The organism is Nocardia violaceofusca NBRC 14427, from assembly GCF_963869435.1.
GTDB classification, from domain to species: domain Bacteria; phylum Actinomycetota; class Actinomycetes; order Mycobacteriales; family Mycobacteriaceae; genus Nocardia; species Nocardia aobensis.
This window is the reverse complement of record NZ_CAWMPM010000021.1, coordinates 114,300-171,133: the sequence shown is the minus strand read 5'-3', so window position 1 is coordinate 171,133 and position 56,834 is coordinate 114,300. Positions and strand designations below refer to the sequence as shown.

Genomic DNA, 56,834 nt, shown 5'->3' with positions numbered 1-56,834 from the left:
ATTTCTTACCGTCGGCGGAGGTGACCAGCGGGGTGGTGAGGGCGTGGACCTGTTCGCCGTCGAGGCGGCGGTTGAGTTCGACGCCGGCGATGATGTTGCCCCACTGATCGGAGCCGCCGACCTGCAGCCGGCAGCCGTGGGCGCGGCGCAACTGCACGAAGTCGTTGGCCTGCAACAGCATGTAGCTGAATTCGGTGTAGGAGATGCCGTCGCTGTCGAGGCGGCGCTTGACGGTCTCGCGCGCCAGCATCACGTTCACCGAGAAGTGCTTGCCGATATCGCGGAGGAAGTCGACGGCGCTGAGATTGCCCGTCCAGTCCATATTGTTGGCGATGATCGCGCCGGTCGGCGATTCGTCGAAGTCGACGAAGCGTTGCAGCTGGCCACGGATCCGGTCGGCCCACTCGGCGACGGTGTCGGTCGAGTTCATCACCCGCTCCCCCACGTCGCGAGGGTCACCGATCAGGCCGGTGGCGCCGCCGGCCAGGACGATGGGGCGATGTCCGGCCTGCTGGAACCGCTTGAGCGTGAGCAGGGGAACGAGGTGACCCGCGTGCAGACTCGCCGCCGTGGGGTCGAAACCCGCATACAGCGTGATCGGGCCCTTCGCCGTATCGGCCCGCAGGGCGTCCAGATCCGTGGACTGTGCGATCAGCCCACGCCAGGTCAGTTCGTCGATGATGTCGGCGCTCACGCCCTCCCATCTTTCCGCACCGGGCGCGATCGGCTGCGCTGGGTCGGCTATGTCCGGATGAGCGTGCTGTTCGCCGGCGGGCGAGCGGCGACCCCGCCGGCGCACGGCGATCCTCGACAGGAACGCCCCGCGAGCCCGTCGTGGACGCGCGCGTATGTGTGCGAGCGTCCGGACCATGGCCGGTCGGCTCCGCTCCGGATGTACTTGACGCATGACCGAAAACACCATCATCCAGAGCGAAACCAACAGCGCCGCAACAGTTTCTGAAACCACTGAATCCGATCACCGGGCCACGGCAACTACCGCCTCTCGCGGCGTCGACCGTACCGATGCGGGCCCTGTCGTCGTCTTGGGTGGCACCGGGAAGACCGGCCGGCGGGTCGTGGCGCGCCTGGCCGAGCGCGGGATCGAGGTACGGCCGGCCTCCCGCTCGACGGCGCTCCCCTTCGACTGGGCCGACCGGACGACTTGGGACGCGGCCCTGCGCGGCGCCCGATCCGTCTACCTCGCGTACCAGCCGGATCTCGCCGCGCCGGGCGCCGACGAGGCGGTCAGCGCACTGACCGAGGCGGCGCGGCGGGCCGGGGTGCGGCGGCTGGTTCTGTTGTCCGGCCGGGGCGAGCCCGAAGCGCAACGCTGTGAGGAGATCGCTCTGCACGGCGGCCTGGCCACGACCGTCGTGCGGTGCAGCTGGTTCGCCCAGAATTTCAGCGAGGATTTTCTGGCCGAGGAGATCGCGGCGGGACAGGTGACACTGCCGGCCGACGCGGTCGCCGAGCCGTTCGTGGACGCCGAGGACATCGCCGATGTCGCCGTCGCCGCACTCACCGAGGACGGGCATGCCGGTGAGATATACGAGCTGACCGGGCCGCGGGCGCTGACCTTCGCCGAGGCCGTGGCCACGATCGCCGCCGCCACCGGTCGCGAGATCAGGTATCAGCCGGTGGGCCTGGACGAGTACGCCGCCGCGATGTCGGAGATGGGCTTGCCGCGCGAGGTCGTCGACTCGCTGACCTATCTGTTCGGCACCGTTCTCGACGGTCGCAATACGGCCGTCATCGACGGGGTCGAGCGCGCGCTGGGGCGGGCGCCGCGATCGTTCGCCGACTATGCCCGGCGGACGGCGGCCGAGGGCGGTTGGCCGGTAGCGGGCGGCGAACCGTCCGATGCGCCGCGCGGGTGATCGGCCGTGCCGGTGATCGTGCGCGACTTCCCGGGGTGCCGCCGCCCCACCGGTGCTGGGAACCCGGTTGCCGCGCTCGCCGCCATGCGCGATCGTCGTGGGATGGATGCCCTCGCCGACCTGCTCGACGGCCCGCGCGCTCGCGGCGCGTTCGTGATGCGCTCGCTGCTCGACCCGCCGTGGTCGCTGCGGATCCAGGACCGGGCGCCGCTCACGGTGGTGGTGGTGACCCGCGGATATGCCTATCTCGTGCCCGACGGCGACGATCCGATCCGGCTCGACGAGGGCGCGGTCGCGATTCTGCGCGGTCCCGACCCGTACACGGTGGCCGACGAGCCCTCGACCCCGCCGCAGGCGATCGTGCACCCCGGGCAGACCACGACTACTCCGGACGGTGAATTGCTTTGTGAGACATGGGATCTCGGGGTGCGCAGCTGGGGGACTAATGCGGCCGGAACGACCGCGCTGCTGACCGGGACCTACGAGGTGGCCGGCACGGTGAGCGACCGTCTGTTGCGCGCCCTGCCGCCGCGCGCCGTACTCGACGGTCACGAGGTGGACGAACGTCTGCTCGGACTGTTGGTCGACGAGTCCGGCCGCGATGTTCCCGGGCAGGCGTCGGTTCTCGACCGGCTGCTGGATCTGCTGACCATCGCGGCACTGCGCACCTGGTTCGCGCGAGCCGAGGCGCCGCAGTGGTACAGCGCCTACGCCGATCCCGTGGTGGGACAGGCGTTGCGGCTGCTCGAGCACAACCCCGCCCACGATTGGACGGTCGCCGAACTGGCGGCGACCGTCGGTGCGTCCCGGGCGGCGCTGGCCCGGCGATTCACCGAACTCGTGGGGGACCCGCCGATCGCCTACCTCACCGAATGGCGGCTGGCGCGGGCGGCGGACCTGCTGCGCGGCACCGATGCGACCATCGAATCGATCGCGCGGCAGGTTGGTTACGGGACGGCGTTCAGTCTGAGTGCCGCGTTCAAACGGCGTTACGGGGTGAGCCCGGGTATGCATCGGCGCACCGACCCCGTGGCGGCAGCACCGGAACGCGACGCCGGTGCGGGCGGCTGACCTAAGCTATGGCCGAAAGTTGTTGCGCAGCAATATCGGAGCGCCGCTCGGGGACCACAGCTGTGGTCGATTCCCGGGGCGCCTCGCGATGATGCTGCCCGCGTCGGCGGTCGCCGGCAGGCCGGTGAAGGCAAACCGCCGCACTACGATCCGCTGCCACTGGCCGAACCGGTCGCCCGCAACGCTGGCCGAAGTCGCTGCGACGCAGACCGCCCTCGTCGGCGAGGGCGCCGACGAGCCGGGGCGATGAGACCACCCGGGGGCGCACCGGCACAGATCCACGGGCGCGGCATTTCGACCCACATGTCGACGGGCCCGCTCCGGTTCTTCCCGGCGCGGGCCCATCGGCGGTCGCGACTTCAGTGTGCGGGGCGGCGTTCGTAGGCGATCCAGGCGAAGACGGCCACCAGGACCAGCGGGAAGATCGCGCCCGCCGGGGCGTCCATGACGAAGGCTTGGGTGGCGGCGGCGCAGACCATGGTGATCGACAGTCCGGCGGCGGCGAGCCAGGACAGGCGCGGCACCAGCAGCCCGATTCCGCCCGAAATCTCCACCAGGCCGGTGAAATAGCGGAACCAGTCGCCCCAGCCGATGTCGTGGAAGATGCGGACGGCATCGGATTGGCCGACCATCTTCGGCAGTCCCGAGGCGATGACGAAGAACAGGCCCAGCACGATCTGCAGGGTCCACAGCACGCGGTTGCGGATCGTGCCGGGACGGGGGGTGGTGACGGACGGGGCGGAGGCGGTGATGGCGGTCATGATTCGGTGTCCTTCCGGATGCTCGATGTCTGTTCGAGCGCGCTCACCACAGAAGACGGGGCACCCCGGATGAATTCATCGGTCAGGAGAACGCGGATTTCAAGGCGCTCAGATGCACCCGGCTCGCCGTGGCCGCCGTGTCGGCCGACCGATCGCGGATCGCGTCGAACAACACCTCGTGGGCGTGATGGTCCGCGCCTGGATCGGCCATCGGCCGCATCCGCAGCATCTCGGTCATCGCGCGGTGCACGCGCGGGACGAAGGCGTCGAACAACTGCAACAGCACCTCATTGTGCGCCGCCGCGATCACGGTGCGGTGAAAGGCGGTATCGGCGTCGACAAGATGTTCCACCGACTCGTCGGATCCGGCGCGCACCGACAGCGCCTTACGCATGATCCGCAGGTCGGCAGGGGTGCGCCGCTGCGCCGCCAGAGCCGCGGCCTCGGCCTCGATGGCGATGCGGGCCTCGATGACGGCGGCGATGTCGGCCCGGCGCAACACCTCGTCCCAGTCCTCGGCCACCTCCAGCGCGGTGACGAAAACGCCTGCCCCCTGGCGGCTTTCGAGCACGCCCTGACCGGACAGTTCCCGGATCGCCTCGCGCAGCGTGGAACGTCCGACGCCCAGCTGGGCCGCGAGGGTCGTCTCGCCCGGCAGTTTGTGCCCGAGTTGCCATTCACCCGCGCGGATCCGGTCGAGCAGGAGCTGGGCGGCCTGGGCCGCGAGCGGTCGCCTCTGCACGGTCGCCATCGGCCCTCACCTCTCTACTTGTCTGAGGAGTTGTCACTCGCTATGGTAGCCGATATGGGACAGGGACTGCTTCTCCTCGGCCGCCGCGGCGGGGTCTGAACGACCGGCACCCCGCCCGCGGGTTGCTGGGCTGCGCCGGTCGACATCTCCGACGCAGAAAGCCGATACCGTGCCCGACCACACTTCCCGCTGGAATCGCCAGCGCCCCTCCGTCATGCCCTCGCATCGCTATCACGATGTGTACCACCGGGTTTCGGTGCCACTGACCGAGCGCAGCTGGCCCTCGAAACGCCTCGAATCCGCCCCGCTGTGGGTGCCGGTCGACCTGCGCGACGGCAATCAGGCCCTGGCCGAACCGATGGATCCGGAGCGCAAGCGCCGGTTCTTCGAGATGCTGGTCGCGATCGGCTACAAGGAGATCGAGGTCGGCTACCCGAGCGCCTCGCAGACCGATTTCGACTTCGTCCGCCTGATCCGCGACGCCGAGCCGGCGCCCGCCGACGTCACCCTGGTCGTATTCACCCCGGCGCGTGCCGATCTCATCGCGCGAACCCTGGAATCGGTGGAGGGGATCACCAACGACGTGGTGATCCACATGTACACCGCGACCGCGCCGCTGTGGCGCGAGGTCGTGCTGGGCCGCTCCCGGGCCGACGTGGCGGAGATGATCGTCGCGGGTGGACGCGAGATCGCGCGACTGGCCGGCGACCGGCCGAATCTGCGATTCCAGTTCTCCCCCGAGGTTTTCATGCTCACCGAACCGGATTTCGTGCTGGAGGTGTGCGATGCGATGACGGACCTGTGGGACGCCTGCCCCCAGCGCCCGGTCGTGCTGAATCTGCCGGCGACGGTAGAGGTCGCCACGCCCAATGTCTACGCCGACCAGATCGAATACATGGACCGCAATCTGAGCCGCCGCGACGGAGTGATCCTGTCGGTCCATCCGCACAACGACCGCGGCACCGGCATCGCCTGTGCGGAACTGGCGATGCTGGCCGGAGCCCAGCGCGTGGAGGGCTGCGTCTTCGGCAACGGTGAGCGCACCGGCAACGTCGACATCGCGACACTGGCCTTGAATCTGCATGCCCAAGGCGTGGATCCGATGATCGACTTCTCCGATATCGACGGGATTCGCCGGACCGTCGAGTACTGCACACGAATGCCCATTCCGGAGCGGCACCCCTACGTCGGCGATCTGGTGTACACCGCGTTCTCCGGGACGCACCAGGACGCGATCAAGAAGGGGTTCGCCGACCATCGCCGGCGGGCCGAGCTGGCGGGGGTGCCGGAATCCGAGATCGAGTGGCAGGTGCCGTATCTGCCGATCGATCCGGCGGATGTCGGACGCAGTTACGAGGCGGTGATCCGGGTGAATTCACAGTCCGGCAAGGGCGGTATCGCCTACCTGCTGCAGACCGGCTACGGAGTGGAGCTGCCGCGACGGCTGCAGATCGACTTCGCCCGGCACGTGCAGCGCCATACCGACGACACCGGCGCCGCGGTGAGTGCGCGGTGGTTGTGGGATCTGCTGCAGCAGGTCTACGGTCCGACCGGCGACGGTATCGACTGTGCCGCGGGCCGGATTCGGTGGCGGTACAACGAATCCGGCGACGTCGTGTTCACCGCGCCGGAGGACGGCACCGACGTCGAGACGACCTCGGCGGCCGCCGATGCCGCGAACGAGCTCACGAAACTGGTTGCCGTCCACGGCATCTCGATCGAGTCGCTGCCGTCGGCCCACCACCGGTTGCCCGCCGGCGCGGACGCGGAATTCGTGGTCTACGGCGAGTTCCGCATCGGCGGCGACACTCACTGGGCGCTCGGCGTCGCCGATACCGTCGCGGCGGCCGAACTGGCGGCGACGGTCGCGGCGGCGCAGCGCGCACAGGTCCCGGCCGATGTGACGAGTTGAGCGCTCAGGCCGACCGCCCCACCTCGGGGGCGCGTGGACTGCGGCGGTAAGCCGAGACCGCCGGGGAGTCGCGCAACCACAGTCGCCACGGGCGGTCGGCGGCCAGGCTCACGCCGACCCGGGGGCCCACCCCGATCGCGGCGGAGTCGGTGATCTCGGGCCCCAACTCCACCCGGATCGGCGCCGCCGGGTCGAACAGCGCGGTGCCGTAGTCGGAGAGGGTGATTCCGAGGGCACTGCCGAAGTTCCCGGGTCCGCGCGCCAGATCGGCTTCGGTGCGGGCCGCGCGACGCCGGGAGCGGACGACCTCGTGGCCCTCGATCACCTCACCGGCCCGCAGCAGCACGGCACTGGCGACTCCGTCGGGGCCGCTGGTGACGTTCACGCAGGTGTGCATGCCGTAACTGAAGTAGACGTAGAGCATGCCGGGCGGGCCGAACATGACGGCATTGCGCGGGGTGCGGCCGCGGCCGGAGTGGGCCGCCGGGTCGTGCCAGGGTCCGGCCGGGTCACCGCCGTACGCCTCGACCTCCACGATGCGCACGGCGACCGGGCCGGACCGCATCGTCGCGCCCAGCAGGCGACGGGCGGCGGCCAGCGGCTCCACGGCGAGTTCCTCGGCAGACACGGGTTCTCATTCTTACTCGAGCACCCGTGGTGACCGGCGCCACGCCCGCCGTGGACCGTCCGGCTCGATCAGAGCCAGCGCTCGACACCGCCGTGATGGGAGCAGGTGCCGCTGCGGTGGCGGCTGTAGCTGTAGGTGCCGTCGCCGCACTGCGCGGTCGCGCCGTCAGGATCCGAGCCGGGACGCGGGACGCAGGCGTGGTCGACGTTCTCGTAATCGCCTGCGGGGCAGGAGACGAAGGCCGGGGCGGCGGTCGCGGTAGTGGTGACGGCGGGGGCGAAGACGGCGGCGAAGCCGACACCGGCGGCGAGCAGCCAGCCGGTCAGGGTGGTTCGACGGGCGGGAATCCTGGCGCCGGATCGACGGGTGCGGCTCGCTGCGCTGTGCACTTGTGAAACTCCTACCATTCTGATCTACGCCGGAACTGTCCCGGCGGATGACAAAAATAGCGCATCCCGTAGCCGCACAGGACATTTCGGTCGAATCAGAGGTGTCGGATCTCCTGCGGCGGGCGCAGGCCGGCGAGTTTGTCGGGATTCACCTGGAAGCGCAGATTCTGCACGCGGCCGTCGAGAATGTCGAAGGTGAGTGCGCCGACCGGGAATCCGCCGATCTCGCCGACCACGCTGAGTTCGCCGTTCAGCACCGCGGCCCGCATCCGGATACCGGTCAGGACGGGTTTGGCCAGCACACCGAGCAGCCAGCGGGCGACGTGGTCGGGGCCGTGCAGCGGGCGCCGCGCCGCGGTGACCTTGCCGCCGCCGTCGTTCCAGAGGGTGACGTCGGGAGCGAGCAGTTGCATCAGCGCGTTGACGTCGCCCCCGTTGGCGGCCGCCAGGAACTGCTCGGTGATCTCCTGCCGCGCAACGGGATCGGTGTCGTAGCGGGGCCGGCGCGCCTGCACGTGATTGCGGGCGCGATGCGAGATCTGCCGGACGGTCGGCTCGGGCCGATCGAGGAAGCCGGCGATCTCGGCGGGTGAGAAGCCGAAGACGTCGCGCAGTACGAACACCGCACGCTCGACCGGGCCCAGCGTCTCCAGCACGACCAGCATGGCCGTGGACACCGTGTCGACGATCTCGACGCGCTCGGTGGCATCGGGTTCGCTGAGCAGCGGTTCGGGCAGCCACGGGCCGACGTAGGTTTCGCGCACCGCGCGGGCGCTGGTCAGCCGGTTCAACGACAGGTTCGTCACCGTCCGCACCAGATACGCCTTGGGGTGGCGGACCCGGCCCCGGTCGGCCTCGTGCCATTTCAACCAGGCGTCCTGCAGCACGTCCTCGGCGTCGGCCACACTGCCGAGCAGTTGATACGCGGTGGCGAACAGCAGCCGGCGATGCGTGTCGAACGCATCGCCGGGGTCCGCCGGCGGGTCCGCGGGCCGGGCGGTCGCCGCACCGGCGTCCTCGGCGTCACCGTCCATGCGCTCATCCTCTCCCGCTCGGTCGAGCACCCGCAATATCGCGCCTCAGGCCGCGACGCGGCCGGCCGCGCGCGTCGCGCGTCCACCGCGTGACAGCGTGACCGAGACATTCGCGCGCCGGCTCAGCCGGAACGTCGGGACGGGGCTGCCGCTGACGAATTCCTTGTACCGCACCGCGGCGCCGCCTGTCAGATATCCGCGCCGAGGGCTGTCGTCGGCGTGGGTGAATCCGATGACGGCATCCCGGCGGCCGAGGCTGACGGGCTGATGGAAGTAGCCGAATCGGAACGGCCGCACCGACTTTCCGCGCAGGCGCCGCGCGATGGTGTCGGCGGCGTAGGCCGCGGTCGGCATCCCGCTCTGGCAGGTGCCGTGCATGCGGCCCCACGGCTGGGTGATCGCGGCGGCGTCGCCGATCGCGTAGATATCGGGATGCGACACCGACCGCAACGTCGCGTCGGTGACGATGGCCCCCGCCGCGTCCGTGGTGATGCCGGCCTCGGCGGCCAGGGCGGGCACGCGGACTCCGGCGGTCCACAGCGTGAGCCCGGCGGGCACCATCACGCCGCTGTCGAGGCGCACCGCGTCCGGCAGCACCTTGGTCACGCGAGTTCCGCTGCGGCGCACGATGTTCAGGCGATCCATGGCGCGCTCGACATAGGCCCGCGGGCGCTCCCCCAGCATGGCGGCGGGTTCTCCGGTGCTGATCAGGGTGACGGTGAGGCCGGGATGGGATTCGGCGATTTCGGTGGCGGCTTCGACGCCGGTGAGACCGCCACCGCAGACCGCGACCGCTCCCCCGCTCGCCTCGAGTTCGGCGAGGCGCTGCGACATCCGATGTGCCGCGCGCGGATCGTCGAGGGTCCGGGCATGCTCGGCCGCACCCGGCACGGTGGTGGTGTCGGCTCGGCTACCGAGGGCGTAGACCAGGGTGTCGTAGCCGAGTTCGGCACCGTCGTCGCAGATCACGCGGTGCGCGGCCGGGTCGATCGCGGTGGCGGCGGCGCGACGGAAGGTCACGCCGGTGCCGGCCAGCAGTTCCGGGATGCGGTGGTCGGCGAGCTCGGTGCCGGCCGCGACCTGATGCATGCGCAGCCGCTCGGTGAACCGCTCCGACGGATTGACGAGGGTGATGCGCACCGGCTGCTTGCGGGTGCGGCGCGCGAGCCGGATGGCCGTCAGCATTCCGGTGTAACCGGCGCCGAGAACGACGATGTCGTGCGGCCGCCCGGCGTCCGGCTCACGCGGTGTCCCGTGGTTGCTGCGCTGGGTCTCGCTCATGGTCTTGTCCTTTCGCGGCGGGTCGACTGTGCGATTCGGTGATGGGACAAGTCGGCCGCCGCATTCGTGACACCACCCGATGTGATGCCAGTCACACCTCGGGGAACAGGCTGGGCAGGCGCTCGGTTGACATGTCAGGACTTTTCGAAGACGCGAATGAGGTGACCATGGCCGTGCAGGTCGAGATCTGGACCGATATCAACTGCCCGTTCTGCTATCTGGGCAAGCGGCGCTTCGAGCAGGCGCTGGCCGGCTTCGAGCACCGCGATCAGGTGCGGGTCGTGCACCGGTCCTTCGAGCTGGACCCGACGCTGCCGGCCGGGCACAGCGGTCCGGTGGTCGCCCATATCGCCGAGAAGTACGGCATCAGCGAGGCCCAGGCCGCCGCCAACGAACGCGGCATCGCCGCCCAAGCGCAGGCCGTGGGCCTGCCGTATCGCACCGAGGGACGCGACTTCGGCAACAGCTTCGATATGCATCGGCTGCTGCACTTCGCACTGGATCGGGGACGGCAGGAAGACGTGCTCGACGCGCTGTACGAGGGCAATTTCGCCGACGAGCGGCCGGTGTTCGGGGATCGGGAACGGTTGATCGAGCTGGCGGCGCGAGCGGGCCTGGATCCGGTCGAGGTGCGCGCCGCCCTCGACGATCCGCAGGCCTACGCCGACGCCGTGCGCGCCGACGAGAACACCGCCGCGCAGCTCGGCGCGCGGGGTGTGCCCTTCTTCGTCTTCGACCGCACTTACGGCGTCTCCGGCGCCCAGCCGCCCGAGGTGTTCAGCCAGGCCTTGGAGCGCGCGTGGGCCGATCACGCTCCCGCGCTGCAGGTCCTCGGCGACGGTGACGCCTGTGGTCCGGACGGTTGCGCCGTCCCCGCCGCGGACGACCGAGGCTGATCGCGGTCCTGCGACGCGGGGCGCGACCTATCCCGAAACGGGTTCCGCGTCGCGCAACCCGACCCTGGCGTGCACCCAGCGCAGCGGCCGCGGCGCCCACCAGTTCCAGCGCCCCGTCAGGCGCATCAGCGACGGAACGAGCAGGCAGCGAACCACGGTGGCGTCGACGAGCACGGTGAGCGCCAGCCCCAGCCCCAGCAACTGGATGAACGCCAGGCGGGAGAAGACGAGGGCGCCCAGGACTATCGCCATCAGCGCGGCCGCGGCGGTGACGATACGACCGGTCCGGGCCACGCCGAGCGCCACCGACCGGGTGTTGTCGCCGCATCGCAGCCACTCCTCACGGATCCGGGAGAGCAGGAAGATCTCGTAGTCCATCGACATGCCGAATGCCAGGCAGAACATCATGATCGGGACGTTGGCCACCAGATAGCCGGTCGGCGTGAAACCGAGCACGCCGGCCAGATGCCCGTCCTGGAATATCCACACCATCGCCCCGAACGCGGCGGTGAGCGACAGCACGTTCATCAGCAGCGCCTTCACCGGGAGCACCACGCTCCCGGTGAACAGGAACAGCACCGAGAACATCGCGACCACGATCCACGCCGCGGCGACGGGCAGGCGCGCACCGATCGAATCGAGCGCGTCCCGGTTCTCGGCCGCGGCGCCCCCGAACAGCGGTGGCGCCGGGGCCGCGATCGCGCGCAGCCGGTCGAGCTGCCGGGCGCCGGCCACCGAATACGGGTCCAGGTCCGTGCCGACGAGGAGCACCTCTCCGGCGGTGCCGCTCATCCCCGGCGGCGCCGACGCCATCCGGGCTCCGCCGACGTAGGTACCGGAGCCGGAGACAACCGCCGAGACGTCGGGCACCCGCGACAGTTCGGCGGCGTAGGGGCCGGGGTCGCCGTGATGGCCGGGCAGGACGACGGTGACCGAATCGGTGGGATTGCGCGCGAACTCCGAACGCAGGATGTCGCCGACCGTCCTGCTGTCGGCCACCCCGGCGCGAATCGCCCGATCATCGGGAGTGCCGAACTTGATCGCGAGAAACGGCGCGCCCAGCAGCAGCAGTAACGCGGTGACGATCACCGCGACGGGCAGTGCGCGGCGCATCACGCCGGTGACCATGCGGTACCAGACACCGTCCTCCAGCGGCACCGTCCGCCGCGGCGGCAGCCGGAGCAGACGCCGCAGCGGCGCGCGGAGGTCGAGGGCGTTCACCCGGTCGCCGAGCAGCACCAGGCACGCCGGCAGGACGAGCACCGACGCGAGCGCGGCCACCGCGACCACGACCAGTCCGCTGTAGGCGAACGAGCGCAGGAAGAACATCGGGAAAACCAGCAGCGCCGACAGCGAAAGGATCACCACCAGAGCGGAATACAGCACCGCGCGACCGGCGGTGCAGACCGCGCGGATCACCGCCTCCTCCCGGTCCGCCCCGCGGTCGAGTTCCTCCCGGTAGCGCGAGACGACGAACAGGCTGTAGTCGATGGCGAGTGCCAGACTCAACGCCGTGGTCGTATTCAGCGCGAACACCGACACATCGGTGAACTCGGTCAGCAGCCGGAGCACGGCCAGGGTGGTGACGATCGACACCAGCCCGATGACCACCGGCAGCAACGCCGCGATCAGACTCCCGAAGACCAGGATCAACACGATCGCCGATATCGGGATGGCGACGGCCTCGGCCGAGGCCAGGTCTCGCACGCTGACGGCGCTCAGGTCGCGCAGGGTCGCCGCGTAGCCGCCGAGGTGAATCGTCACCCCCGCCGGTGCCGGCAGCGCGCGGGCGATCTCGTCGGCGGCCTTCTGCTGGGCCGTGTCGTCACCGGCGATGCGGGCCACGACCAGGGCGGTCCGGCCGTCCGAACTGCGCAGTGCCGCACGCAGATCCGGCGGCGCGGTCCAATACGACTGCACCGCCGTGATGTCGGACCGTCGCTGCAACCACGCGGTCACGTCCACGCCCGCCTGCCGGGCCGGTGGGCTCTCCACGCCGCCGTCGGCGCCGACGGTCAGGACGAGATTCGGTGCCACGCCGCCGAATTCGGCGTCCACCAGTTCGCTCACCCGCGTCGACTCCGCGTCCGGCGGTGCGAAGCCACCGGCCTCGAGCCGGTCGACGACCGAACTGCCGGCCGCCGCCGCGATCAGCACCACCAGCAGCGCGACGCCGAGGATCACCTTCGGGTGGAACGCGGCGACCCGCGCGACGCGCTCGAGTACGGAGGTCTTCTTCATCGTTCCTCTCCGGTGGCCGGGCGCTACCGCACCCGCACGATCACATCGATTCCGTCGTCGAGGGGCAGGGTTGTCCGTAGATAGGTCTGCGAGCGTTCCGCTATGTAGCGGTGGAAGTCGTCGAGCAGGTCGGCATGTCTGGAGACATTGTCCGAGACGATGATCGATCCCAGCGTCAATTTCGGCTCCATCGCTCGAAATACGGGCAGATGCAGGGGCAGCCACCCGTCGAGCAGCAGCAGTCCGACGGGGCCGGACACGGTCGGCAACGTCTCGAGCGCATCGCCGACCAGCACGCGCACCCGATCGCCCACACCCGCCTCGGCGAGGTTGGCGGTGGCGACCGCGGCCTTGTGCGCACTCAGTTCGGTGCCGATCACCTGCGCGCCCGTGCGTTGTGCGGCGGCGGCCAGATACAGCGTCGACATGCCGTGCGAGGTGCCGTATTCGACGATCGTAGCGGCACCGGAGCCCACCGCCAGCTGAAACAGCAGGCGGCCCACCGAACGGGCGACCGGCAACATCGCCGCCTCACCAGTGGCGGTCATCGCCCGCAGGGTCTCGGCATCCGGTGTCGCGCCGAGTTCGCGCAAGCGCACCGACACCGCGCCGATCACGTCGCCGTCGGCGTGGGCCGCCACTTCCAGTCGCTCGACGACACCGCGCACCCGGTCGTCGAGAAAGTCGAGACCACTGTCGGTTCCGATGTCGATCATGATTCTCCACTTCGATGTCCGTTGCTCGAAAGGACCGGGCCGCTTGCCATTTCGGCGCTGATCCACTCCTGCGCCTCGCGTGCGGAGATGCCGGCGTTGTGCAGCCGCTCCGCGACCACGCCGGGCGGCGCGCCCCGGCTCAGCGCCTCGCGCACCATCGGGGCGAAGCGCGCCCGTTCGACGACGGCCCGGTGGGCCGCGACGAAGTCGGCGCCGGCGCGCGCGGTCCCCGCGCTGAGGGCGTTGCCGAATTGTTCGAGTGCCAGCGCGACCAGCGCTCGCACGGCGGGATCCGTGAGGGCCACCGACCCGTCGGCACCGGGTCGCAGCAGGCTCGGCGCCGAGGCCAGCACGATTTCCGGTTGGTACAGCACGGTGTTGCCCAGATACGACAGCACCCGGTTCAGGTCGGCCAGCCCGCGCGCGCCGTTGCTGCGCGAGAGCGTCACCACCACGGGCACGATCACCTTCCCGCGCAGGGCGCCGCCGCCGTGCGGGCGCGACAGCCAGTCGAGGGCGTTCTTCAGCACACCCGGAACGGACTGGTTGTATTCCGGGGAGGCGACGATCACCCCGTCGGACGCGGCCACCGCGGCGCGCAACGCCCGTACGCCCGGCGGCGGCGCCGCGGTATCGATGTCCTCGTTGTACAGCGGCACCTCGCCGAGCCCGTCGAATACGTGGTAGCCGCATTCGAACGGCAGCAGGTGCGGTACCGCCTCGAGGAACATCCGGTTGTAGGACTGCCGCCGCAGCGAGCCGGCGAGTCCGAGCACGCTCGTCATCGCTGCGGCTCACTCACCTGGCGGCTGGTAGCGCAACTCGCTGATCTGCTCGATGTCGTATTTCCGGCGCAGTGCCGCCACGGCGGCCGGATCCACCGCGGCGCCGGTGCGGAAGATCTCGATGAGTCCTTCGAAATAGTGTTCGTGGTCCGGCGGCGGCGAGGCCTGGAAGAACATCTTCGCCGGCGCGTCGGAGGCGTTGCGGAACGCGTGCGGGCATCCGGGCGGCACGAACACCACGCTGCCGGGCCCGGCGGTGATGACGGTGCGGCCCTCCTCGGAGCGCCACTGCGACCAATGCCCTTCCCACGAAACCGGTTCGAAGGCAAGAAATTCCAGCTCGCCCTCGACGAGGTAGAACAGCTCCTCGGAATGGTGATGCAAATGCGCCCCGACGTCGAAGCCCGGTGGGACCAGCACCTCGAAACTGGACGCGGCGGTGGAGTGCTCGCCGGTGACCTTGAAAACCACTTCGTGTGCGGCGCTGACGAGTCGTTTGCCCTCGCCCGGCGCTACGTAGAGTCCGTGAATCGACATCAGCTGTACCACTCTCCCAGTGAGATCTCGGCGGTGATTCCCGGACCGAACCCGGCGATGATGCCGCGTCCGATCTTCGGATTGTCGGTGTCTTCGAAGAGTCGCCGGGTCGCGTCGAGCACCACGGCGCTGGCGATATTGCCGTGCCGGGTCAGCGTCTCGCGGCTGTAGCGGAACTGGTTCGGCGCCACATCGAGGAATTTCGACAGGTCGTCGAGGATGCGCGGCCCACCGGCATGGATGATGTAGAAGTCGAGGACCCCGGCATCCCAGCCCTCCTGTTCGGAGACCGCGCGCAGCACCGGCGCCAGCGGTTCCATCGTTCCCGGGACCCGCTTGTCCAGCTGGAAGTGGAAGCCGGTCGCCCGCACCGCGTAGGAGATCCAGTCGATGGTGCCGGGAATCAGGTAGGACGCGTTGCGCCGCAATTCGATTCCGGCTCTGCCCGCGGCGGCGGCATCGGAGACCACCACGGCCGCGACCGCATCGCCGAACAGGCCGTTGGACAGCAGGGTGCCGACGGAGACGTCACTGGGCTGGTAGCACAGCGAGCAGAATTCGCACGACACCACGAGGACGTTCGCGCCGGGGTGGGCCCGGCAGTAGTCCAGTGCGCGGGCGATGGCGGCACCGCCTGCGGCACAACCGAGTTGAGCGATCGGAAGCTGTGCCGTGGAGTATCGGAAGCCGAGTTCGTTGATCATCCACGCGGTCAGCGACGGCATCATGAAGCCGGTGCACGAGACGTAGATGATGGCGTCGATATCCGCCGCGGCCTTGCCGGCGTTGGCCAGCGCCTCTTCGACGACCACCGGCACGTAGCGTTTCGCCTCCACCTCGTGCAGTTGATTGCGTTCCTCGAAACCGGGGTGCCGCAACGCACGATCCAGGGGCTGCACGATGTTGCGGGTCTCGACGCCGGTGTTGCGGATCAACCGCAGCGCCAGCTCCAGGTCCGCGTGGCCCGCGTGCAGCCGGCGCGCGACGTCCAAGGTCTGTTCGAGGGTGACCACCTCGTCCGGGAAGGCCACCGCGGGTTTGTACAGGATCGCCATTCGCCGATCTCCTAACTCGTAATTCGATGAGAGCGGCGCCTAGCGGGCCGCGAAGGCGAAGGCGGCGACGACGACTGTCGTCCACCCGACCAGAAGGGTGTGCAGCGGAGCGAGTTTCGAGCAGGCGCGCAGCACGGCCACTCCCTCGTCGACCGGCTTCCCGCGCACCGCCCGTGCGGTCCGGGCCATGAACCGCACCGCGAACAGGCAGGCCGCCAGATACGGCACCAACCCCCAGACCGGGCCGGCCAGCACCACGATCGACGCGGTGACGACGATCGCTCCGAGCGACAGCATCGCCACTCCGAGCCCGAGCGCGCGGGTCAGTCCGAGCGTCCGGACGTAGGTCATCACCGAATACAGTTCGTCCTCGGGGAAGTCCTCGGCGTGGCTGATGACGATGATGCCGATATTGGTGAGGCTGAAGCCGCAGATCGCGGCGATCGCCGCCCACGACAGCGGCCCCTCGAACGCGCGCAGCACGAACAACCCCGGCAGGACGAAGTACACGGCGTGCAGCACCGGCAGCTGCCAGATGCCGCGGCCGTTGAGGTGCAGCGGCGGCAGCGAGTAGCCCATACCCAGCACCGCCCACAGACCGCCGATGAGCAGCAGGTCCAGATGCCCGGTGCGGTAGGTCAGCCAGCCCTCCGCGACTCCCACGATCAGCATGGCGGCCACGATCTGGCGGATCACCCGGCCGACGCCCAGGCCGTAGACGGCACGGGACAGCCTGGTCTTGTAGATCGCGTCCATCCGGCGGTCGGCGAGGCAGTTGGCCATATTGCCGATCTGAATGGAGACCACCACGACGATGGTCGCGAGCAGCATGTCGAGTGACAGCAATTCGCGCATCGTGCGAGCCATGAGAAGAGCCGGCACCAAAGGAACCGTCACCGTCAACGGTAGAAATTCAACGCGTCGAATAATGAGGCTGTAACGCAGCCAGGACTGCACCGAGAGTTTCTCGGGCAGTGCCGAACCATCGGCGGTGAATATCTCCGACCATTGCGCAGCGAGGCTGACTCGATTATCCGTCATTGTGCATTTCTCCCCTATAGCAAGATATTGTCAGGCGGTCGCAAGCCTCGGATAGTTCATCCAAAACCACTGTTGGACAGGCAGTTTCGAGACGATCTACGGGAGGGGCGGCGGCGACGAAGCCGACTCGTTGCGCACGACGGTGGCGCTCGGACAAGATTGGCACAGCACTCTCGCAAAAGTCAACGGATCCAATTGTTGACGGTTTCGAGGGAAATGTGTCACGCTGACTTCGCACTGTTCATGTGTGAATTCGACTCCCCATCCGCCGATACCGGAAAGGCTGCGCAGCCGCGGCCTCGAGGTGTGGGAAAAATTCGGCATTCGATCCGGAGGGAACGGATATCAATGACCCTCGAAACAGCACTACCCACGGCCGGCGATCTGGGCCGGATCGTGCAGGACGCCCTGGACTCGGTACAGGCCGACCCCACCCTCGTCCGGTTTCCGCGACAGCTGCTGGAATCCCTCGGCAAGGCCGGGGTACTGCGCAGCCGCTGGTCGGCGGCCGCGGCACCCGGCACCGACGCCGGCGACGTGGTCTTCGGCGTGCGCCTGGGCGCGGAGCTGTCGAGCCGGGCGCCGGCCGGAGTCGCCATCGGCGTATCCCTGCACACCGAAACCGTGCTCTCGCTGCTCCACCGCTTCGGCCACTCGGATTACCTTGTGGCACTGCGTGAACAGGCGTTGGACGGCACCGCGGTCGGCTGCATCGCCGCCAGCGAACCCACCGGCGGCAGCGACCTCTCGGCCGTCACCTGCCTGGCGACCCCGACCGAGCACGGCTGGTCGGTCACCGGTCGCAAGAAGTTCGTATCCCTGGGCGCGGTCGCGGATTTCGCCGTCGTGCTGTGCCGGATCGCGGCGGCCGACGGCCGGCCCACCGATCGCCACGCGACGATCGTGGTGCCGATGACCTCGGCCCGGATCCTTCGCGAGCACGACAAACTGGGCACCCACGCGCTCGATACCGTGGCCGTGGAATTCGACGGCGTCGAGGTGGATCGGCAGGCGACGCTGGGCCGGGCCGGTCTGGGCGTGCTCAATCTGAACTACGGATTGTCCTTCGAGCGGCTGGCGATCGCGGCCCAGGTCGCCGGCGGATGCGCGACGGCGATCAGCCTGGCGGTCGAACATGCCGGGCGCCGTACGCAATTCGGCAAGCGGCTGCGCGAGCATCAGTACATCGCCTTCCGGCTGGCCGAGCTGTCGGCCGAGGTCGAGGTGCTCTCGGGCGCGGTCGACACCCTCGCCCGCGACCTCATGGCCGGACCGCTCGACCGCACGCTGATCAGCCGGATCGCCGCGGTCAAACTGTGCGCGGCGCGGGCCGGTGAACGCTTGATCAGCGAAGCGATGCAGGTGTTCGGCGGCCCGGGCTACCTCCCGCGGGAAACGCCGTTCGGCCAGTTCTGGAACGACATCCGCGTGGCACGCATCGGCGCGGGAACCGACGAAATGATGCTGGCGATCATCACCGACTCCCTGCACGGCAATCCCGACCTCTACGACCGGCTGGTGAGCATCTCCTCATGACCCTCGCGACATCCGACACCACACCCGCCCGCCACCGCACCGCGCCGCGCCTGCTGATCGCCGGTATGACCGGACAGGTCGGGCGGGGCCTGGCCGAGGCACTGACCGACAACCCCGACCCCGCCGGCACGACGGCCGTCGTGCGCCGCCGTACGCGGGCCGACCTCGACCGCGCCGCCGTGCCGCAGCACCAGGTGATCGGCGACGTGGCCGAAAACCTGTGGGGCCTGGACTGTTCGGCGTTGCCCGAGGCCGACGTCGTGGTCGACCTCGCCGGCATCGTCGACTGGACGGCCGGGCAGGCGGCGCTGGACCGGATCAACTACCTCGGTGCGCTCAACGGTCTCGCGCTGGCCCGCGAGCTGAGCGATCGACTCGGCCGTGTCGTTCCGTACCTGTACGTGAGCACCGCGTACGTGGCAGGCACCGCCTCCGGCAATATCGCCGAGGATCTGCACCCCGCGCATCCGGACCGCACGCCCTACGAACTGAGCAAATGGTTCGCCGAACAGCATCTGATCCGCCGCGCCGCCGCCGACGGTCACCCGGTGCTGATCGCCCGCATCGGCGGCGTGATCGGCAGCTCCCGCACCCGATCGACCACGCGGTGGAGTTCGCTGTATCAACTCGTCACGCCGATGTCGTCGGGGCAGCTGCCGGTCCTGCCGGTGCGGCCGGAGGCCCGCGTGGACATCCTGCCGCGCGACGTGATCGGTGAGGGCCTGGTGCGGTTGCTCGACCACGGCGCCGCCACCGATTACGCGTCGTGGCGCGGCGGGGCGATCGTCCACCTGGTCGCCGGTGAGACCGCGCCGACACTGGCGGCACTGCTGACGGTGTTGCAGTCCAAGGACATCACCGGTCGCTACGACCCGCCGCGACTGCTCGTCACTCCCGACCGCGCGCTGCGGCTGGCGGAGAACCTGGCGTTGAAATACGCCCGCTGGAATCGGGAGATGGGCAACCGACTGTTCGGGCTCCGGTACGTCGCCATCGACCGGATCTTCGAACGCACCCGGTTGCGGGCCCTGACCGACGGCTGGGCGCCCACCTACTCGGTGGAGGACCTCATCGACGTGGCCTTCGACCTCGCCCCGCCGGTGCCCCCCGAGCCGCTGCCCGAACTCCCGCTGGGACGATTCGCATGAAAATACTCGTCGCCGGCGCCTCCGGCTATCTGGGAAGTACCGTCTCGAGGCTGCTCGACGCCGACGGCCACGAGGTCGTCGCACTGAGCCGCAGCGGCCGGACCCGCTACGGAACCGGCATCGCGGGCGATGTGAACTCGCCCGGATTCGGCTCGACCGACGAGGCCCTCGACGCCTTGACCGACATCGACGCGGTGGTCTGCGCATTCGGTTCGGTGGATATGGGTTCGGATCCGACGGGCGTGGTGAACCTGCACGTCAACGGCACGCGAAACGTCCTCGATCTCGCCGCGTCCATCGGATCGGTCCGCCGCGTCATGTACGTCTCGTCGATCCTCGCGCTCGGCCGCGCCGCCGGTCCGATCACCAATCGCGATCTCAGTCGTGGTCAAACCTTCCGCAACTGGTACGAATACGCCAAATACCGCGGGGAGCTGATCGCGCGCCGCGAACGCCGCGTTCCGGTGACCGTGCTCCGGCTGGGCACGCTGCTCGGGCCCGCCCCCGCCGAACTGATCCCCCGCCACGGTGGGCCGGTGTCGGTCCTTCCGCATCTGCTCAGCGGGTTACCGGTGACGCTGCACGACTGCGGCCGATATCCGGTCTACGCGGCCGACGTCGAGGTGGCCGCGCGAGTGGTGCGAGATATCACCGTCAGTGACGAACACCGCGGTGGCTGTACCTATTTCGATCCGGAGCGGCCGACGCTGGCCGACGTCCTCGAGCGCCTGTGCCGCCCGTGGCAGGTGGTACCGAAGATCGTCGACGCCACCGGACCCGCGTGGACGCGCCGCCTGCTGACCCGCCGCTTCGGGCTCGAGGAGGACGTCGTCGACTACGCCCGCCCGCTGTTCGATTTCGATCCGGGCATCTTCGACACCCTCCCGACCCCGGACATCGGGTCGGCGAGCGACTACATCGCCGAAACCGGAGTGGCACTGCGCAATTCGAGCCTGCCGAGCCGCAGCCTCGACGCCCTGGGAGCAGCACAATGAGCATTTCACACTGTCGTGTCGACACCTATCCCCATCCGGAGCTGCGGGTGTACTCGGCCGGGAATTTCGGGGAGATCGCACCGCAACGGCTGTCACCGATGTCCTGGTCGCTGGTCGGCAGGCCGATGGAATGGGGCACCCGGCGGTTCGTCCGCGACATCCTCGGCCCGCAGCGCTGGGCGACCGGCTCGGACTACGTATTCACCGGCTACTTCAATTGCCGTCCGTACCACAACCTCACGGCCTACTGCCGCATCGCCGACCAGGTGAATCTGCTGACCCCCGAGGACGTCACCGCCGCGTACTTCGAGGGCATCGATCCGCCCCGGCCCAGCTCCGGCCGCCGGCCGGGTCGCCTGCGCCGCAACGGCGCCACCGCGCGGATGCTGCGCGAGCTGGTCGAACTGCGGCCGCGCGTGATCGAACTGGAACAGGCGGTGTTCGACTTCGAACAGGACGTCGACGCCGTCCTCGCCGACGAAGCCGTCTGGCGCCTGGGCGAACTGGCGGCCCGCGGCGACGCACTGCTGGAGCGGGCCTGGCATCTGCACATCATCAGCACATCGGGGGCGGTCGCGGCGGAGGTGTTGCAGCGCACCGTGGTCGGCCGGCTCGCACGCGGCGGCAACCTGATCACCAACTGGCTCAAGGAACCCGCCGAATTGCCGTGGGGCCGCATCGGTCAGCTGGCACCCCTCGCCGACGGGCCCGCACGCTTCGTCCAGCACCCGTTCTACGAGATCGCCGACACCGACCTGCCTTGGTCCGACTATGTGATCCCACCCATGAACCACACCCCGGCCGCCACCCGGGAGGAGTCCGATCTGTCGCCGCGGGAGGCGCTGATCGGCATGTCCGGCGCGGCGCGCGGCCGGGCCATCGACGCCTCGGTGCTGTTCCTCGGCGACGTGATGGCCCTGCGGGAGCACAGTAAATCGCTGGCGATGCGGTTGCTGCACGCCCACCGGCGGTTCGTGCCCGTGATCGCCGCCCATCGGGGTGTGGCCGCCGCGGACTGGCCGTACCTCGCGATGCGCGAACTGCGCGACGCCCTCCCGGACCGCGCGGAGCTGGAGCGGCGCCGCACCGCCTGTGAGGACGCCCTCGCGGTGGCGATGCCGGATTATCTGGATCTGTCGCCGGGCGCGCCCGCACACCATCAGCCGCACCGCACCCCGCACGGGGCCGCGGCGGGCGTCTGCGACGGGATCGCCATCGGGCTCGGAGACATGCCCACCGAACGGGGGGCGGTGCTGGCCTGCGAGAGCGCCGACGCCAACGTCATTCCGATCCTGCCGTTCGTCGGCGCGGTGGTGACCGCCCGCGGCAGTCAGTACTCACACATCGCGATCATCTGCCGGGAACTCGGGATCCCGGCCGTGGTGTCACATCCGTTGGCCACCGAAATCAAACCGGGACAGCGGGTGTACGTGAACGGAGATACGGGAGAGGTGCGAATTGTCCACTGATAACCAGACTTTCGATCCGGTGGCCGATCCGGAGGCGGTGCTGACGGTCCTCGAGGACAAGATCGCGGTCGGCCGGCCCCGGCTGGACCTGCGCCTGACCGATTCGGTCCGCGACGACATCGACCTCGACTCGCTGTCGCTGATGGAGGCGCTGACCCGGGTCGAGGAGGAGTACGGCATCGAACTCATCGACCACGAGGACATCTACGGCGTCGAGACCGTCGGCGACCTGGTCGCGCTGATCCAGCGCACCTATCACGATCGGTACCCGAACGACCCCGCGTCCCGGGAGGCGCGGTGAGATCACTCGTCGACTGGATCACCGAACGCGACAACGACGGCACGGTCCGCTTCTACACCGGACACGAGTGGGAGAGCCTGGGCTACGACTCGATGGCCACCGAGGCCCTGAATGTGGCGGCCGCGCTGCGCGAACGCGGAATCGGGCGCGGCGACCGGGTGGCGCTGGTCCTGCCGACCTGCCCCGAATTTCCCCGATACTTCTTCGGCGTCATGGCAATCGGCGCGATACCCACCGTCGTCGCCCCGATCGGGCTGCCCGAGGGTGGCCGGGCCGGGCACCTGTCGCGGTTGCGCGCACTGGCCCCGGCGGCCGTGGTCGCCGGGCCGGAGACGCTCGCCGGCCTGACCGAGGCCGGAGCGGACCGACCCCGCCATCTCATCGATGCCGGGGAGCCGGTACCGGTGGCCGACAGGGTCGCCCTGTGCCCGGCCACCGACGACGAGACCGCGATCATCCAATTCACCTCGGGTTCCAGCAGTCTGCCGCGAGCGGTCCGGATCAGCGCACGCGCCGCCATCGCCCACGTGGAAATGCTGAAATCGGTATTCCACGACAGCACAGGGCATTCCACCCAGACCTTCGGATCCTGGCTGCCGTTGCATCACGACATGGGGCTGATCGGCACCTTCCTGTCACCGATCCTCTACTCCCAGGACGCGTGGCTGATGCGCCCGGAGCATTTCGTCCGGCGCCCGCTGACCTGGCTCGAGCTGTTCGGCCGCCACGGGGCGAACCATTCCGCCATACCGAATTTCGCGATCGAACGCATCGTGCGGCTGGTGGGGCCCAAGGCCCTGGCCGGCATGGACTTCTCCGAGTGGCGGTCGCTGATCGTGGGCTCGGATCGCATCAATTTCGCCGCGCTGCGCGGCTTCTACGAGCTGCTGGCGCCGTTCGGGCTGCCCGCCCGGACCGTCAAACCGGGATACGGGATGGCGGAGACCACGCTCGCGGTGTCGGTCTGCCCGCTGCCGGACGTGCCGACCGCGCTGGACATTGATCACCGGACCCTGTCCGATCAGGCCCAGGTCGAGGTGCTCGGGCAGCGGGACCTGCTCGATGCCGAGCCGGTGCCCGACGGCGCGACCTGCATCGTGTCGTGCGGGCGGGCCCTGCCGGGTGCGCACATCGAGGTCGTCGACTCCGATCGTGTCGTGCTGCCCGACGGCCAGGTCGGCGAGATCACCGTGGCCTCACCGGCATTGTTCAGCGGCTATCTCGACGAGGACGACACCGTACCCGTGGTGCATTACACCGGCGATCTGGGCTTCCGCTATCAGGAAGAGGTCTACGTACTGGGCCGGATGGGCAACGCGATCAAGGTGAACGGCACCTTCATCACCGCCGAGGACGTCGAACTCGCGCTCGCCGAACGGCTTCGGGTCCATCACGACAAGATCACCGTGGTGCTGCGTGATCTCGAGATGGCGGGTAAACCCTCGAGCCTGGTGGTCTTCCAGCAGCGGGTGCCCGCCGAGGCCGTCGAGACGACGCTGTCGGTACTGCGGCGGTCGGGGCTCGACGCGGCCACCGCGGCCCTGGTCACCATGGCGCCCTTGGCGATTCCGAGGACCACGAGCGGAAAACCGCGGCGCGTCGAGCTGTGGAACGATCTGGCGACCGGAATCAGCGCGGCCCGTCACCTGTTCGTCGGCGCCGCCTCGCCCCTGCTGCGCCTCACCCTGGGAGCCGGTCATGAGCCACCCGGGCATTGAGCGTTTCGAGACCCCGCAGATCTCGCGAGCCCTGTTCGGCGGCAAAGGATTCTTCCTCACCAAGTTGGCCGAGATGAATTATCCGGTACCGCCTTTCCGGATCCTGCCGGGTGAACGCCTGCGGCAGACCGGCGGCCCGCTCGACGAGATCGCGCAACTGGTCCGGGAATTGCGGAAGGAAGCGGCCGCGACCATGGCGGCCGACCGCGCCACCGTGGCCTTCGCCGTGCGATCGAGCGCGCCGGTGAGTATGCCCGGCATGATGGACACCCTGCTGTGTATCGGTCTGACACCGGAGAACGTGCCGGCCCTGGCCGAACGGCTCGGCGGGCAGGAATCCGCTTGGCGCGCAGTGGCTTCCGGTGCGCGTGCGCTGTGCGTGCACGTCGCGGGCGTGCCGGAGGCGGAACTGCCCACCGGAGCGCCCGAGCGGATCCATCCCGAGCTGATCGACATCTACGAACAGCGCACCGGGGCGCGATTCCCGGTCGAGCCCGCGGCGCAGGTGAAGGCGGCCGTGGATGCGGTGGCCGCCTCGTGGAACAACGGCCGGGCACGGGAATACCGTGCCGCACACGGTATTTCGGAATCCGACCGGCCGTCCGTGGTCGTGCAGGCGATGGCGTACGGGACCGCGGCCACCGCCAGCGGCAGCGGTGTCGTCTTCAGCCACGATCCCCTCACGGGGATGCGCGGACTGCACGGCGAATATCTGCCCGCGGCAACGGGGGAATCCCTGGTCGGCGGCACCGCGACACCGGCGAACATCGAGGTGCTCGCCGATTCCGCGCCGGGCGCCTACGGTGAACTCGCCGCCACGGTGGACGAACTGTTCTGCTGGTTGACGGTGATCGTCGAGGTCGAATTCGTCGTCGAATCCGGGAAGCTGTGGCTGGTGCAGGTGCGCCCGGCGGTGGCCGCCGAGCGGGTCCACAACACGGTCACCGTCGACGCGTGGCGTGCCGGGCTGCTGGATCGCCCGGCCGCCCTGCGACGGCTGCGGCCGGCAGCGCTGTTCGACCACGCGTCCCCGCATGCCGCCGCCGGCCACGCGCCGTTGCTCGCCCGCGGAATCGCCGCGTCGACCGGTGTGGCGTCGGGCCGGCTGGCCCGCGACACCGCGGCCGTGCTCGCCGCGGCCGGTGCGCCGACGGTGCTGCTCCGGCCGTCCACCGAGCCCGAGGACTTCGCGGGCATGCTGCACGCGACCGCCGTGGTGACCGAGGAAGGCGGATCCGGTTCGCACGCGGCGGTCGTGGCGCGCGAACTCGGAAAGCCGGCGGTGGTCGGTGCCCGGTTCGTCGATCCGGAGTGGCCGGCGCGGGCCGGCGGCGAACTGGTCACGGTCTGCGGGACCACGGGCCGGATCTGGCACGGGCTGGTTCCGGCGGTCGAGGGGCACCCGCCGCCGTGGCCGTCGGATCTGATCGGCGAACCACTGCGCACGACCGTGGTCGACTCACCCGACGACCTGCCGTCCGTGGAGACGGACGGCGGGGGCCGTGGTCTCGTCGTCACCGCCGACCCCGACCTCGCCCGCCGCGCGGCGGCCGGCTCACCGATCGCCTTCGTCTGCGGCGCCGGTCCGGCCGAGCGGCCGTGGCTGGCGGAGCTGCCCGACATCCCGTTGCGCTACGTCGTGGTGAACTCACCCGCGCAGCGGCGCTTCGTCTGCGCCCTGCTGGCGATCCGAGAAATCCTGTCCCCCAGATCGGAGACGCGACGATGACCACCGCCGACGATGCGCTCGTGGTGATACCCCGGCGCACCCGAGTCCTGCACACATTGCGGGTCGCCGGGTGGCTGGCCGCCGACCACTTCGGTGCGGACGCACCGCTGACCGACACGACATTGTTCACACAGGTCCCGACACCGCGCGGTGACATGATCAGGCTCACCCCGGCGGGAGAACACGCGGCCGAGGTGGAGCTCGGCGCCGTCTGCCGTCACCTGTCCCCTGCCGGGCGGGACCACATCGCCGCCCTGCTCGATCGGTTCGAACGGGCCGATCCGCGAATCAAGAACGCGGTGACGGCATTCCAGCGCGATCGCGGTCGGTCGACCGCGCGCGGCGTGCTCGAACTGCACGGCGAGGTCGCCGATCTGCTCACCGCGATCGGCGACGCCCTGCCGCTGTGGGACGACTACCCGGCACGGTTCGCGACCGTGGTGGCGCTCATCGAGTCCGGCGATCTCGACAGTGTCGCCTCGCCGTTGCGAGACAGCTACCACACGGTGTGGCATCTGCTCCATCGTGATCTGCGACTGGTGGCCGACTGCCGGTAGCCGGGCCGGCTACTACGGCGAGTCGGCGGCCACCGCGTGATCGTCGCCCTGCACGACCAGCGCGACGTGCAGGCGGGAGCGGCAATCCAGCTTCTGCATGATCTGGCGGATGTGGTTGACCACGGTCCATTCCGAGAGGTTCAGCCGCTTGGCGATCATGCGGTTGGTCATTCCGGTCGCCACCAACTCGGCGATCTCGCGCTGGCGGGCGGTCAGCACATCCAGCCGGGAGTCCGCCGGTTCGAGGGTGGCCGGTGCCGACCTCGAATAGGCGGCGGCATCGGCCACCGTCCAGTGGTTCACCTGCGCGGCGATCTCCCGAAACCGCTCCGGCCCCAGCATCGTTCGAAGGCGATGAACCGATCCGGGCACATCCTCCGGATCGAGCTGCGGAATGCTGTGCCGGGCGCGCAACCTCCGCGCTGCCAGCCACAATCGTGCCGAATGCTCGTGGTGCGCGGTCCCGGCCCGGTCGTAGACCCGGGCACAGCCTTCGATCGCGATCACGGCCGACACCACCTGGTCCGCGAGGTCCTCGTCCGCGAGCACTTCGCGGTAGACCGCCAGCGACCGGTCCGGTGCCGGTCCGCCGATCTGGCTGCGCGCCAGCGCATTCAGCGCCGACAGGCGAATCGATCCCGCGCCACGCCGGATCCGTGCCGCCACCTCGTCCCAGCCCTCGGGGCGAGCCGGAAGGCCGGCCAGGGCTTCGGTGATCCACATCCAGTCGGCGAACCGTTCCGACAGCCGGCCCGCGAATGGCGACGACAGCGTCAGGCAGTGCTGTGCCGATTCCGCGTCACCCAGGGCGCACAGCGCGGCGGCGAGCGGCACTCCGGTCCGCGCGGCCCGGAATTCGTCGCCGGCATCGCGGTAGGCCTGTCCCGCCGCGGTCAGCATGCGCATCGCCCGATGCAACCGGTCGGTGCGTAATGCCCACAGCCCCAGCAATTCCCGGCACAGCGCCGCCGACACCCCGGCGAGCGGCTCGGTGCGGGGCGCCAGCAGTCCGGACAGCACCGTCTCCAGCTCGCGCACCCGGCCGTGCTGCGACCACACCGGATCCAGCAGCGCGATCGTCTCGATCGCGCGTTCGGCCTGACCCACCGCGATCAGCTGATTGATCGTCGTGAGCAGGCTGTCCGGTGCCGCCCGCCGGTTCGTGCGCGGTTCGGCGTCGAGCACGCGCTCGGCGAACTCCGTGCGCAACCGGGCCGCTCGCGCGGGGTCGGCCGCGTCGACCCGGCGGCAGTAGCTGCGCACCGTGGCACCCACCCGGCAACTGCCGATATCCGTTCCGGATTCGACCCGGTGGATCAGTCCGCGCTCGAACAGCACATCGAGTGCCGCGGTGGTGCGACCGCGATCCAGCACACTCACCCGGTAGGCGAGCTCGATATCGAAGGGCGTCTCGAACAGTGACAGCCGCAGCAGCAGGTCGACCACATGCGCGTCGAGATCCCCGATCGTCCACTCGACCGCGTCGTGCATGGTCCGGTGCCGGGTCGGGGCCGAGCCCAGCGCCGGGGACTGCAGGTCCACACCCGCCTTGATCCGCCGCAGCGCACGCGCCGGGCCGACGCGCGCGATCTCGGCGGCGGCCAGCTCCAGCGCCAACGGGACACCGTCGAGTTCCCGCACGATCTCGTCGAGCACCAGGCGATCGGCCAGGGAGTGCATCCGCCGGTAGTGGCTGTCGATACTCGCCAGCAGCAATCGCGAGGCCGGCGAGGATCCCGGGTCGTAGTTCAGCAGACCGGTATCGACCGCCAGCGGCCGCACCAGGACCACGTACTCCTGCGGTAGGCGCAGCGCCTCGCGGCTGGTCACCACGATCCGCACCTGCGGACACCGGTCGAGCAACTGTCCCACGTGGGGCGCCAGTTCCCGGGCGACCGGATCGCAGTTGTCCAGCAGGACGATTCGCGCCTCGGCGCCGATCACCGCCGCGAGCTCGGAGAACACGGACGCCACCTGCCGCGGCTCGACCGTCACGGTACCGGGCGCGGCGTCCAGGAATCCGATCAGCCGGTCGCGAAATTCGCTGTACCACAGCACTTCTCGTGCCAATCGTGACTTTCCGACGCCGGCGCGGCCGGTCAGGGTCAGCAATCGGATCGACTGCTCACCGAGGAGCCTGCGGAGGGTGTCGACGTCGTCGCCACGCCCGACGAAGGCGGGGCCGGACGGTGCGGCAGAGCCGGGTGGGGAAAGCGGGTGTTCGTGCCTCATGCGCCAATCACTTTCACACTGCGCCCCGATGGCGATCGAGAGAATCGATCAGGCCGTGCCGCGCTGCACCATTCGTCGCGCGAATCCAACTCCCCGAATGTCGACGAATACGACGTGATCCCGGATAACGATACCAACCCGAGGCCGCTCACGAGCGGTATCGAACCGGTCACGATCATCTGCCCGGACCGTGATCGACGTATCCGGTCCACCGCGGGGCTTGCGCCGCGCCCACCCCGGGGGCAGAATTCAACACACAATGAATTCAACGCTCGGTGAATAATCTCGCCGGTCGTGCGAGCTGAGAGGTGGACCGTGGCGAACTCCGATTCGTCCCCGGCGATCACCGTCGAGCACCTGCGGGTGCGGCGCGGGGGACATGAAGTGCTGCACGATATTTCGCTGACCGTCCCGGCGGGCAGCATCACCGGTCTGCTCGGCCCCTCCGGCTGCGGTAAGACCACACTGATGCGCAGCATCGTCGGCACCCAGCTGATCCAGGCCGGCAGTGTGCGGGTACTCGGCGAGGAGGCCGGCAACCGCGGTCTGCGGTCCCGTATCGGATACGTCACGCAGGCGCCGAGCATCTACGACGACCTCAGCGTGGTGGAGAACGTCTCCTACTTCGCGGCGCTCTACGGCCGCGACACCAAGGCGGTGCACGCGGCGATCGACCAGGTCGGTATGACCCCGCACAGCCGGCATCGGGGCAATCAACTCTCCGGCGGACAGCGGACCCGGGTATCGCTGGCGTGTGCGCTGGTCGCCGATCCGGAACTGCTGGTCCTCGACGAGCCGACCGTGGGGCTGGATCCGGTGCTGCGGGCCGAGCTGTGGAAGCAGTTCCACGAACTCGCCGGTCAGGGCCGCACACTCGTGGTGTCGAGTCATGTCATGGACGAGGCCGAGCACTGCGACCAGCTACTGCTCATGCGCGACGGCCACCTCCTGGCCCAGCTCACCCCCGACAAACTGCGCGCCGACACCGGCGAAACCAGTTTGGAGAACGCATTTCTCGCCCTCATCACGATGGGACAGCCGCGATGACAACGACATTCGCCCCGCCGTCACGCCGGCCGCTGCGCTGCTACACCGCGACCTCGACGCGCATCCTGCGTCAGCTACGCGCGGACCGGCGCACCGTCGCCATGCTGCTGCTGGTGCCGACACTGCTCATGACACTGCTGTATTTCGTCTATCACGAGACGCCGACGATGCCCGGCGTGCCGTCGCTGTTCGACCGCGTCGGGATCAGCATGCTGGGCATCCTGCCCTTCATCGTGATGTTCCTGATCACCGCGATCGCCATGCAGCGCGAGCGGACCTCGGGCACGCTGGAACGGCTGATGACGACGCCGTTGTCGAAGCTGGATCTGCTGGGCGGGTACGGCACCGCGTTCTCCGTCGCCGCGGCGGCGCAGGCGGGCCTGGCGTGTCTGATCTCCTTCTGGTTACTGGGATTACAGGCCGCCGGCAGCGCCTGGCTCGTGCTGCTGATCGCCGTGGTCGACGCGGTGCTGGGCGTGGCGCTGGGGCTGCTGGCCAGCGCCTTCGCGCGCACCGAATTCCAGGCCGTGCAGTTCATGCCGCTGGTGGTGGGCCCGCAGTTCTTCCTCTGCGGCCTGCTGGTCCCGCGCGATCAACTGCCACGCTGGCTGGAGATCATCAGCGACGTGCTGCCGCTCAGCTATGCGGTCGACGCGCTGCAGGAGGTCTCCCGGCACCCGGGCGCGACCGCCGCGATGTGGCGAGATCTGGGCATCGTCGCCGCATTCGCCGCTGTCGCACTGGCTTTGGGCGCCGCCACCCTCCGCCGGCGCACGGCATGAGCGGTCGGGCGCACGACGTGAGCGATGTGACCGATCGGGTGGGCGGGCGCAGCGGGCGGCGAGCCGGCGAATCGGGTACGCGGGAGGCGATTCTGGACGCGGCGCGCACCCGCTTCGCCGAAGTCGGATTCGACAAGGCGTCGATCCGCTCGATAGCGGGCGCGGCGGGAGTCGATCCCGCACTGGTGCATCACTACTTCGGCACCAAACAGCAATTGTTCTCCGCCACACTGAATCTGCCGATCGATCCGGAGATGATCCGCGGGCCGATCCGGGCCGCCGAACTCGACCGGCTGGGCGAGACCGTGGTCCGGACCGTGGTCGGCGCGTGGGATTCCTCGGTGGGCGAGCACGCGGTCGCGGCCTTCCGGGGCATCCTCGCGGGCGGGGACGCCGCGCTCGCGCGCAGCTTCCTGCTCGAGGTCGCGCTGAAAGACGTTCGGGAGAAGGTGGATTCGCCGCCGGGCACCGGCACCACGCGGGTGGTCCTCGCCGTGTCGCAGATGGTCGGGCTGCTGGTCGCGCGCATGATTCTGCAGGTCGAACCCGTGGCGTCGATGCCGCTGGAGGAGCTGGCCGCGACAGTCGGGCCGACGATCCAGCGTTATCTGACGGGCGAATTGCCCGTCGCCGGCGGCTAGCCCGCACACCGCCGGGCCGGCGGACTCAGCCCTGCGCGGTGAAGGCTTCGTGCTCGGCGTCGCCGACCGCACGGGCCTCGTCGACCAGCAGCACCGGGATACCGTTGTCGACCGGGTAGGCGCGGCGCAGGCGCGGGTTGTAGAGCACGCTGTTGCCGTCCGCGTCGCGGACCAGCGACAACGGCCCCTTGTCCTCCGGACAGGCCAGCAGGCTCAACAACGTCGGGTCCAGGGTTTGCTCCGCCATATCCGACAACCTACCCGCCCGCCCGATCCGTGGGCCGCGCCGCCCGCCGGAACGAGATGTGCCGATGCCCGAAGAAGCTGAGCACCGCCACCAGACCCATCACCACGACCGTCGCGGGAGTCTCCGGCAGGTCGAACACCCCGACCGCCAGCTGCACACCGGCCATGTTCAATATCAGTCCGCCCGAGTTCACGGCGACGAATCGCACGAAGTCGGCGACCACGTGACCGCGCACCCGGAACACCAGGGTGCGATGGGCGAAGAAGGCGAACACGATGCTGATCGAGTAGGCCAGCGCCACCGCCACCGCGGGCGGCCAGCCGCCGGGCAGCAGCTTCAGCCACATCACCGTCAGCACCATGCCCAGCAGCGTGTTGGCCGCGCCGACCGCGGCGAAGGCGATCTCCTGGCGGCGGATCAGTCGCAGCAGCAGACCCGGCGGCGGGGTGTCGGGTTCCCCCGCCACCCGCGCCGCGGCCGCTCCGTCCGCACCGACGCTCACGACACCACGTCCGCGGCTTCCTGCTTCACCGGTTCGCCGGATTCGCCGGGACGCCGCCGGGAACGCAGGTACAGCCACTGCATCACCGCCAGCAGCACCAGGCCGCCGGCCGCGGCGGCGACACCGAGACGCCACCCCGGCGGCTCCCAGGAGACCTCCAGCGTGGCATCGCGGGTTCCCGCCGGAATATCCACGGCGACAATCGATTTCGCGACCTCACGAATCGGCAGCTCATGTCCGTCGAGGGTGGCGCGATAGCCGGGCCAGTTCAGCCGCGCGAGGACCACACGCCCGCCGTCGGATGAGCTCACACGTACCCGGCTGGTGCGGTCGGTTTCCGACAGCGAGCTCGCCTGCACGTGGTGGGCGTCGGCGATGCGGCCGTTCTGCGTGGAAACCAGGCCCTGCTCACGCTCGAGCACCCAGATGTAGCGTTCGTGGCCCGGATGGTCGACCCACTTCCAGCCCGGCGGGGCGGGCTGATTGCCCAGCTCCGGGTACATGGCCCGCTGCAGGACGACCCGGTCGAGTTTCATCAAATCCACCGGGGCGACCCCGGTGGACGGCTCGGGGGTGAACAGCCGCCGGAACGAGTCCGGACAGACGCTGGAATCCCAGCGCATGCACAGCATCTCGCCGAACCAGTAGTGCCCGTTGGGTGTGTAGCCGTTGACGTAGTTGCGATGCACGTCCTTGGCGAAGTTGCCGAACACCAGCGATCCGTAGGCGCCCTGCAGGCTCTTGTCCTGCGGCTGCAGCAGCCCGCGGTCGCCGAGCTGGATGGTGACGCCGTCGAAGGCCGGGAAGGCCGCCTCCGCCTCGGAGCGGTGCACGGGCAGATTCCAGCCCATCGGCGTCGGCTGCACCAGATACACCTGCAGGTACGCGATCGGGAGCATGGCGACGACGGTCGCCAGCGCGGCCGCCCCGCTTCCGCGCTTCGCCCACAACCACACCACGCCGGCGCCGATCGCAGCGACCGCGAGCGCGGAGAGCACATGCCACCAGATGTGGTGCGGGTCGGCGGAAAACGTTCGCACCCAGAGCAATCCGATCAGCACCGCCGCCGCCACCGCGCGCGGGCGCCAGTCGCGCACCGTGCCGAACCGGCCGAGCAGCACGCAGACCAGGATCAGCAGGCCGACCGCCACCATCGGCAGCACTCGCGCCGGCCAGCGCAGCGGGCCGACCGTCCCCGGCCCCGCCGTCCACATCAGGAACATGATCGCGAACAGCGCCACCGAGATCAGTTCCCGCCACACCTGGCGCGCGCGATTCCAGTCGACGAATGCCAGCGCCGGAATCAGGAACCACGCGATATAGGTGACCGGCAGCGGCTGCACATATCCCCACCACGAGGTGAACGCCGGCATCGCCGACGGCAGGCTGGCGTTCAGCGATTCCGACCACGGCACCGTCAGGAACCGGTCGTTGTTGATCTGGGAGTTTCCCCGCCAGCTCACCGTCGCGGACAGCATGCTCGGCAGATACGTCATCAAACCGGCCATACCGGCCGCGGCGGCGACCACCGCCACCCGCAGCACCGGCCGCCAGGCGCGTTGGACGACGAACTCTCCCACCGCGACGGCCACCAGCATCAGCGCCGCCTCGACGGCCGGAAAGACGTATTCGACCGAAATCGCCAGATACAGGAAGACGAACAACGGAATCGGCCCGTAACCGCGGGTGCCGCCGTAGCGCGACCGGTCACCGGCCGGGCCGCGGGCATAGCGCACGGCACTGGCCCAGGCGTGCAGCATCCAGGCGGTGCCGGTCAACGCGGTGACCCAGCTGGCCTCGTCGAAGAACAGGAACCAGCCCGAGAGCGGAAACGCGATGCCCGCCACGGCAGCCCACGACGCGCGACTACCGTAGACCAGGCAGACCCGGTACACGCCGAGTGCGGCGATGATCGAGAAGATCAGTTTGACGACCGTCGCCAGCAGCGCGAGATTGTCCACCGACGGTGCGATCAGATCGATCAGCAGCTGCGGCGGATTGAACAGGCCCGCCTCTTCCATCGTGTAGTTCCCGGTCATCCACTGTTCGGGCACCATCAGCGGCAGATGGCCCTCGCGCAGATGCCGGCCGAGCATCACCCACAGCGGGGTGTACTGGGATTCGGTGTCGTCGGTGTAGAAATGCCGCGCATTGGCGAGCAGCACCGCGATATAACCGGCGATTACCCCGAGTGCGGTGATCGCTCCCCATCGGAACACGATCCGCCGCGGATGCCCCGCGCCACTCTGCTCGGGCCGGGGAGCGGCAGACCGCCCATCATCGACGGCGTCATCGCGCCGATCCTCCCCGGGCTCCGCGAGCGCCGTCGTCGACACTGCACTTTCCACCACGATTGACAGACCCTACCCGCCCGCGTGCTCGCGGGCACCGCACCCGCAACCGCCGCCCGCTCGCGGAGCCGAAGCCGGTGACCAGCAGCGTGTTAGAGTTCACCCCGATTCGGGCTCTGGATACAGCCGAGGAGTTCCGGTGCGCACCGTCATCGAAAGTCGAACCAGCTGATGCCGATTCCGTCCGCAACCGCACGACCCCCTGCCGCCGGGCAGGCTCCGACACCGGATGTTCACCTCCCGGTCACCGGCGGCGGCGAGCGGGTGCATGCGGTCTCGGTGGTGATCCCGGTGTATCGCGGGGAGCAGACCATCGCCGGGCTGGTCGCCGAACTGCACGAATTGTCGCAGTCCTCGGTGACGCCGGAGGGCAACCGTTTCGCGGTGGAGGAGATCGTGCTGGTCCACGACCACGGCCCCGACCGTTCCGACGTCGTGCTGCAGCGGCTGACCACCGAATATCCGCAGGTACGGGTCATCTGGCTGAGTCGCAACTTCGGTCAGGACGCGGCCACCATCGCCGGGATGGCCGCCGCGCGCGGCGAGTGGATCGTCACGATGGACGAGGACGGACAGCACGATCCGGGATTCATCGGCGCCTTCCTCGACACCGCGCTCGCCCAGCGCGCGGATCTGGTCTATTCGAAGCCGACCAACACCCGCCCGCACGGCTTACTGCGCAACCTCACCTCACGCGGCGCCAAGGTGGTGCTGGCGACGGTCTTCGCTTTCCCCGATTCCACCCGCTTCGAAAGTTACCGGCTGATCCGCGGCGACATCGGTCGCCAGCTGGCCGAGGTCGCCTCCAACGGGGTGTATCTGGACGTGGCGCTGACCTGGGTGGTGGACAACACCGCGCAGGCGCCGGTGGTACTGCGCGCGGAGGGCCGTGAAGAGTCCGGTTACAACTACCGCCGGCTGTTCTCGCTGTTCTGGAAGATGGTGCTGTGCAGCGGAACTCGCGGCCTGCGCCTGGTGAGCATGCTGGGCGTGACCCTGGCCGCCGGTGGTGCCGTGATGGCCGCGGTGGTTATCTGGAACGCCCTGTTCGGCAGCGGTCACGACCCCGAGGGCTGGGCCTCGATCATCGTGGTGCTGCTGCTGGTCTCGGGCGCGATCCTGTTCTCACTCGGCCTGATCGCGGAGTATCTGGGTGTGGCGTTGCACGTGCTGGTGGGCAAACCGCTGTATCTGACGGTAGATTCGCCGACACCGCGTCCGCACGCCGAGGCGCGGGTTCCGACCACGGCCGCAGCAATCGGGGGACACGATCCGGGTGAGCACTGACCGCATCCTCTTCAGCCGGCCCTACCGCGCCCAGGCCGAGCTGACGAATCTGGCCGCCGTCCTGGCCTCCGACCACAGCCACGGCGACGGGCCGTTCACCGCGGCGGCGACGGCGAAATTGCGCGCCATCACCGGCGCTCCGCACGCCCTGCTGACGACCTCGTGCACCCACGCGCTGGAGATGGCCGGGCTGCTGCTCGAACTGGGTCCCGACGACGAGGTGATCGTCCCCAGCTTCGCCTTCACCTCCACCGCCACCGCGGTCGCGATGCGCGGGGCAACCTGCGTCTTCGCCGATATCGACGAGCGCGGCAACCTCGATCCGGAGTCGGTGGCCGCGGCGGTCACCGAACGCACCAAGGCGATCGTGGTCATCCACTACGGCGGCGTCGGCGCCGATATGGACCGGCTGCTCGAGATCTCCGAGGCGCACGGCCTGGCCATCGTCGAGGACACCGCGCACGGCCTCGGCGGCCGGTGGCGCGGCCGGCCCCTGGGCACGATCGGCACCGTGGGCGCACTCAGCTTCCACGACACCAAGAACGTGCACTGCGGTGAGGGCGGGGCCATCCTGCTCACCGACGAGATCCTCATGGGACGCGCCGAGATCATCCGCGAGAAGGGCACCGACCGGGCCCGGTTCCTGCGCGGGGCGGTCGACAAGTACTCCTGGCAGGACATCGGATCGAGTTATCTTCCCAGTGAGTTGAATGCCGCGGTGCTCGATGCGCAGCTGGCCGAATTCGACCGGATCCAGGCCGGGCGCCTGCGGGTGTGGAACGCCTACGCCGCCGCATTGCCGGACTGGGCCACGCGTAACGACGTACGGCTGATGCAGGTCCCGGACGATCGCGAGCACACCGCGCATCTGTACTACCTGCGCACCCCGACCGAGGACGCCCGCGACGCGTTGATCGGTTACCTTCGCGAACAAGGCATTTCGGCCCCGTTCCACTACGTGCCGCTGCACTCCAGCCCGGCCGGGCAGAAACTCGGCCGCACCACGGTCCCCTGCCCGCGCACCGACGACTTCTCGGCGACCCTGCTGCGGCTGCCGCTGTGGCCGGATCTGAGCGATCAGCAGGTCGCGCGAGTGATCGAGACGGTCACCGCGTTCACCGTGTGAGCGGGCGCGGGGACCCTCGCGAGAACGGTGCCGGACCGGCCGAACCGGGCGTCGCATCCGCCCGGTTCCGCCGCAATCTCCTGGCCCCTACCCCAGCAGAGCGGCCGCGACCTCGGGGGTGAGCACCTCGTAGCCTTCCGCTTCCCGGTTGTAGTACCAGGTGTTGTCGTTCGGTTCGAGGCGAAGCGCCGACCGCACCGCGTGGGTGGCGGGACGGAAGCTGGAGCTGCGCGGTATCTCGTCCACCACCTGCACGACATCGGGTCGCTGGGCGGGGTCGAGGGCGCGCAGTCCCTCGGTGACGTCGGCGGGTTCCAGGCGGTGGCCCGCGCGCACGCTCACCACGGCGACCGCGAGCGTGGTGCTCGGGGTGCGGAGGCCGAACGCGACCTCCATGTCGATGGCCGCGATGTCGTTGAGCGCGTCCACGATCGGCTGGGTGTAGACCGGCCCGCGCGCGGTCGCGATGACGGTGTCGCGGCGGTCCATCAGCCAGTAGTCGCCGTCGCTGTCGCGGCGGAACAGATTCTCCGTCGGCATCCAGGCGTCACCGGCGCTGAAGACGCCGCGCAGGCCGCCACGGGAGATGTCGACGGTGTCGGCCGCCCGCCCGATCAGCAGGCCCACCTCGTTGTCCGCGGCGCGACGGGCGAAACCCCTTGTGTCGGTGACGATCTGCTCGGCGATCGGATCGTAGGAGATCAGTTCCACCTTCGCCGTGCCCGGCACCGGGCGGCCCTTGCAGCCGATCTTCACGCCCGCCACGTTCGCGAGCACCACATCCCCCTCGATGGAGGCGTAGAACTCCAGCACCCGCGCGGGGGCGAACCGTTCCGTGGTGCGCCGCCACAGACCGGCCGGCATACCGGAGCCGATGAACAGCCGGATCGGATGCGAATGGCCGGCGGGGAAGGTGTCGACGTCGAGGATGTCACGCAGCATGGTCCAGGTGTAGGTGACCACGGTGACCCCGTAGCGGTGCACCTCGGCGGCGAAGCTGGGCGGATCCAGCGACCGGGCCAGCGCGATCCGGCTGCCACCCGCCACCGCGCCGCCCAAACTGACCAGCAGTCCCGACGAATGATGCAGCGGCGCAAGGCAATACACCGTATCGCGGCGGTCGAGGTCGGCTGCCGAGGCGGTGCCGAAGGCCGACAGCGCCCACCGATGGTTGGTGATGTATTTCAGGTCGAGTTTGTCGCCGGTACCGGTGACCAGGATGAACGCCAGCTCGCGCGCCACCCCCGGATCGGGGCGGAACCAGCCCGGCAGGGCCACCGCCGCCGGGTCGACCTGCTCCAGGTCGACCACATCGGCGCCGTCCGGGATGTCGAGCGTGCGGGCATTGCCGCCACCGAGCACCAGGACCCGGGTTCCGGCGGCGGCCGCGGCCTCCAGATTCTCCGGGTCGGCCACGATCACCGTGGTTCCGGTCGATTCGACCGCCCGCGCGGTATCGCCGCCCGGCGCCAGCAGCACCGCCACCGCCCCGATCCGCGAGAGCGCCGCGACCGAGGCCAGCGCACTCGGCCGGGTTTCCATCAGCACCCCGACGCGGGTGCCGGGGCGCACGCCGGCCGAGATCAGCCCGCGCACCACATTGTCGATGCGGGCGCCGACCGCGGCGTGGGTGTGCACCCGGTCGTCGAAGAGGAACAGCTCACGCATCGGCGCGCTGCGCTGTTGTTCGGCGAGCAGGCGGCCCAGCGAGATCCGGGTGTGCGGCTGGATCATGCCGAGCCGGGTCAGCCGGGGCAGCGCCCGGGCGGCCTCCCCCGTCAGCTCCTTCGATCCGCGCAGCGCGTTTCCGGCCAGGCTGCCGAACGCCGCGCCGATTCCGGCGCCGGCTTCTGCCAGGGTGGCCGCGGTGTGCACGACGCGAGTGGCGGCGGTGGACTGGCGGTCGGTGGCGACGTGCTCGTGCATGGGCGCGATCTGTTCGGGCAGTTCGGCGTGCCCGCCCAGCCAGTTCACCCAATCGCGCACCAGCGGCCAGGTCTGGTTGGTGGCGGTACTGCCCGCCACGAGGCCGAAATGCCCGGCGACCAGGGTGGCCTCGTAGACCTCGGCGTTCGGCGCCGCGCGCACGATACCGCGCACCGCCGCCGGCTGGCCGATGTCGTCGACCTCCCCGACGAAGGCGAGGATGGGGCATTTCACCTCGGCCAGCGAGATCGGCTGATCACGAATGACGAAGCCGCCGGACATCATCCGGTTGTGTGCGACGAACTGCTTGAGCAGATCGGCGGCCGCCGGTCCGGAATAGCCCACCCAGCCGTCGTGTTCGAGGAAGCGGCGCTGACGTTCCTTGGGCAGCAACGCCTCTCGGTCGTGCAGCTGGCGCAGGAAGTCGATCCGGGCCTTCGCCGTCTTCACCGGATCGAGCAACTGGAAGCCGACGCGCACCATGGCATCGGTGATCGGCAGCCGGGTCAGGACGTGGTCGGCGACGAAATCGGCGACCTCCGACACCAGCCCGTAGGGCAGCCCGAACGGCAGTCCCGCCACGATGTCGACCGGGCTGCCGAAGGTGACGATGCTCTGCACGCCCTTGCCGTAGCGGAACGCTGTGGCCTGATAGGCGAACATGCCACCCTGCGAGTACCCCATCAGGTGCACGCCACGGCCGGTCAGTTCGTTGACGGTGTCGATCGCGCTCGACAGGGCGAGGACATGGTCGGCCAGATCGCGCTGCCAGCCGCCCTCCTCGGTGGCCGGTGAGCCGAAATCAATTACCCAGCAATCGATTCCGGCGCGATGCAGGATGCCGACGGCGCCGCCCTCGGCGTTGACGTCGTAGATGTCGGCATTGACCATCAGCGGCGGCACCAGCAGCGCGACGGGCCGGTCCGCGGCCGGATCGTCGGGGAAGTAGTGGCGCAGCCGGTACATCCGCTTACGCTCGGTGACCTCGAAAGGCGAGGACTCCACATCGTGGGCGAGGCCGCCGAAACGGATGACCTCGAGACCGTTCTGCGCGGTCGCCATCAACCGCCGCGCCGGCCCCGTCAGGGTTCTCGTATCGAATTTCACAACCACTCCCAGCCCTTGTGCCCTGCGCTCACACCTTCACGCCCCCTGCGTGCGGGTCGAGCCTGCCACATCGACAGCCTACTGCGGCCCCGTTGTGATCGGTCCCATCCGCGATCACAGGTTGCGCTCGGGAGGGGTGCGGGCGCGCCCGGCGGCACACGGTTTCGGCGAATATGGTCGCGCACCACCGGCTGAGTCCTACCGTGGATCACGGAACGCCGTTGTAGCGCATGACTATTCGATCAGATGTCCAGTTCGCCGGGCCGGTCCCGAGTCTCATTCTCTTCCGGTGGCGAAAACCGGTTCCGATCGGTTTCTCCGACGACGTCCGGCGGCCGGTCGGACGCGGTGAGCTGGATCGACGCCCACTACGGGTGCACGATCCATCCGCGTGGCGAGTATTTCCGGGCGATGACGGCCCACGGCCCGGTCCTGATCGCGCTCACCGACCTGACGTCGGCGACCGTCCCGTACCGGGAACTTCGTACGCGGTGCGAGCCGGCGCCCGGGGTGGAGGAACCGTTTCTCACGTCCTGTCGCGAGGGTAGTTTCCGCTACCTGCTCATAGCCGCCGATAAGGTAGGGCGGTGACCGGCACCCACACCACCTCCACCGACGGCACGGTCGACCGCGAGTCCCTGCCCGTCGAACTGGTCGACGAGCAGGGCCGCGCGACCGGAATCTGCCCGGTGTCCGACGCCCACACCGCGCCCGGACGGCTGCACCGCGCATTCTCGGTGCTGCTGTTCGGGCCGGACGGGCGGGTGCTGCTGCAGCAGCGGGCCGCGGTCAAGACCCGGTTCCCGCTGCGCTGGTCCAACACCTGTTGCGGACACCCGGGGCCGGGCCAGTCCCTCGCCGAGGCCGCCGCTGTCCGGCTGGGCGAGGAACTGCGGATCGGCGCGCAACTGCGTGAGGTCGGGGTCTATCGCTACCGGGCCGACGATCCCGCGACCGGTCGGGTCGAGGACGAATGGGATCACGTACTGATCGGTGAGTTCACCGGCGTGCCCGACCATCCCGACCCGGCCGAAGTAGCCGCGCTGCGCTGGGCGGATCCCGAGCGGCTGGACGCCGATATCGCTTCCGCCCCAGCGGATTTCACGCCGTGGCTGCACGGTGTGCTGGCCACGGCGCGCGCCGGGCATTGAGCCGGCTCACAGATCCAGCAACCAGTCGTTGGGGGCGAACAGTTCGAAGTGGACCCGCTCGTCGGCCACACCGGCGGCCTTCAGCTGCGCCCGCGCCGCCTGCAGGAAGCCGGTGCCGCCGCACAGGTAGATCTCGGCGCCCGCGGGCAGCTCGATGCCGGTCAGCGACAGCAGGCCCGCATGCGCGCCGGCGCTGGGCTCCTCGTACCAGACGTGCAGTTCGGCGTCGGGCAGACCGGCGACCAGATCGGCCTGGGTGCCGCGCAGCGGGTGCGTGGACTCGGCCCGGTCCGCGTGCAACGCCAGCACCCGGCGCGGCGATCCGGTGGCCGCGAGATATTCCAGGATTCCGACCATCGGGGTGACGCCGATGCCGGCCGAGATGAGCACCAGCGGTGTCCGCGCGGCGGTGTCGATGGTCAGATCGCCGAACGGCAGCGTGATCTGCAGCCGGTCGCCCACCTCGACGTCGGTGTGCAACCACGACGACACCTCCCCCTCGGGCCGGTCACCGACGGCGGTGACACGACGCACCGCGAAGGCCAGCCGACCGGCACCGGGCGCGTTGACGAGGCTGTACTGGCGCAGCTGGCGGGCGCCGTCGGGCAGGTCGGCGCCGACCGAAACATATTGTCCGGGAACGAATTCGGGAAGCGGCGCGGCCGCGTCGGCGGATTCCACGACGAAGGTGACGGTGTCGGCGGGATCCTCGATACGCTGCACCACCCGGACCTCGCGGAAGACCGCGCCCGGTTCGACACCCGCGCCGGAGTACAGCTCGTTCTCGAATCCCATCAGGGTGTCGGCCATCAGCCAGTAGACCCGGTCCCAGGCGGCCGCTACCTCGGCGGTGACGGCCTCGCCCAGCACGTGCACGATCGCCGCGAACAGATGCTCGTGCACGACCGGATACTGGTCGGGCACCACCCCGAGCGAGGCGTGCTTGTGGCCGATGCGGGCCAGCAGTTGGCGCGGATGCGGCAGGTTCGGATCGACGAGGTGGATGGCGAATGTGGCGATCGAGGCGGCCAGCGCGCGCTGCTGCTCCCCCTGGGCCTGATTGCCGCGATTGAACACGTTGCGCAGCAGATCGGGGTGTGCGGCGAAGAGGCGGCGGTAGAACTCGGCGGTGATGTCGTCGATCCGCGCCCCGATCACCGGCAGGGTCGCCCGCACGATCTCGGCGTGGTGTGGTTCCAGTTCGGCGATGGTGTCCAGGGCCGATGTCGACGCGGTCGTCATGGTGAAACTCCTCTTCGAGCAACAATTCCGGTGAATCACCGGACGAATTCCACGGTAACCATTTCCGGTGTTTCGAATCCAATTCCGAGGCCGTGTGTTCAATTACGGCTCCGGTTGCGGATTATGTTGTCCGCGCCACATTTTCGTCCCGATACAGCGAAATGCGCTGTTACGCCGAAGATGTTGGCGCACAGCGCAGTACGAAGACGTGCGAATCAGGAGACGGCGGGGACATCGGCCGCGAAACCGCCGAACGGCAATGCCGGCGACGCCGACAGATGCAGTAATTGCTGCGTCCGCCGATCGACCAGATCGCCGAGGGTATAGCGGTCGAGTTCGCGATAGAACGACTCCTGCGCCTCGGCCAGTATCCGCCGCAGGCGACACGCCCCGGCGATCGGACAGGGATGGTCGCCCACGCAGTCGACCACCTCGGCCGCGCCTTCGAGACCGCGCACGATCTGCCCGACGGTGGCGGCGCGACCGGCGTCGGTGAGGAAGATGCCGCCGGCGCGACCCCGCTGCGAGGCCACCAGCCCCAGTTCGGAGAGTTTGGTGACGGCCTTGGCGACGTAGTGCTCGGAGGCGTTGACCTGCCGGGCGATCAGCTTCGCGGTCACGCGCTCCTCGGCGCCGCTGCTCACCGCGAGCCGCATCATCGCCCGCAGCCCCAGATCGGTGAAGCGCGACAACTGCATTTTCCCAGGCTACTTAATTCCGCCTTTCGAAAGCGCATTCAGCGGTGTGGGGTCAATTACCCCGCCTCGTGCCGATTTTGCGGCCCGGCTCACACCCGCCGCTCGTGCGTCCGGCTACCCGGATTCGCGGCGACCGTCTGGCAGCATGGCCGCATGGAGCTGATCGGATTCGATCGCATCAGCGCGGCGCAGAAGATGCTGGCGCCCGTCATCCGCCGCACCCCCGTCATCGCCTCGCGGGTCCTGTCCGAGCGCACCGGCGCCGATGTGCGGCTCAAATGCGAGAACCTGCAGCGGACGGGATCGTTCAAACCGCGCGGCGCGTACTTCCGCATCGCCAATCTCGCCCCGGAGGAACGCACCCACGGTGTGGTGGCCGCGAGCGCCGGCAATCATGCGCAGGGAGTCGCTTGGGCCGCAACGACTTTGGGTATCGCCTCGACGGTGTTCATGCCGGTCGGAGCGCCGCTGCCGAAACTCGTCGCCACCCGCGCCTACGGCGCCACCGTGCATCAGGTGGGCGAGACGGTGGACGAGGCGCTGCTCGCGGCCCAGGAATTCGCCGAGCGGACCGGGGCGACGCTGATCCATCCGTTCGACCATCCGGATATCGTCGCGGGCCAGGCGAGCGTCGGATCGGAATTGCTCGAACAGTTTCCGGACGTCGGCACCGTTCTGGTGCCGACCGGGGGTGGCGGACTGCTCGCGGGGATCGCCGCGGCCCTGCATCCGATCGCGCCGCAGGTGCGGGTGATCGGCGTCCAGGCGGCGCTGGCGGCCGCCTGGCCCGATTCGCTGCGTTCCGGCGAACCCGTTGCCTTGCAGCGCATGTCGACGATCGCCGACGGTATCGCCGTGGGACGGCCGGGTGAGGTGCCGTTCGCCCATGTCATCGCCCACCAGCCGACGATCGTCACCGTGGGCGAGGACGCGCTCTCGGCGGCCGTGCTGCTGTGCCTGGAACGGGCGAAACTCGTCGTGGAACCGGCGGGCGCGGCGGCGGTCGCGGCCCTGCTGAGCCTTCCGGCCGACGAACTGCGCCTGCGCGGACCGGTCTGCGCGATCATCTCCGGCGGCAATGTGGACCCGATCCTGCTGACCCGCATCATCGGCCACGGACTCAGCACCGGCGGGCGCTACCTCGCCGTGCGGATCACCATTTCGGATCGCCCGGGCAGTCTGAGCCGGCTACTCGATGCCGTGGCGGGCACCGGGGCGAATGTGCTCGACGTGGTGCACGCGCGCACTCCGGCCGGTCTGGCCATCGACGAAGTGGAGGTGCAGCTGACCCTCGAGACCCGCGGCCCCGCCCATCGCGCCGATGTTCTCGGCGCGCTCGAGCATGCGGAATACGCTGTGCGCGTCCAGGATTGAGCTACCCGCGTCAGTGCGCGCCGCCCAGTTCCAGCGCCAGCACCCCGGCGATCAGGAGCCCGATGCCGCCGATCTGCACGGCCGAGAGCGGCTCGTCGAGGAACAGCGCGCCGATCGTGGCGACCAGCGCCACCCCGATCGCCGACCACACCCCGTAGGCGACGCCGACCGACATCCCCCGCTTCAGGGCCTGCGACAGGAAGAGGAACGCCGCCACGTAGCCGACCACCACGACGATCGAGGGCACCAGCTTGGTGAATCCCTCGGACAGCTTCAGCGACACCGTCGCCGACACCTCGGTCACGATGGCCAATCCGAGAAAGAGGAACATCATGCGCGCACGATATCTGGCGGGGGTTGAAGGGCCCGCACGGTCCGGACCCACGGGCCGCTGGTTCAGCCCAGCCAGGTGCGGGCGTCGGCGGCCGTGGTGCGGACCTCGCCCAGCTGTTCGGCGACCCGGACACCGGCGGTACCACCGCGGGAGTTGCGGGAGGCGATGGACCCCTGCACCGTGAGCACCTCGCGCACCTGCGGCGTCAAAGCCGGGTCCACGGCGGCGAACTCGGCATCGGACAACTCGTCCAGGCCGACGCCCCGCGCCTCGGCGGCGCGCACGCACGCCCCGGCCGCCTCGTGCGCCACGCGGAACGGAACACCTTGGCGCACCAGCCATTCCGCGATATCGGTGGCCAGGGTGTATCCGGCGGGCGCCAATTCGGCCATCCGCTCGGTGTGAAAGGTCAGGGTGGAGACCAGACCGGCGATGGCGGGCAGCAGAAGTTCCAGCTGTGCCACCGAATCGAACAGCGGCTCCTTGTCCTCCTGCAGATCCCGGTTGTAGGCCAGCGGTTGCGCCTTGAGCGTGGCCAGCAGACCGGTGAGGTTGCCGATCAGGCGACCGGCCTTACCGCGGGTCAGCTCCGACACGTCGGGGTTCTTCTTCTGCGGCATGATCGACGACCCGGTCGACCAGGCATCGGCAAGGGTGATGTAGCCGAATTCCGGTGTGCTCCAGATGATGATCTCCTCCGCCATCCGCGACAGATCGACCGCGATCATCGCGAGGACGAAGGCGGCCTCGGCGGCGAAGTCGCGCGCGGAGGTCGCATCGATCGAATTGGCCGCGGCGGCATCGAAATCCAGATCGGCGGCGATCGCTTCGGGGTCGAGGCCCAGCGAGGAACCCGCGAGTGCGCCCGAACCGTACGGGGAGATCGCCGCGCGCTTGTCGAAATCGCGCAGCCGGTCCACGTCACGCAGCAGCGGGTGCGCGTGGGCGAGCAGCTGATGGGCCAGCAGCACCGGCTGGGCCGCCTGCAGATGGGTCTTGCCGGGCATCACCGCATCCGGATGCGCCGCGGCCTGCTCGACCAGGGCGTCGACGACCTCGAGCACGCCGAAGGCGATGCGGCGCACCGCCTCACGCAACCACATGCGGAACAGGGTGGCCACCTGATCGTTGCGCGAACGCCCCGCACGCAACCGGCCGCCGAGTTCGGGGCCGACCCGATCGATCAGACCGCGTTCGAGCGCACCGTGCACGTCCTCATCGGATTCGGCCGGGGTGAACGCGCCGGAGGCGACATCGGCCGCGAGCCGGTCGAGCCCGTCCAGCATGCCCGCCAGATCGGCCTCCGACAGCAGTCCCGCCTTGTGCAGCACCCGAGCGTGGGCCTTGGACGCGCGAATATCGTGGGGCGCCAGCGCCCAGTCGAAATGGGTCGATTTGCTCAGCGCCGCCATGGCGGCGGCGGGGCCGGAGGCGAAACGCCCACCCCACAGCGCGCCCTCGTTGGTGGCTTGGCTCATCGGTTCTCGTCTCCTCGTGTGGCGGTCATCAGAATGTGGTGGTCCAGTTCGGCGCGAGCGGCCTCGGGCTGCGCACGGCCGTGGTCGATCAGGAGGGTGACCGGATCGCCGGTCGTGACGGCCCAGCCGCGCGCGGTGAACCACTCGCGCGGGTCGGTGCGGCCCTCCCACGGGTACCAGAGTTCTTCGAGGTTCAGCGTGATCCCGGCCTCGGCGAGCAGTCGCTTGCGACGCTCCCGCGCCGTGCGCAGCGCGGGCGAATCCTCGCGCCGGCCGCGCCCGATGTTCAGGGCGATCCGGCTGCCGGGCGCGCTGAGCGCCGCGATATCGCCGAACAGCCGGTCCTGTGCCTCGCCGGGCAGGTAACGCAGCAGCCCCTCCGCCAGCCAGGCGGTCGGCGCGGTGGGATCGAAACCGTTGTCCCACAACTCCTTCGGCCAATCCTGGCGCAGATCCACGCCGATCGCGCGCCGGTCGGCGGCGGGTCGCACGTCGGCGAGCACGGAGTTCTTGAACTCCAGCACCTTCGGCTGATCGATTTCGAAAACCACGGTGCCGGAGGGCCATTCGAGCCGGTAGGCGCGGGCATCGAGTCCGCTGGCGAGAATCACGACCTGCCGGATACCGGCGGCGGAGGCGGCGGCGAAGTACTCGTCGAAATAGACCGTGCGAGCGATGAGCATCGCCGCCAGCGAGCTGTAGCCGGTTTCGCCTGGCCCGTCCGCACCGGAACGGTCGTCGCCGGAGTCTGCCGTGCCCTCGCTCCCTGCGGGATCGGCGCCGCCCGATGCCGCCCCGATCCGAGCGCGCATGATGCGGCTCCAGCCCGACCCGGCGGCCTCGACCAGACGCGCGGCGTAGGGATCGCGGAACAGCGCATCCGGGCGCCGGGTTTCGGCCGCCCGCATCGCCGCCACACCGAGGGCGGTCGCGCCGACACTTTCGGTGATATCCCAGCTGTCGTCGTCACTGCGCACGGACATCTCCTCCCGTTGGGGCTGCGTCGCCTTCTACACGATGCGCACCCTGCGGTCGTGCGGTTCCGCCCGGTGGCAGGCTACTCCGGGATCGGCCCGGCCGAATGCTCGACCGGGCCCGCGGCGACGCCTACTTCTTGGACAGGTCCCGGCGCGCGGCGACCTTGGAGGACAGGCCGTGGATCTGGACGAAGCCCTTGGCCAGCGACTGGTCGAAGCTGTCGCCCTCGTCGTAGGTGGCCAGGTTGAAGTCGTAGAGCGACTCCTCGCTGCGGCGGCCGTTGACGACGACGTTGCCGCCGTGCAGCACCATCCGCACCTCGCCGGAGACGTGCTGCTGGGTGTCGCGCACGAAGGCGTCCAGGGCCCGCTTGAGCGGGGAGAACCACAGGCCGTCGTAGACCAGCTCGCCCCAGCGCTGCTCGACCTGGCGCTTGTAGCGGCCGAGTTCGCGCTCGACGGTGACGGCCTCGAGTTCCTGGTGCGCGGTGATCAGCGCGATCGCGCCCGGGGCCTCGTAGATCTCGCGGCTCTTGATGCCGACGAGGCGGTCCTCGACCATGTCCAGCCGGCCCACGCCCTGGCGACCCGCGCGCTTGTTGAGTTCGGTGATGGCCTCGAGCACGCTGACCGGACGGCCGTCGATCGCGATCGGCACACCCTTGTCGAAGGTGACGATCAGTTCGTCGGGCGCCTCGAAGTTGACGGTCGGGTCGACGGTGTAGTCGTAGACGTCCTTGGTCGGCGCGTTCCACAGATCCTCGAGGAAGCCGGTCTCGACCGCGCGGCCCCACAGGTTCTGGTCGATCGAGAACGGCGACTTCTTGCTCACCGTGATCGGCAGCGCGTTCTCCTCGGCGAAGGCGATGGCCTTCTCGCGGGTCCACGCGTAGTCGCGCACGGGGGCGATGACGTTCAGATCGGGCGCGAGCGCGCCGATGCCGACCTCGAAGCGGACCTGGTCGTTGCCCTTACCGGTGCAGCCGTGGGCGACGGTGGTGGCGCCGTGATATTCGGCGGCCTCGACCAGGTGCTTGACGATCAGCGGGCGGCTGATCGCGGACACCAGCGGGTAGCGGCCCATGTAGAGGGCGTTGGCCTGCACGGTCGGCAGGCAGTACTCGTCGGCGAATTCGTCGCGGGCGTCGACCACGATGGCCTCGACCGCGCCGCAGTCCAGTGCGCGCTGGCGCACCACGTTCATGTCCTCGCCGCCCTGGCCCAGATCGATCGCGACGGCGACCACCTCGGCCCCGGTCTCCTTGCCGATCCAGCTGATGGCAACGGAGGTGTCCAACCCGCCGGAATAGGCGAGTACGACGCGATCGGCCATATCTGATGCTCCTCAGGTTCGTGCGTATGCGTAGGTGGGTGCGCGATGTCACCGGTGCGATGTGCCGCCGCTACCCGCCCTCGGACGGCTCACATCAACTACAAATGATTATGCATGATGATGCAATCCCATTCATAACCGGGGGTGGGCATACCACCGGCCGGAGCACCCCGGCGCCCCCGCCGGATCGGACAACTACGGACATTCACCCCGAAACCTCTGGGCCTCAATGAGATTGCCGAAACCGGGTATCACCGATATGTCACCCTGATAGCGAACGGCCTCGGATGCCCCGGGAAAGGCGGACCCATGCTCTCCACGTTTGCAGGTTATTTCGGCACGATCGGATCCGATGTGCTGGCGATCGGCCAATCGGTGATCACCCTCATCTCCGACCTCATCGGCGCGGACGGCGCGGGCACGCCGGGCGGCGGCCTCGGCGGGAGCTACCCGCCCGGACAGTATCCCCTGGCCTGAGCCGCAGGACGTGAGTTGCGGGCTCGCGTGCCGAGTGGTGCGAGCCGGGCACTCATCCGAAGCTGACCCGGTCGAGCCAGAAGTCGAACAGTGCCCGGTCGCCCAGAATCTCGATCTCGGCGGCCTCGACCGCCCGGCGACGGTAGATCACCAGCAGGAGTTCGGTGAGGGGTCCGCGAACCGCGACCGCGGCGCGCTCGTGGGCCCGCCGCCAGCCGATGGTCTCGCCGGTGAGATCGACGATCCATTCGGCACGGAGGTCCTCCGGCGTGTCGGTGGCATGGAAGTGCAGGGTGCGGCCGGGTCCGAGCAGTTCCCGGGATTCGGGTTTGTAGTCGAACATGACCGGCAGCGAGGCCAGTTCCAGCCATTCGTCGATGGCGTCCGCGGCCACGTCCGGCGCGGCGTGATAGCCGGCACCCAGGGCGAGCGTGGCGTCCGCCCGGTGGATCAGCGTTTCGTGAGTGAAGCGGCGGGCGTAGAAGTCCGTGGTCGGCACGACCGGCACCGGAGTCCAGAGCTCGAGGCCGGGCCCGGCCCGGCGAAGTTCGGCGGACAGATCCGCGGCGCCCTCCGCAAGCCAGCCGCGCAGTTCTTCGGGATCCTCGTCCAGATATCCGGACAGATCCCGGAACGCGAAGTCGTCCTCCGGCAACGGTTCTCGCACCCGCCCCGCGACCGCCGCCCGCGCCCACCGCTGTGCGCCGCCGAGGTGACGACCCAACTGCCCGACGGTCCAGCCCGGGCAGCTCGGTACGGGAACCGCGGTGTCGGCGTGCGCGAGCGCGGCACGCAGCAACTCGGTCTGGGCCACGATCTCATCGCAATACCGCTCGAAGGTCAGCGCCATGCGCACACCCTAGGAACGGGCACCGACATGTTCGCGGACCGGACGCGTCAGGACTCGCCGAGAACGCCGGTGACGATCCGGCGAATCCGCTCGTAGTCGGGATCGGCGGGACCCGGTCGCCGGTCGGGCCACTCGCCCGGCGCGTCCTCGATGCCGAACAGAACCGCGGTGAAGCGCGGATGGATTGCGCGAGAGAAGATGTCGTCCACCGCGGCCGGCGCCTCGGATTCGGGCAACTGCCACCGCGCCGCGACGAATCCGGTGAGGTTGCGCCGTGTGGTCGCGAAAATGGCGTCGTAGAAGTCGGCGGCGGCGGCCGGCACCCGCTCCGCCTCGGCGATCACCAGCCGGCAGGTTCGCACCGACTGGACCCACACCACCGACCACAGGAATCCGAGGCAATATCCGGTCACCGCGTCCAAGCGGTCGTCACCGTAGTCCTCGGGAGTCCCCAGCCGGTTCAGATGCAGACCCCGCACGAAGTCGACGACGGCGAGGAACAGCGCGTCCTTGTTCTCGAAATGCGCGTACAGAGTTCGCTTCGAGGTTTCGGCGCGCGCGGCCAGCACATCCATCGACGTCCGCTCGAACCCGACCTCGAGGAAGACGTCCTTGGCCGTCCACAGGATGTGTTCGCGCAGTCGATCGCCACGCCTCGCCATGTGGTCTTCCCTTCCGTCAAAGTAAACGGTACGGTGTAGTTTACTTACATCGCACTCGTTCGGGAGTAGCTCATGATCGTCGTCACCACACCTACAGGCAGTATCGGCCACCAGATCCTCGACCTCGTCGCCGACAGCGACCAGCCGATCCGGGTGATCGCCCGAGATCCGGCGCGCCTGCCCCCGCACATCCGCGAGCGGGTCGACGTGGTGCAGGGGTCGACCTCCGATCGCGAGGTTGTCGCCGCCGCGCTGAAGGGTGCCGACACCGTGTTCTGGCTGGTGCCGCCGAATCCGTCGGCGTCCAGCGTCCCCGGGCACGTCCTGGAATTCGTGACGCCGCTGTGCGGGGCGCTCGACAGCGTCGGCCGGATCGTCGCCGTATCGAGCCTGGGTCGCGCAGGCGGCCGTAAAGCGGGCCAGATCTCGGCGATCTTCGCCATGGACGCGCTGATCGAGAGCAGCGGGGTGCATTATCGGTCGCTGTGCCCGCCCGGATTCATGGACAACATGCTCCGGCAAGTCGATCCGATCCGGAACCTGGGGACCTTCTTCGGCACCATCTCCGGCGATCTCCGCGCACCCACGTGCGCCACCCGGGATATCGCTGCCGTCGCGGCACGACTGCTGCTCGACGAGTCCTGGACCGGACAGGACAGCGTGGAGATCCGTGGCCCGGAAGATCTGTCGCACAACGAGATGGCGCGCATCATGTCCGAGGTGCTCGGTCGCTCGATCACCTACCAGCAGGTCCCGGCGGCCGACTACGCGGCGTCGCTGACGGCACACGGGATGAGCGCGGCCTGGGCGCAGGGCCTGGTGGATATGTCGGCCGCGGTCGAGGACGGCCTCTACGACACGCCGCGCACACCGGAGTCCTACTCCCCCACCGGTTTCCGGCAGTGGTGCGAGGAGGTGCTCGCCCCGGCCGTCGCCGGCTGATCCGTCCGATTCACGTCGCAGGTCCGGAATGTCGGCGGAATCGGCGGGCTGCCGCGTCCGGTTCGGCCAATCCCATTGATCGCCAACATGTTCCGGTCGGCCGGGAATCCGTGCATGAGCGCTTGGTTTCGAATACCATCCGAACGACACGATCCCGCGCCGACAGGACTGTGATGACCGCATCCGACAGCAATGCGACCTCCGATGCCGAGGCGCCCAGCAGTGCCCGCATCTACGACTACGCATTGGGCGGCAAGGACAACTACGAAGTCGACCGCCGCGCCCTCGAGCAGGTCATGGAGGGCTTTCCGACGGTCCGGATCGCGGCCCGGCACAACCGCCAGTTCATGCATCGTGCGGTCGGCGTCCTCGCCGACGCCGGAGTGAAACAGTTCCTCGACATCGGCACGGGCATCCCGACCGAACCCAATCTGCATCAAGTGGCACAGGAGCGGGCGCCGGAGGCCCGCGTGGTGTACGTCGACCACGACCCGGTGGTGCTGGCTCACGCGCGCGCCCTGCTCGCGGGATCGCCCGAGGGCCGCACCACCTTCATTCGGGCCGACCTCACCGATCCCGAGGCGATCCTGTCGGCACCGGAATTGCGCGAGACCCTCGATCTGGCCAGTCCGGTGGCGTTGAGCCTGGTCGCGGTGCTGCATTTCCTGTCCGCCGACCAGAATCCGGCCGGCGTGCTGAAGACCCTGCTCGACAACCTCGCGCCCGGCTCGTTCGTCATCGCGTCACACATCACCGCCGATCTGGACCCGGAAGGGATGGACCGGGCGCTCGAGATGTATCGCCGCAGCGCCGTCTACGCGCAGGCTCGCACCCGCGACGAATTCACCGCCTTCTTCGACGGCCTCGAACTGCTCGATCCGGGCGTGGTCGCGGTGAACCGCTGGCGTCCCGGCATCGAACCCCCGTCCTGGCTCGACAAGCAGGTCAACTGCTGGGGCGCGGTCGCCCGAAAGCCGTAGCGCCGCACGCTCACCCGCGCCAGTCCGGATCGCGGCCGAGGAGGGCCACGATGGCGTCCAGCGGCGGGCGGGATCGGTCCTCGGCCAGCCGGGGGCGATAGGCGCCGCCCGGGCCGTTGAGCGGACTGCCGGGCGCGGTGATCGAGCGTGCGATGGGCAGGGCCGCGGTCAGCAATCGCGCCGGCACCGGGCAGGGACGGCGCAAAGCCCGGGCGAGATCCCAGCGGTGGGTGAGCATGTCCACCAGATGGACGCCGAGCACGTGTTCGATGGGCAGCGAGCCCGACCGCGGCAACGCGACCACCTCGCCGGAACGCTCCATCGCGGCGATCCACCGGGCGGTGATCTGCGCGAACACCTCGCGCGGATCGTGCACGCCGTCGAGCGTGGTCCCGAGCACGGAGGCGTTGACCGCCTCGTGACGCTCGTTCATATGGGCGATCAGGTCGGCGACATTCCATCCCGCGCACGGCGTCGGCGCGGTGAGATCCGCGTCGTCGAGTGTGACCACGTCGTGGCCGATCAGGGCCAGAGCCATCGCGTCCAGCCGCAGAAGTTCGCTCATGACAACACCTTTCAATCTTAGCGAACGAGCGTTCGCCAAATGACTATAGCGAACGATCGGCCGCTATGCTGGGCTCATGTCTCCTCGCCGTTCCGCCGCGGACGCCGCCCACACCCGAGAGCGCATCATTTCGGCCGCGGTCGACCAGGCCTCGCTGATCGGCGTGGAGGGGGTGACCATCGGATCGCTCGCCGAGAGCCTGGAGATGAGCAAGGCCGGGGTCGTGGGGCCCTTCGGATCGCGTGAACAGTTGCAGCTGAGCGCATTGGAACAGGCCGGGACGATCTTTCGAGCGGCGGTGATCACCCCGCTGGACGGGTTACCGCCGGGCACCGAACGGCTGACGCGTCTGATCGACAACTGGATCGGCTATCTGGCCGAATGCCCGTTTCCGGGAGGCTGTTTCGTCACCGCGGCCTCGGCCGAACTCGACGGCCGGCCGGGGGTGCTCCGCGACCGCCTGCGCGCGTATGTGGAAAGCGCCCGCGCAGCGCTGAAATCCGAAATCGTTGCGTACCAGGCGGAATCGAATGGGCCTCATCGTCGGGTCGACGAGCTGGTCACCACGGTCATCGGCATCACGATGGCGGTCAACCAGGAAATACAGCTACTCGACGATCCCCACGCCGCCGAACGCGGGAGGGCGGCACTTCGAGCGGCCGTGGGGCTGACACCGTGACGCACACGTACCAGGCGGGTCGATCCCCGATTCGGCCGTCTACGCCAGGTGTTCGATCTTCGCGGCCAGTTCCGCACCCGTCATGGGTTCGCGGGCGATCACCGCGATTGTGTCGTCGCCGGCGATGGTGCCGACCACTTCGGGCAGGGCCGCGCGGTCGAGCGCGCTCGCCAGGAAGTGCGCCGCGCCCGGCGGCGTGCGCAGGACCGCGAGGTTACCGCTGTGATCGGTGGAGACCAGCAGATCGCCGAGCAGTTTCGAGAGCCGGGACGTACCGCCGGTGACGCCGCGCACGGGGCTGCCGTCCTCGGGAACGACGTAGATTCCGGCGCCACCGTCGGCCGCGCGCAGCTTCACCGCGCCGAGCTCGTCCAGATCGCGCGACAGCGTGGCCTGGGTGGTTTCGATACCCTCGTCGGCGAGCAGGGCCGCCAACTCGGTCTGGCTGCGAACCGCGTTGGCGGACAACAGTTCCACGATGCGCTGCTGGCGCCCGGCGCGGGTGCGCGCGATGGCCGGGCCGGTGCGCGGACCCTCCGATCCGGCAGCCGACCCGTTCGCTCTCGCCGTGCTCACGCCGCACCGCCCGATCGTCGCTCCAGCAACCACACCAGCAGCGCCTTCTGGGCGTGCAGCCGATTCTCGGCCTCGTCCCACACCACACTGTGCGGCCCGTCGAGCACCTCGTCGGTGATCTCCTCGCCGCGATGCGCCGGAAGGCAGTGCAGTACAACCACATCCGAGGCGGCGTGGCTGAGCAGCTCGGCGTTCAGCTGGAACGGCCGGAACGGGCCGACCCGGTCGAGGCCGTCGTTCTCCTGTCCCATCGAGGTCCAGGTATCGGTGACCAGGGCGTCGGCGCCGGTGGCCGCCGCGACCGGATCGTCGGTCAGGGTGATCGTGGCGCCGGTTTCGGCGGCCCGTTTGCGGGCGGCCTCGAGCACCCAGTCGTAGGGCCGGAAACCCTCGGGCGCGGCGATGGTGACGTCCAGCCCGGCGGTGACGCCGCCCAGCAGTAGCGAATGCGCCATATTGTTCGCACCGTCGCCGAAGTAGGTGAGTTTGCGACCGGCGAGCTCGCCTTTTTGCTCCCGCAAGGTCAGCAGATCGGCCAGCACCTGGCAGGGATGGAATTCGTTGGACAGCGCGTTCACCACCGGAACCGTTGCCGCCGAGGCCATCTCGTCGAGCCGATGTTGTTCGAAGGTCCGCCAGACGACGGCGTCGACATAGCGCGAGAGCACCCGGCCCGTATCGGCGAGGGTTTCCTCACGGCCCAGCTGGGTGTCGCGACCGTCGACGACCACCGCGTGCCCGCCCAGTTGCGCGATGCCCATCTCGAAGGAGAATCGGGTGCGGGTGGAGTTCTTCTCGAAGATCACACCCACGCCGCGCGGCCCCTCCAGCGGCCGCCGGGAGATCGGCGCCACCTTCAATTCCGCTGCCAGCGCGAGGATTTCGGCCTGTTCGGCGGGCGTGACGTCGTCGTCACGCAGGAAATGCCGCACCATGGTCACTCACTCTCCTGGGAAGCCGCGTCGAGGATGCCGGGCAGATCGGCGAGGAAACCCTCCGCCTGTGCCTCGGTCAGGATCAGCGGCGGGGCCAACCGGATCACATTCGGCTTCGGCGGGTTGATCAGATAGCCGGCGGCGCGCGCGGCCGCCTCGACTTTCGCCGAAACGTCCTGGGTCAGTTGGATTCCGATGAGCAGCCCCGCGCCGCGCACGTGGTCGATCAGCGGATGGCCGAGGTCCTCGATGCCGTCGATCAGCGTCTTGCCGACCGATTCGACATGGGCCGCCAGTCCCTGCTCGTCGATGGTCCGCAGCACCGCCAGCGCCGCCGCGGCGCTGACCGGATTACCGCCGAAGGTGGTGCCGTGCAAGCCGGGAGTGAGCAGCTCCGCCGCCGGGCCCTGCGCCAGCACCGCGCCGATGGGCAGGCCGCCACCGAGCCCCTTGGCCAGCGTCATCACATCGGGCACGATGCCCGCGGCATGATGGGCGAAAAACGGTCCGGTGCGGCAGATTCCGGTCTGCACCTCGTCGAGGATCAGCAGCGCACCGTGCTCGGAGGTGATCCGGCGGGCCTCGGCCAGATAGTCCAGCGGCGGCACCACCACGCCGCTCTCCCCCATGATCGGCTCGAGGAAGACTGCGGCGGTATCGGAATCCACCGCGGCGGCCAGCGCCGCGGCGTCGCCGTAGGGCACGTGCACGACACCGGGGGGCATCGGCTCGAACGGCGCCCGCTTCGACGGCTGTCCGGTCAGCGCGAGCGCGCCCATGGTGCGGCCGTGGAAGGCCTCGTCGCAGGCGACGATCTTGTGCCGTCCGGTGAGGCGTGCGATCTTGAACGCCGCCTCGTTGGCCTCGGTACCCGAATTGCAGAAGAACGCCCGGCCGTGTCCGATGCGGCCCGATCGGGGGCCCTCCGTGGTTACGCCGGCTGCCTCCTCCGGGCCCTGACCGATCGGGCCGTGTCCGTCACCGAAATGTGCGAGCAGCTTCTCGGCCAGCTCCAGAACCGGTTCGCTGACATAGAGATTCGAGACGTGGCCGAGGGTGCCGAGCTGCTGGGTAACAGCCTCCAGAATCGCCGGATGGGCGTGGCCCAGGCTGTTGACCGCGATACCGCCGAGGAAGTCGACGTAACGGTTGCCCTCGGCGTCGTACACGACCGCGCCCGAGCCGCGCACCAGCGCCACCTTCGGGGTGCCGTAGTTGTTCATCAGCGCGGACGACCACCGCTGCTGCAACTGCTCCGTACTCGTGACGTTGTCGCTCATGAGTTTGTCGTTCCTGCCGTCTCGGGAGGGGTCACCATCGTTCCGATACCTTCCCCGGTGAACAGTTCCAGCAGTACCGCATGCGGCACCCGGCCGTCGATCACGTGCGCGGTCGGGACGCCGGCCTCGACAGCGCGCAGGCATGCCTCCATTTTCGGCACCATGCCCGCGTCCAGGCTCGGCAGCAGTGCGGCCAAGGCGTCGGTATCGATATGGGTGGTCAGCGACGAGCGGTCGGGCCAATTCGTGTACAGGCCTTCGACATCGGTGAGCACCACCAGTTTCTCCGCGCCGATGCCCTGCGCCAGCGCCGCGGCGGCGGTATCGGCGTTGATGTTGTGTACCACGCCGTCGGCATCGGGCGCGATGGTCGACACCACCGGAATGCGCCCGGCGCGAACGAGATCCAGCACCGCGTCCGGATTGACGGCGGTGACGTCGCCGACCAGGCCGATATCGGTCTGCTCGCCGTCGACGGTGACGGTGCGGCGGGTGGCGGTGAACAGCCGCGCGTCCTCACCGGAGATGCCGACCGCGTACGGGCCGTGCGCGTTGATCAGCCCGACCAGTTCGCGGCCGACCTGACCGAACAGCACCATCCGCACCACATCCATCACCTCGGGGG

At 69.3% G+C, this 56,834-nt stretch carries 54 protein-coding genes (2 of these 54 cut by a window edge); 23 read left to right on the top strand and 31 right to left on the bottom strand.

Annotated elements, in window-relative coordinates:
* Positions 1-694: the 5' portion of a tyrosine--tRNA ligase gene (gene tyrS / locus AC5592_RS17500; protein WP_036508683.1), read on the bottom strand. It extends 590 nt beyond the left edge of the window; only the first 694 of its 1,284 coding nucleotides appear in the window; the start codon lies at positions 692-694; its stop codon lies beyond the left edge, outside the window.
* A gap of 211 nt (positions 695-905) precedes the next feature.
* On the opposite strand from tyrS, the gene AC5592_RS17495 reads away from it, so the two are divergent.
* Positions 906-1,877 carry an NAD(P)H-binding protein gene (locus tag AC5592_RS17495; RefSeq protein WP_084506803.1) on the top strand — a complete coding sequence of 324 codons (972 nt, stop codon included), beginning with the start codon at positions 906-908 and terminating at the stop codon, positions 1,875-1,877.
* A 102-nt stretch (positions 1,878-1,979) separates the two neighbouring features.
* On the top strand, positions 1,980-2,948 hold the full coding sequence (locus AC5592_RS17490) for an AraC family transcriptional regulator (protein ID WP_063064854.1): 969 nt from the start codon (positions 1,980-1,982) through the stop codon (positions 2,946-2,948).
* 359 nt (positions 2,949-3,307) lie between these two features.
* Here the strand turns inward: AC5592_RS17490 and AC5592_RS17485 are convergent, their stop codons facing one another.
* Both AC5592_RS17485 and AC5592_RS17480 read right to left on the bottom strand, forming a co-directional pair.
* Positions 3,308-3,709, bottom strand: a complete 402-nt coding sequence (locus AC5592_RS17485; protein ID WP_063064838.1) for a DoxX family protein — start codon at positions 3,707-3,709, stop codon at positions 3,308-3,310.
* An 82-nt stretch (positions 3,710-3,791) separates the two neighbouring features.
* Entirely contained in the window at positions 3,792-4,460 is a 669-nt protein-coding gene (locus AC5592_RS17480) for a FadR/GntR family transcriptional regulator (protein ID WP_063064837.1), read from the bottom strand.
* A 214-nt stretch (positions 4,461-4,674) separates the two neighbouring features.
* Between AC5592_RS17480 and AC5592_RS17475 the strand changes: the two genes are divergently transcribed.
* Complete coding sequence (locus tag AC5592_RS17475; protein ID WP_063064836.1) at positions 4,675-6,372, top strand: 2-isopropylmalate synthase; 1,698 nt, start codon at positions 4,675-4,677, stop codon at positions 6,370-6,372.
* Between the two features lie 4 nt (positions 6,373-6,376).
* On the opposite strand, the gene AC5592_RS17470 is transcribed toward AC5592_RS17475, so the two are convergent.
* The 4 genes from AC5592_RS17470 to AC5592_RS17455 form a co-directional block, all read right to left on the bottom strand.
* Entirely contained in the window at positions 6,377-7,000 is a 624-nt protein-coding gene (locus AC5592_RS17470; RefSeq protein WP_036508640.1) for a DNA-3-methyladenine glycosylase, read from the bottom strand.
* Positions 7,001-7,068: 68 nt separating this feature from the next.
* Positions 7,069-7,389, bottom strand: a complete 321-nt coding sequence (locus tag AC5592_RS17465; RefSeq protein WP_232329403.1) for a DUF3761 domain-containing protein — start codon at positions 7,387-7,389, stop codon at positions 7,069-7,071.
* 95 nt (positions 7,390-7,484) lie between these two features.
* Positions 7,485-8,423 (bottom strand): RNA polymerase sigma factor SigJ, encoded by a 939-nt coding sequence (gene sigJ / locus AC5592_RS17460; protein ID WP_063064835.1) that lies wholly within the window; start codon positions 8,421-8,423, stop codon positions 7,485-7,487.
* 45 nt (positions 8,424-8,468) lie between these two features.
* Positions 8,469-9,704: an NAD(P)/FAD-dependent oxidoreductase gene (locus tag AC5592_RS17455; RefSeq protein ID WP_063064834.1), complete on the bottom strand. Its 1,236-nt coding sequence runs from the start codon at positions 9,702-9,704 to the stop codon at positions 8,469-8,471.
* Positions 9,705-9,871: 167 nt separating this feature from the next.
* On the opposite strand from AC5592_RS17455, the gene AC5592_RS17450 reads away from it, so the two are divergent.
* Entirely contained in the window at positions 9,872-10,600 is a 729-nt protein-coding gene (locus AC5592_RS17450) for a DsbA family oxidoreductase (RefSeq protein ID WP_198163870.1), read from the top strand.
* Between the two features lie 27 nt (positions 10,601-10,627).
* Here AC5592_RS17450 and AC5592_RS17445 read toward each other — a convergent pair whose 3' ends face one another.
* Genes AC5592_RS17445 through AC5592_RS17420 form a run of 6 tightly spaced genes read right to left on the bottom strand, consistent with a single transcriptional unit; the run spans position 10,628 to position 16,816 of the window.
* Complete coding sequence (locus AC5592_RS17445; RefSeq protein ID WP_063064833.1) at positions 10,628-12,841, bottom strand: MMPL family transporter; 2,214 nt, start codon at positions 12,839-12,841, stop codon at positions 10,628-10,630.
* A 23-nt stretch (positions 12,842-12,864) separates the two neighbouring features.
* Complete coding sequence (locus tag AC5592_RS17440; protein ID WP_051025395.1) at positions 12,865-13,557, bottom strand: O-methyltransferase; 693 nt, start codon at positions 13,555-13,557, stop codon at positions 12,865-12,867.
* Entirely contained in the window at positions 13,554-14,342 is a 789-nt protein-coding gene (locus AC5592_RS17435) for an NAD(P)H-dependent oxidoreductase (protein WP_051025394.1), read from the bottom strand. The genes AC5592_RS17440 and AC5592_RS17435 overlap by 4 nt, the downstream gene beginning before the upstream one ends.
* A gap of 9 nt (positions 14,343-14,351) precedes the next feature.
* On the bottom strand, positions 14,352-14,879 hold the full coding sequence (locus tag AC5592_RS17430; protein ID WP_063064851.1) for a cupin domain-containing protein: 528 nt from the start codon (positions 14,877-14,879) through the stop codon (positions 14,352-14,354).
* On the bottom strand, positions 14,879-15,934 hold the full coding sequence (locus AC5592_RS17425; protein WP_036508633.1) for a type III polyketide synthase: 1,056 nt from the start codon (positions 15,932-15,934) through the stop codon (positions 14,879-14,881). Before AC5592_RS17425 ends, AC5592_RS17430 begins: the two co-directional genes overlap by 1 nt.
* Positions 15,935-15,973: 39 nt before the next feature.
* The gene (locus AC5592_RS17420) at positions 15,974-16,816 is read right to left on the bottom strand and encodes a UbiA family prenyltransferase (protein ID WP_198163869.1); all 843 of its coding nucleotides are present in this window, start codon (positions 16,814-16,816) and stop codon (positions 15,974-15,976) included.
* A gap of 507 nt (positions 16,817-17,323) precedes the next feature.
* Here AC5592_RS17420 and AC5592_RS17415 point away from each other — a divergent pair.
* From AC5592_RS17415 to AC5592_RS17380, 8 genes are read left to right on the top strand one after another with little or no spacing between them, the layout of a single operon-like run.
* Positions 17,324-18,511, top strand: coding sequence for an acyl-CoA dehydrogenase family protein (locus AC5592_RS17415; RefSeq protein WP_051025392.1), 1,188 nt, complete (start codon positions 17,324-17,326; stop codon positions 18,509-18,511).
* A complete protein-coding gene (locus AC5592_RS17410) occupies positions 18,508-19,659 on the top strand; it encodes an SDR family oxidoreductase (RefSeq protein ID WP_063064831.1) in 1,152 nt (383 codons plus the stop codon). The genes AC5592_RS17415 and AC5592_RS17410 overlap by 4 nt, the downstream gene beginning before the upstream one ends.
* Entirely contained in the window at positions 19,656-20,654 is a 999-nt protein-coding gene (locus AC5592_RS17405; RefSeq protein ID WP_063064830.1) for an NAD-dependent epimerase/dehydratase family protein, read from the top strand. The genes AC5592_RS17410 and AC5592_RS17405 overlap by 4 nt, the downstream gene beginning before the upstream one ends.
* On the top strand, positions 20,651-22,123 hold the full coding sequence (locus AC5592_RS17400) for a PEP-utilizing enzyme (protein WP_063064829.1): 1,473 nt from the start codon (positions 20,651-20,653) through the stop codon (positions 22,121-22,123). Before AC5592_RS17405 ends, AC5592_RS17400 begins: the two co-directional genes overlap by 4 nt.
* Entirely contained in the window at positions 22,113-22,424 is a 312-nt protein-coding gene (locus AC5592_RS17395; protein WP_157163521.1) for an acyl carrier protein, read from the top strand. Before AC5592_RS17400 ends, AC5592_RS17395 begins: the two co-directional genes overlap by 11 nt.
* Entirely contained in the window at positions 22,421-24,142 is a 1,722-nt protein-coding gene (locus AC5592_RS17390) for an AMP-binding protein (RefSeq protein WP_063064828.1), read from the top strand. The genes AC5592_RS17395 and AC5592_RS17390 overlap by 4 nt, the downstream gene beginning before the upstream one ends.
* On the top strand, positions 24,123-25,871 hold the full coding sequence (locus AC5592_RS17385; protein ID WP_063064827.1) for a PEP/pyruvate-binding domain-containing protein: 1,749 nt from the start codon (positions 24,123-24,125) through the stop codon (positions 25,869-25,871). The genes AC5592_RS17390 and AC5592_RS17385 overlap by 20 nt, the downstream gene beginning before the upstream one ends.
* Positions 25,868-26,428 carry a hypothetical protein gene (locus tag AC5592_RS17380; protein ID WP_036500735.1) on the top strand — a complete coding sequence of 187 codons (561 nt, stop codon included), beginning with the start codon at positions 25,868-25,870 and terminating at the stop codon, positions 26,426-26,428. The genes AC5592_RS17385 and AC5592_RS17380 overlap by 4 nt, the downstream gene beginning before the upstream one ends.
* A gap of 12 nt (positions 26,429-26,440) precedes the next feature.
* On the opposite strand, the gene AC5592_RS17375 is transcribed toward AC5592_RS17380, so the two are convergent.
* Positions 26,441-28,660 (bottom strand): winged helix-turn-helix domain-containing protein, encoded by a 2,220-nt coding sequence (locus tag AC5592_RS17375; RefSeq protein WP_063064826.1) that lies wholly within the window; start codon positions 28,658-28,660, stop codon positions 26,441-26,443.
* A 315-nt stretch (positions 28,661-28,975) separates the two neighbouring features.
* On the opposite strand from AC5592_RS17375, the gene AC5592_RS17370 reads away from it, so the two are divergent.
* Genes AC5592_RS17370 through AC5592_RS17360 form a run of 3 tightly spaced genes read left to right on the top strand, consistent with a single transcriptional unit; the run spans position 28,976 to position 31,130 of the window.
* A complete protein-coding gene (locus AC5592_RS17370; protein WP_036500732.1) occupies positions 28,976-29,707 on the top strand; it encodes an ABC transporter ATP-binding protein in 732 nt (243 codons plus the stop codon).
* On the top strand, positions 29,704-30,489 hold the full coding sequence (locus tag AC5592_RS17365; RefSeq protein ID WP_063064825.1) for an ABC transporter permease: 786 nt from the start codon (positions 29,704-29,706) through the stop codon (positions 30,487-30,489). The genes AC5592_RS17370 and AC5592_RS17365 overlap by 4 nt, the downstream gene beginning before the upstream one ends.
* Before the next feature lie 17 nt (positions 30,490-30,506).
* The gene (locus AC5592_RS17360; protein WP_036500769.1) at positions 30,507-31,130 is read left to right on the top strand and encodes a TetR/AcrR family transcriptional regulator; all 624 of its coding nucleotides are present in this window, start codon (positions 30,507-30,509) and stop codon (positions 31,128-31,130) included.
* 25 nt (positions 31,131-31,155) lie between these two features.
* Here the strand turns inward: AC5592_RS17360 and AC5592_RS17355 are convergent, their stop codons facing one another.
* The 3 genes from AC5592_RS17355 to AC5592_RS17345 are packed head-to-tail and all read right to left on the bottom strand — an operon-like array spanning position 31,156 to position 34,098.
* Positions 31,156-31,377, bottom strand: coding sequence for a Trm112 family protein (locus AC5592_RS17355; protein ID WP_036500728.1), 222 nt, complete (start codon positions 31,375-31,377; stop codon positions 31,156-31,158).
* Between the two features lie 10 nt (positions 31,378-31,387).
* A complete protein-coding gene (locus tag AC5592_RS17350) occupies positions 31,388-31,879 on the bottom strand; it encodes a GtrA family protein (protein WP_306304669.1) in 492 nt (163 codons plus the stop codon).
* Positions 31,876-34,098: a tol-pal system YbgF family protein gene (locus AC5592_RS17345; protein ID WP_063064850.1), complete on the bottom strand. Its 2,223-nt coding sequence runs from the start codon at positions 34,096-34,098 to the stop codon at positions 31,876-31,878. Before AC5592_RS17345 ends, AC5592_RS17350 begins: the two co-directional genes overlap by 4 nt.
* 396 nt (positions 34,099-34,494) lie before the next feature.
* Between AC5592_RS17345 and AC5592_RS17340 the strand changes: the two genes are divergently transcribed.
* Together AC5592_RS17340 and rffA are read left to right on the top strand one after the other, a co-directional pair.
* On the top strand, positions 34,495-35,517 hold the full coding sequence (locus tag AC5592_RS17340; RefSeq protein WP_083870730.1) for a glycosyltransferase: 1,023 nt from the start codon (positions 34,495-34,497) through the stop codon (positions 35,515-35,517).
* Entirely contained in the window at positions 35,507-36,643 is a 1,137-nt protein-coding gene (rffA, locus tag AC5592_RS17335; protein WP_036500726.1) for a dTDP-4-amino-4,6-dideoxygalactose transaminase, read from the top strand. The genes AC5592_RS17340 and rffA overlap by 11 nt, the downstream gene beginning before the upstream one ends.
* A gap of 87 nt (positions 36,644-36,730) precedes the next feature.
* Here the strand turns inward: rffA and AC5592_RS17330 are convergent, their stop codons facing one another.
* Entirely contained in the window at positions 36,731-39,682 is a 2,952-nt protein-coding gene (locus tag AC5592_RS17330) for an AMP-binding protein (RefSeq protein ID WP_084506799.1), read from the bottom strand.
* Positions 39,683-40,263: 581 nt separating this feature from the next.
* On the opposite strand from AC5592_RS17330, the gene idi reads away from it, so the two are divergent.
* A complete protein-coding gene (gene idi, locus AC5592_RS17325) occupies positions 40,264-40,827 on the top strand; it encodes an isopentenyl-diphosphate Delta-isomerase (RefSeq protein WP_232329402.1) in 564 nt (187 codons plus the stop codon).
* 6 nt (positions 40,828-40,833) lie between these two features.
* On the opposite strand, the gene AC5592_RS17320 is transcribed toward idi, so the two are convergent.
* Both AC5592_RS17320 and AC5592_RS17315 read right to left on the bottom strand, forming a co-directional pair.
* On the bottom strand, positions 40,834-42,069 hold the full coding sequence (locus AC5592_RS17320) for a globin domain-containing protein (RefSeq protein ID WP_063064822.1): 1,236 nt from the start codon (positions 42,067-42,069) through the stop codon (positions 40,834-40,836).
* Between the two features lie 215 nt (positions 42,070-42,284).
* Positions 42,285-42,767 carry an RrF2 family transcriptional regulator gene (locus AC5592_RS17315; protein ID WP_063064821.1) on the bottom strand — a complete coding sequence of 161 codons (483 nt, stop codon included), beginning with the start codon at positions 42,765-42,767 and terminating at the stop codon, positions 42,285-42,287.
* Positions 42,768-42,920: 153 nt separating this feature from the next.
* On the opposite strand from AC5592_RS17315, the gene ilvA reads away from it, so the two are divergent.
* Positions 42,921-44,141, top strand: coding sequence for a threonine ammonia-lyase (gene ilvA / locus AC5592_RS17310; protein WP_063064820.1), 1,221 nt, complete (start codon positions 42,921-42,923; stop codon positions 44,139-44,141).
* 10 nt (positions 44,142-44,151) lie between these two features.
* On the opposite strand, the gene AC5592_RS17305 is transcribed toward ilvA, so the two are convergent.
* The 4 genes from AC5592_RS17305 to AC5592_RS17290 form a co-directional block, all read right to left on the bottom strand.
* Positions 44,152-44,475, bottom strand: coding sequence for a DMT family transporter (locus AC5592_RS17305; protein WP_036500715.1), 324 nt, complete (start codon positions 44,473-44,475; stop codon positions 44,152-44,154).
* A 62-nt stretch (positions 44,476-44,537) separates the two neighbouring features.
* Positions 44,538-45,953, bottom strand: a complete 1,416-nt coding sequence (gene argH / locus AC5592_RS17300) for an argininosuccinate lyase (protein ID WP_063064819.1) — start codon at positions 45,951-45,953, stop codon at positions 44,538-44,540.
* Positions 45,950-46,936, bottom strand: coding sequence for a class I SAM-dependent methyltransferase (locus AC5592_RS17295; protein WP_063064818.1), 987 nt, complete (start codon positions 46,934-46,936; stop codon positions 45,950-45,952). The genes argH and AC5592_RS17295 overlap by 4 nt, the downstream gene beginning before the upstream one ends.
* A gap of 124 nt (positions 46,937-47,060) precedes the next feature.
* The gene (locus AC5592_RS17290; RefSeq protein ID WP_030518242.1) at positions 47,061-48,263 is read right to left on the bottom strand and encodes an argininosuccinate synthase; all 1,203 of its coding nucleotides are present in this window, start codon (positions 48,261-48,263) and stop codon (positions 47,061-47,063) included.
* A 309-nt stretch (positions 48,264-48,572) separates the two neighbouring features.
* Here AC5592_RS17290 and AC5592_RS17285 point away from each other — a divergent pair, with 309 nt between their 5' ends.
* Positions 48,573-48,740, top strand: coding sequence for a hypothetical protein (locus AC5592_RS17285; RefSeq protein ID WP_157121966.1), 168 nt, complete (start codon positions 48,573-48,575; stop codon positions 48,738-48,740).
* Positions 48,741-48,792: 52 nt separating this feature from the next.
* On the opposite strand, the gene AC5592_RS17280 is transcribed toward AC5592_RS17285, so the two are convergent.
* Both AC5592_RS17280 and AC5592_RS17275 read right to left on the bottom strand, forming a co-directional pair.
* Positions 48,793-49,590, bottom strand: a complete 798-nt coding sequence (locus AC5592_RS17280; protein ID WP_063064817.1) for a maleylpyruvate isomerase family mycothiol-dependent enzyme — start codon at positions 49,588-49,590, stop codon at positions 48,793-48,795.
* A gap of 47 nt (positions 49,591-49,637) precedes the next feature.
* Positions 49,638-50,252, bottom strand: coding sequence for a TetR/AcrR family transcriptional regulator (locus AC5592_RS17275; RefSeq protein ID WP_036500712.1), 615 nt, complete (start codon positions 50,250-50,252; stop codon positions 49,638-49,640).
* A 72-nt stretch (positions 50,253-50,324) separates the two neighbouring features.
* Between AC5592_RS17275 and AC5592_RS17270 the strand changes: the two genes are divergently transcribed.
* Together AC5592_RS17270 and AC5592_RS17265 are read left to right on the top strand one after the other, a co-directional pair.
* Positions 50,325-51,194, top strand: coding sequence for an NmrA family NAD(P)-binding protein (locus tag AC5592_RS17270; protein ID WP_063064816.1), 870 nt, complete (start codon positions 50,325-50,327; stop codon positions 51,192-51,194).
* 173 nt (positions 51,195-51,367) lie between these two features.
* Positions 51,368-52,174: an SAM-dependent methyltransferase gene (locus AC5592_RS17265; protein WP_036500710.1), complete on the top strand. Its 807-nt coding sequence runs from the start codon at positions 51,368-51,370 to the stop codon at positions 52,172-52,174.
* A gap of 10 nt (positions 52,175-52,184) precedes the next feature.
* Here the strand turns inward: AC5592_RS17265 and AC5592_RS17260 are convergent, their stop codons facing one another.
* The gene (locus tag AC5592_RS17260; RefSeq protein ID WP_063064815.1) at positions 52,185-52,739 is read right to left on the bottom strand and encodes a TIGR03086 family metal-binding protein; all 555 of its coding nucleotides are present in this window, start codon (positions 52,737-52,739) and stop codon (positions 52,185-52,187) included.
* Between the two features lie 76 nt (positions 52,740-52,815).
* On the opposite strand from AC5592_RS17260, the gene AC5592_RS17255 reads away from it, so the two are divergent.
* The gene (locus AC5592_RS17255; RefSeq protein WP_063064814.1) at positions 52,816-53,418 is read left to right on the top strand and encodes a TetR/AcrR family transcriptional regulator; all 603 of its coding nucleotides are present in this window, start codon (positions 52,816-52,818) and stop codon (positions 53,416-53,418) included.
* A gap of 39 nt (positions 53,419-53,457) precedes the next feature.
* On the opposite strand, the gene AC5592_RS17250 is transcribed toward AC5592_RS17255, so the two are convergent.
* The 4 genes in view from AC5592_RS17250 to argB are tightly spaced (at most 59 nt apart) and all read right to left on the bottom strand, a layout consistent with a single transcriptional unit that may run on beyond the window.
* Entirely contained in the window at positions 53,458-53,931 is a 474-nt protein-coding gene (locus AC5592_RS17250) for an arginine repressor (RefSeq protein WP_030518235.1), read from the bottom strand.
* 59 nt (positions 53,932-53,990) lie between these two features.
* On the bottom strand, positions 53,991-54,929 hold the full coding sequence (gene argF / locus AC5592_RS17245) for an ornithine carbamoyltransferase (protein WP_063064813.1): 939 nt from the start codon (positions 54,927-54,929) through the stop codon (positions 53,991-53,993).
* Between the two features lie 2 nt (positions 54,930-54,931).
* On the bottom strand, positions 54,932-56,209 hold the full coding sequence (locus tag AC5592_RS17240; RefSeq protein ID WP_063064812.1) for an acetylornithine transaminase: 1,278 nt from the start codon (positions 56,207-56,209) through the stop codon (positions 54,932-54,934).
* Positions 56,206-56,834, bottom strand: the 3' portion of a protein-coding gene (gene argB / locus AC5592_RS17235) for an acetylglutamate kinase (RefSeq protein ID WP_051024533.1). The gene runs 307 nt beyond the window's last position; only the last 629 of its 936 coding nucleotides appear in the window; its start codon lies beyond the right edge, outside the window; the stop codon is at positions 56,206-56,208. Before argB ends, AC5592_RS17240 begins: the two co-directional genes overlap by 4 nt.

What these genes read in the sequence shown, in the direction of transcription:
- AC5592_RS17495 (WP_084506803.1), top strand. Translation starts at nt 906, where the DNA reads ATGACCGAAAACACCATCATCCAGAGCGAAACCAACAGCGCCGCAACA.
- AC5592_RS17490 (WP_063064854.1), top strand. Translation starts at nt 1,980, where the DNA reads ATGGATGCCCTCGCCGACCTGCTCGACGGCCCGCGCGCTCGCGGCGCG.
- AC5592_RS17485 (WP_063064838.1), bottom strand. Translation starts at nt 3,709, where the DNA reads ATGACCGCCATCACCGCCTCCGCCCCGTCCGTCACCACCCCCCGTCCC.
- AC5592_RS17480 (WP_063064837.1), bottom strand. Translation starts at nt 4,460, where the DNA reads ATGGCGACCGTGCAGAGGCGACCGCTCGCGGCCCAGGCCGCCCAGCTC.
- AC5592_RS17475 (WP_063064836.1), top strand. Translation starts at nt 4,675, where the DNA reads ATGCCCTCGCATCGCTATCACGATGTGTACCACCGGGTTTCGGTGCCA.
- sigJ (WP_063064835.1), bottom strand. Translation starts at nt 8,423, where the DNA reads ATGGACGGTGACGCCGAGGACGCCGGTGCGGCGACCGCCCGGCCCGCG.
- AC5592_RS17455 (WP_063064834.1), bottom strand. Translation starts at nt 9,704, where the DNA reads ATGAGCGAGACCCAGCGCAGCAACCACGGGACACCGCGTGAGCCGGAC.
- AC5592_RS17450 (WP_198163870.1), top strand. Translation starts at nt 9,872, where the DNA reads ATGGCCGTGCAGGTCGAGATCTGGACCGATATCAACTGCCCGTTCTGC.
- AC5592_RS17445 (WP_063064833.1), bottom strand. Translation starts at nt 12,841, where the DNA reads ATGAAGAAGACCTCCGTACTCGAGCGCGTCGCGCGGGTCGCCGCGTTC.
- AC5592_RS17440 (WP_051025395.1), bottom strand. Translation starts at nt 13,557, where the DNA reads ATGATCGACATCGGAACCGACAGTGGTCTCGACTTTCTCGACGACCGG.
- AC5592_RS17435 (WP_051025394.1), bottom strand. Translation starts at nt 14,342, where the DNA reads ATGACGAGCGTGCTCGGACTCGCCGGCTCGCTGCGGCGGCAGTCCTAC.
- AC5592_RS17430 (WP_063064851.1), bottom strand. Translation starts at nt 14,879, where the DNA reads ATGTCGATTCACGGACTCTACGTAGCGCCGGGCGAGGGCAAACGACTC.
- AC5592_RS17425 (WP_036508633.1), bottom strand. Translation starts at nt 15,934, where the DNA reads ATGGCGATCCTGTACAAACCCGCGGTGGCCTTCCCGGACGAGGTGGTC.
- AC5592_RS17415 (WP_051025392.1), top strand. Translation starts at nt 17,324, where the DNA reads ATGACCCTCGAAACAGCACTACCCACGGCCGGCGATCTGGGCCGGATC.
- AC5592_RS17410 (WP_063064831.1), top strand. Translation starts at nt 18,508, where the DNA reads ATGACCCTCGCGACATCCGACACCACACCCGCCCGCCACCGCACCGCG.
- AC5592_RS17405 (WP_063064830.1), top strand. Translation starts at nt 19,656, where the DNA reads ATGAAAATACTCGTCGCCGGCGCCTCCGGCTATCTGGGAAGTACCGTC.
- AC5592_RS17400 (WP_063064829.1), top strand. Translation starts at nt 20,651, where the DNA reads ATGAGCATTTCACACTGTCGTGTCGACACCTATCCCCATCCGGAGCTG.
- AC5592_RS17385 (WP_063064827.1), top strand. Translation starts at nt 24,123, where the DNA reads ATGAGCCACCCGGGCATTGAGCGTTTCGAGACCCCGCAGATCTCGCGA.
- AC5592_RS17380 (WP_036500735.1), top strand. Translation starts at nt 25,868, where the DNA reads ATGACCACCGCCGACGATGCGCTCGTGGTGATACCCCGGCGCACCCGA.
- AC5592_RS17375 (WP_063064826.1), bottom strand. Translation starts at nt 28,660, where the DNA reads ATGAGGCACGAACACCCGCTTTCCCCACCCGGCTCTGCCGCACCGTCC.
- AC5592_RS17365 (WP_063064825.1), top strand. Translation starts at nt 29,704, where the DNA reads ATGACAACGACATTCGCCCCGCCGTCACGCCGGCCGCTGCGCTGCTAC.
- AC5592_RS17355 (WP_036500728.1), bottom strand. Translation starts at nt 31,377, where the DNA reads ATGGCGGAGCAAACCCTGGACCCGACGTTGTTGAGCCTGCTGGCCTGT.
- AC5592_RS17320 (WP_063064822.1), bottom strand. Translation starts at nt 42,069, where the DNA reads ATGACGACCGCGTCGACATCGGCCCTGGACACCATCGCCGAACTGGAA.
- AC5592_RS17315 (WP_063064821.1), bottom strand. Translation starts at nt 42,767, where the DNA reads ATGCAGTTGTCGCGCTTCACCGATCTGGGGCTGCGGGCGATGATGCGG.
- ilvA (WP_063064820.1), top strand. Translation starts at nt 42,921, where the DNA reads ATGGAGCTGATCGGATTCGATCGCATCAGCGCGGCGCAGAAGATGCTG.
- AC5592_RS17305 (WP_036500715.1), bottom strand. Translation starts at nt 44,475, where the DNA reads ATGATGTTCCTCTTTCTCGGATTGGCCATCGTGACCGAGGTGTCGGCG.
- argH (WP_063064819.1), bottom strand. Translation starts at nt 45,953, where the DNA reads ATGAGCCAAGCCACCAACGAGGGCGCGCTGTGGGGTGGGCGTTTCGCC.
- AC5592_RS17295 (WP_063064818.1), bottom strand. Translation starts at nt 46,936, where the DNA reads ATGTCCGTGCGCAGTGACGACGACAGCTGGGATATCACCGAAAGTGTC.
- AC5592_RS17290 (WP_030518242.1), bottom strand. Translation starts at nt 48,263, where the DNA reads ATGGCCGATCGCGTCGTACTCGCCTATTCCGGCGGGTTGGACACCTCC.
- AC5592_RS17285 (WP_157121966.1), top strand. Translation starts at nt 48,573, where the DNA reads ATGCTCTCCACGTTTGCAGGTTATTTCGGCACGATCGGATCCGATGTG.
- AC5592_RS17280 (WP_063064817.1), bottom strand. Translation starts at nt 49,590, where the DNA reads ATGGCGCTGACCTTCGAGCGGTATTGCGATGAGATCGTGGCCCAGACC.
- AC5592_RS17275 (WP_036500712.1), bottom strand. Translation starts at nt 50,252, where the DNA reads ATGGCGAGGCGTGGCGATCGACTGCGCGAACACATCCTGTGGACGGCC.
- AC5592_RS17270 (WP_063064816.1), top strand. Translation starts at nt 50,325, where the DNA reads ATGATCGTCGTCACCACACCTACAGGCAGTATCGGCCACCAGATCCTC.
- AC5592_RS17265 (WP_036500710.1), top strand. Translation starts at nt 51,368, where the DNA reads ATGACCGCATCCGACAGCAATGCGACCTCCGATGCCGAGGCGCCCAGC.
- AC5592_RS17260 (WP_063064815.1), bottom strand. Translation starts at nt 52,739, where the DNA reads ATGAGCGAACTTCTGCGGCTGGACGCGATGGCTCTGGCCCTGATCGGC.
- AC5592_RS17255 (WP_063064814.1), top strand. Translation starts at nt 52,816, where the DNA reads ATGTCTCCTCGCCGTTCCGCCGCGGACGCCGCCCACACCCGAGAGCGC.
- argF (WP_063064813.1), bottom strand. Translation starts at nt 54,929, where the DNA reads ATGGTGCGGCATTTCCTGCGTGACGACGACGTCACGCCCGCCGAACAG.
- AC5592_RS17240 (WP_063064812.1), bottom strand. Translation starts at nt 56,209, where the DNA reads ATGAGCGACAACGTCACGAGTACGGAGCAGTTGCAGCAGCGGTGGTCG.